General features: G+C 62.2%; 55 protein-coding genes (2 of these 55 cut by a window edge). 24 read left to right on the forward strand and 31 right to left on the reverse strand.

Annotation, left to right across the window (positions count from 1 at the left end):
* The 4 genes from C1A35_RS06630 to C1A35_RS06645 all read left to right on the forward strand — a co-directional run.
* Positions 1 to 135, forward strand: partial view of a VOC family protein gene (locus C1A35_RS06630; RefSeq protein WP_104663561.1) — the final stretch only. The gene continues 798 nt to the left of window position 1, outside the view; the window shows 135 of its 933 coding nt (coding positions 799-933); its start codon lies off the left edge, out of view; its stop codon occupies positions 133 to 135.
* A gap of 142 nt (positions 136 to 277) precedes the next feature.
* On the forward strand, positions 278 to 565 hold the full coding sequence (locus C1A35_RS06635) for a XapX domain-containing protein (RefSeq protein WP_104663562.1): 288 nt from the start codon (positions 278 to 280) through the stop codon (positions 563 to 565).
* A gap of 123 nt (positions 566 to 688) precedes the next feature.
* Positions 689 to 1792 (forward strand): NADH:flavin oxidoreductase/NADH oxidase, encoded by a 1104-nt coding sequence (locus tag C1A35_RS06640; RefSeq protein WP_104663563.1) that lies wholly within the window; start codon positions 689 to 691, stop codon positions 1790 to 1792.
* A 517-nt stretch (positions 1793 to 2309) separates the two neighbouring features.
* On the forward strand, positions 2310 to 2600 hold the full coding sequence (locus tag C1A35_RS06645) for a GNAT family N-acetyltransferase (RefSeq protein WP_104663564.1): 291 nt from the start codon (positions 2310 to 2312) through the stop codon (positions 2598 to 2600).
* Between the two features lie 27 nt (positions 2601 to 2627).
* On the opposite strand, the gene C1A35_RS06650 is transcribed toward C1A35_RS06645, so the two are convergent.
* From C1A35_RS06650 to C1A35_RS36340, 4 genes are all read right to left on the reverse strand, one after another.
* Positions 2628 to 3023: a DoxX family protein gene (locus C1A35_RS06650; RefSeq protein WP_104663565.1), complete on the reverse strand. Its 396-nt coding sequence runs from the start codon at positions 3021 to 3023 to the stop codon at positions 2628 to 2630.
* 120 nt (positions 3024 to 3143) lie between these two features.
* Positions 3144 to 3833, reverse strand: coding sequence for a hydrolase (locus C1A35_RS06655; RefSeq protein WP_104663566.1), 690 nt, complete (start codon positions 3831 to 3833; stop codon positions 3144 to 3146).
* Between the two features lie 915 nt (positions 3834 to 4748).
* On the reverse strand, positions 4749 to 5627 hold the full coding sequence (locus C1A35_RS06660; RefSeq protein ID WP_104663567.1) for a helix-turn-helix transcriptional regulator: 879 nt from the start codon (positions 5625 to 5627) through the stop codon (positions 4749 to 4751).
* A 63-nt stretch (positions 5628 to 5690) separates the two neighbouring features.
* On the reverse strand, positions 5691 to 6140 hold the full coding sequence (locus C1A35_RS36340) for a helix-turn-helix domain-containing protein (protein WP_199772876.1): 450 nt from the start codon (positions 6138 to 6140) through the stop codon (positions 5691 to 5693).
* A 27-nt stretch (positions 6141 to 6167) separates the two neighbouring features.
* Here C1A35_RS36340 and C1A35_RS36345 point away from each other — a divergent pair, with 27 nt between their 5' ends.
* Positions 6168 to 6827 (forward strand): hypothetical protein, encoded by a 660-nt coding sequence (locus C1A35_RS36345; RefSeq protein WP_199772877.1) that lies wholly within the window; start codon positions 6168 to 6170, stop codon positions 6825 to 6827.
* 259 nt (positions 6828 to 7086) lie between these two features.
* On the opposite strand, the gene C1A35_RS06675 is transcribed toward C1A35_RS36345, so the two are convergent.
* The 6 genes from C1A35_RS06675 to ada form a co-directional block, all read right to left on the reverse strand.
* Entirely contained in the window at positions 7087 to 7830 is a 744-nt protein-coding gene (locus C1A35_RS06675) for a 2OG-Fe(II) oxygenase (RefSeq protein ID WP_104663569.1), read from the reverse strand.
* Positions 7831 to 8078: 248 nt separating this feature from the next.
* The gene (locus tag C1A35_RS06680) at positions 8079 to 8330 is read right to left on the reverse strand and encodes a hypothetical protein (RefSeq protein ID WP_104663570.1); all 252 of its coding nucleotides are present in this window, start codon (positions 8328 to 8330) and stop codon (positions 8079 to 8081) included.
* Between the two features lie 67 nt (positions 8331 to 8397).
* Positions 8398 to 9039, reverse strand: a complete 642-nt coding sequence (gene alkB, locus C1A35_RS06685; protein WP_104663571.1) for a DNA oxidative demethylase AlkB — start codon at positions 9037 to 9039, stop codon at positions 8398 to 8400.
* Positions 9023 to 9673, reverse strand: a complete 651-nt coding sequence (locus C1A35_RS06690; RefSeq protein WP_104663572.1) for a hypothetical protein — start codon at positions 9671 to 9673, stop codon at positions 9023 to 9025. The genes alkB and C1A35_RS06690 overlap by 17 nt, the downstream gene beginning before the upstream one ends.
* 21 nt (positions 9674 to 9694) lie before the next feature.
* A complete protein-coding gene (locus tag C1A35_RS06695; protein ID WP_199772878.1) occupies positions 9695 to 10543 on the reverse strand; it encodes a DNA-3-methyladenine glycosylase family protein in 849 nt (282 codons plus the stop codon).
* A complete protein-coding gene (ada, locus tag C1A35_RS06700; protein WP_199772879.1) occupies positions 10515 to 11606 on the reverse strand; it encodes a bifunctional DNA-binding transcriptional regulator/O6-methylguanine-DNA methyltransferase Ada in 1092 nt (363 codons plus the stop codon). The genes C1A35_RS06695 and ada overlap by 29 nt, the downstream gene beginning before the upstream one ends.
* Before the next feature lie 344 nt (positions 11607 to 11950).
* On the opposite strand from ada, the gene C1A35_RS06710 reads away from it, so the two are divergent.
* Positions 11951 to 12739 (forward strand): ABC transporter permease, encoded by a 789-nt coding sequence (locus tag C1A35_RS06710; protein WP_104663576.1) that lies wholly within the window; start codon positions 11951 to 11953, stop codon positions 12737 to 12739.
* Positions 12740 to 12779: 40 nt separating this feature from the next.
* Here C1A35_RS06710 and C1A35_RS06715 read toward each other — a convergent pair whose 3' ends face one another.
* The 3 genes from C1A35_RS06715 to C1A35_RS06730 form a co-directional block, all read right to left on the reverse strand.
* Entirely contained in the window at positions 12780 to 13805 is a 1026-nt protein-coding gene (locus C1A35_RS06715; protein WP_104663577.1) for an ABC transporter substrate-binding protein, read from the reverse strand.
* Between the two features lie 66 nt (positions 13806 to 13871).
* Positions 13872 to 15554 (reverse strand): flagellin N-terminal helical domain-containing protein, encoded by a 1683-nt coding sequence (locus C1A35_RS36635; RefSeq protein ID WP_234822810.1) that lies wholly within the window; start codon positions 15552 to 15554, stop codon positions 13872 to 13874.
* A gap of 305 nt (positions 15555 to 15859) precedes the next feature.
* Positions 15860 to 16510, reverse strand: a complete 651-nt coding sequence (locus C1A35_RS06730; protein ID WP_158665002.1) for a hypothetical protein — start codon at positions 16508 to 16510, stop codon at positions 15860 to 15862.
* 424 nt (positions 16511 to 16934) lie between these two features.
* Between C1A35_RS06730 and C1A35_RS06735 the strand changes: the two genes are divergently transcribed.
* Positions 16935 to 17459, forward strand: coding sequence for a GNAT family N-acetyltransferase (locus C1A35_RS06735; protein WP_104663579.1), 525 nt, complete (start codon positions 16935 to 16937; stop codon positions 17457 to 17459).
* Positions 17460 to 17574: 115 nt separating this feature from the next.
* Here C1A35_RS06735 and C1A35_RS06740 read toward each other — a convergent pair whose 3' ends face one another.
* The 5 genes from C1A35_RS06740 to C1A35_RS06760 form a co-directional block, all read right to left on the reverse strand.
* The gene (locus C1A35_RS06740; RefSeq protein WP_158665003.1) at positions 17575 to 18060 is read right to left on the reverse strand and encodes a hypothetical protein; all 486 of its coding nucleotides are present in this window, start codon (positions 18058 to 18060) and stop codon (positions 17575 to 17577) included.
* 296 nt (positions 18061 to 18356) lie between these two features.
* A complete protein-coding gene (locus tag C1A35_RS06745) occupies positions 18357 to 20867 on the reverse strand; it encodes a TonB-dependent receptor (RefSeq protein WP_158665004.1) in 2511 nt (836 codons plus the stop codon).
* A gap of 231 nt (positions 20868 to 21098) precedes the next feature.
* Positions 21099 to 22091: a FecR family protein gene (locus tag C1A35_RS06750; RefSeq protein WP_104663582.1), complete on the reverse strand. Its 993-nt coding sequence runs from the start codon at positions 22089 to 22091 to the stop codon at positions 21099 to 21101.
* A 22-nt stretch (positions 22092 to 22113) separates the two neighbouring features.
* The gene (locus tag C1A35_RS06755) at positions 22114 to 22644 is read right to left on the reverse strand and encodes an RNA polymerase sigma factor (protein ID WP_104663583.1); all 531 of its coding nucleotides are present in this window, start codon (positions 22642 to 22644) and stop codon (positions 22114 to 22116) included.
* Between the two features lie 218 nt (positions 22645 to 22862).
* Positions 22863 to 23264, reverse strand: coding sequence for a MerR family transcriptional regulator (locus tag C1A35_RS06760; protein ID WP_199772880.1), 402 nt, complete (start codon positions 23262 to 23264; stop codon positions 22863 to 22865).
* Positions 23265 to 23319: 55 nt separating this feature from the next.
* Here C1A35_RS06760 and C1A35_RS06765 point away from each other — a divergent pair, with 55 nt between their 5' ends.
* On the forward strand, positions 23320 to 24105 hold the full coding sequence (locus tag C1A35_RS06765) for a glutaredoxin family protein (protein WP_104663585.1): 786 nt from the start codon (positions 23320 to 23322) through the stop codon (positions 24103 to 24105).
* A 178-nt stretch (positions 24106 to 24283) separates the two neighbouring features.
* Here the strand turns inward: C1A35_RS06765 and C1A35_RS06770 are convergent, their stop codons facing one another.
* On the reverse strand, positions 24284 to 25087 hold the full coding sequence (locus tag C1A35_RS06770; RefSeq protein ID WP_104663586.1) for a class I SAM-dependent methyltransferase: 804 nt from the start codon (positions 25085 to 25087) through the stop codon (positions 24284 to 24286).
* 104 nt (positions 25088 to 25191) lie between these two features.
* On the opposite strand from C1A35_RS06770, the gene C1A35_RS06775 reads away from it, so the two are divergent.
* From C1A35_RS06775 to C1A35_RS06790, 4 genes are read left to right on the forward strand one after another with little or no spacing between them, the layout of a single operon-like run.
* A complete protein-coding gene (locus C1A35_RS06775) occupies positions 25192 to 26325 on the forward strand; it encodes an ABC transporter substrate-binding protein (RefSeq protein WP_104663587.1) in 1134 nt (377 codons plus the stop codon).
* A 58-nt stretch (positions 26326 to 26383) separates the two neighbouring features.
* Positions 26384 to 27523 carry an ABC transporter substrate-binding protein gene (locus C1A35_RS06780; RefSeq protein WP_104663588.1) on the forward strand — a complete coding sequence of 380 codons (1140 nt, stop codon included), beginning with the start codon at positions 26384 to 26386 and terminating at the stop codon, positions 27521 to 27523.
* A complete protein-coding gene (locus C1A35_RS06785; protein ID WP_427346389.1) occupies positions 27523 to 28590 on the forward strand; it encodes a FecCD family ABC transporter permease in 1068 nt (355 codons plus the stop codon). The genes C1A35_RS06780 and C1A35_RS06785 overlap by 1 nt, the downstream gene beginning before the upstream one ends.
* On the forward strand, positions 28584 to 29336 hold the full coding sequence (locus tag C1A35_RS06790; RefSeq protein WP_104663590.1) for an ABC transporter ATP-binding protein: 753 nt from the start codon (positions 28584 to 28586) through the stop codon (positions 29334 to 29336). Before C1A35_RS06785 ends, C1A35_RS06790 begins: the two co-directional genes overlap by 7 nt.
* Positions 29337 to 29400: 64 nt before the next feature.
* Here the strand turns inward: C1A35_RS06790 and C1A35_RS06795 are convergent, their stop codons facing one another.
* The 4 genes from C1A35_RS06795 to C1A35_RS06810 form a co-directional block, all read right to left on the reverse strand.
* Positions 29401 to 30525, reverse strand: coding sequence for an ROK family transcriptional regulator (locus C1A35_RS06795; RefSeq protein WP_104663591.1), 1125 nt, complete (start codon positions 30523 to 30525; stop codon positions 29401 to 29403).
* Between the two features lie 266 nt (positions 30526 to 30791).
* Positions 30792 to 32033 (reverse strand): NAD(P)/FAD-dependent oxidoreductase, encoded by a 1242-nt coding sequence (locus tag C1A35_RS06800; RefSeq protein ID WP_104663592.1) that lies wholly within the window; start codon positions 32031 to 32033, stop codon positions 30792 to 30794.
* 62 nt (positions 32034 to 32095) lie between these two features.
* A complete protein-coding gene (locus tag C1A35_RS06805; protein WP_104663593.1) occupies positions 32096 to 32416 on the reverse strand; it encodes a 2Fe-2S iron-sulfur cluster-binding protein in 321 nt (106 codons plus the stop codon).
* A 14-nt stretch (positions 32417 to 32430) separates the two neighbouring features.
* Positions 32431 to 33033, reverse strand: coding sequence for an MSMEG_1061 family FMN-dependent PPOX-type flavoprotein (locus C1A35_RS06810; protein WP_104663594.1), 603 nt, complete (start codon positions 33031 to 33033; stop codon positions 32431 to 32433).
* A 174-nt stretch (positions 33034 to 33207) separates the two neighbouring features.
* On the opposite strand from C1A35_RS06810, the gene C1A35_RS06815 reads away from it, so the two are divergent.
* On the forward strand, positions 33208 to 34299 hold the full coding sequence (locus C1A35_RS06815; protein ID WP_104663595.1) for a hypothetical protein: 1092 nt from the start codon (positions 33208 to 33210) through the stop codon (positions 34297 to 34299).
* A 107-nt stretch (positions 34300 to 34406) separates the two neighbouring features.
* Here the strand turns inward: C1A35_RS06815 and C1A35_RS06820 are convergent, their stop codons facing one another.
* A complete protein-coding gene (locus tag C1A35_RS06820) occupies positions 34407 to 35471 on the reverse strand; it encodes a LacI family DNA-binding transcriptional regulator (RefSeq protein ID WP_158665006.1) in 1065 nt (354 codons plus the stop codon).
* Between the two features lie 68 nt (positions 35472 to 35539).
* Positions 35540 to 36730 (reverse strand): glycoside hydrolase family 88 protein, encoded by a 1191-nt coding sequence (locus C1A35_RS06825; protein ID WP_104663597.1) that lies wholly within the window; start codon positions 36728 to 36730, stop codon positions 35540 to 35542.
* 139 nt (positions 36731 to 36869) lie between these two features.
* Here C1A35_RS06825 and C1A35_RS06830 point away from each other — a divergent pair, with 139 nt between their 5' ends.
* The 7 genes from C1A35_RS06830 (at position 36870) to kduD (ending at position 44698) form a co-directional block, all read left to right on the forward strand.
* Entirely contained in the window at positions 36870 to 37796 is a 927-nt protein-coding gene (locus C1A35_RS06830) for a carbohydrate ABC transporter permease (RefSeq protein ID WP_104663598.1), read from the forward strand.
* Positions 37789 to 38682 carry a carbohydrate ABC transporter permease gene (locus tag C1A35_RS06835; RefSeq protein ID WP_104663599.1) on the forward strand — a complete coding sequence of 298 codons (894 nt, stop codon included), beginning with the start codon at positions 37789 to 37791 and terminating at the stop codon, positions 38680 to 38682. Before C1A35_RS06830 ends, C1A35_RS06835 begins: the two co-directional genes overlap by 8 nt.
* A 34-nt stretch (positions 38683 to 38716) precedes the next feature.
* Positions 38717 to 39799, forward strand: a complete 1083-nt coding sequence (locus tag C1A35_RS06840) for an ABC transporter ATP-binding protein (RefSeq protein ID WP_104663600.1) — start codon at positions 38717 to 38719, stop codon at positions 39797 to 39799.
* Between the two features lie 36 nt (positions 39800 to 39835).
* Positions 39836 to 41119, forward strand: a complete 1284-nt coding sequence (locus tag C1A35_RS06845; RefSeq protein WP_158665007.1) for an ABC transporter substrate-binding protein — start codon at positions 39836 to 39838, stop codon at positions 41117 to 41119.
* Positions 41120 to 41205: 86 nt separating this feature from the next.
* Positions 41206 to 43062: a DUF2264 domain-containing protein gene (locus C1A35_RS06850; protein WP_440271506.1), complete on the forward strand. Its 1857-nt coding sequence runs from the start codon at positions 41206 to 41208 to the stop codon at positions 43060 to 43062.
* A 38-nt stretch (positions 43063 to 43100) separates the two neighbouring features.
* Positions 43101 to 43937: a 5-dehydro-4-deoxy-D-glucuronate isomerase gene (kduI, locus tag C1A35_RS06855; protein ID WP_104663603.1), complete on the forward strand. Its 837-nt coding sequence runs from the start codon at positions 43101 to 43103 to the stop codon at positions 43935 to 43937.
* On the forward strand, positions 43934 to 44698 hold the full coding sequence (kduD, locus tag C1A35_RS06860) for a 2-dehydro-3-deoxy-D-gluconate 5-dehydrogenase KduD (protein WP_104663604.1): 765 nt from the start codon (positions 43934 to 43936) through the stop codon (positions 44696 to 44698). The genes kduI and kduD overlap by 4 nt, the downstream gene beginning before the upstream one ends.
* A gap of 340 nt (positions 44699 to 45038) precedes the next feature.
* On the opposite strand, the gene C1A35_RS06865 is transcribed toward kduD, so the two are convergent.
* The 3 genes from C1A35_RS06865 to C1A35_RS06875 all read right to left on the reverse strand — a co-directional run bounded on the left by C1A35_RS06865 (position 45039) and on the right by C1A35_RS06875 (position 48965).
* Positions 45039 to 45632: a LysE family translocator gene (locus C1A35_RS06865; RefSeq protein WP_104663605.1), complete on the reverse strand. Its 594-nt coding sequence runs from the start codon at positions 45630 to 45632 to the stop codon at positions 45039 to 45041.
* Between the two features lie 489 nt (positions 45633 to 46121).
* The gene (aztD, locus tag C1A35_RS06870; RefSeq protein WP_104663606.1) at positions 46122 to 47354 is read right to left on the reverse strand and encodes a zinc metallochaperone AztD; all 1233 of its coding nucleotides are present in this window, start codon (positions 47352 to 47354) and stop codon (positions 46122 to 46124) included.
* Positions 47355 to 47732: 378 nt separating this feature from the next.
* Positions 47733 to 48965: a benzoate/H(+) symporter BenE family transporter gene (locus C1A35_RS06875; RefSeq protein ID WP_104663607.1), complete on the reverse strand. Its 1233-nt coding sequence runs from the start codon at positions 48963 to 48965 to the stop codon at positions 47733 to 47735.
* Between the two features lie 109 nt (positions 48966 to 49074).
* Here C1A35_RS06875 and pdxR point away from each other — a divergent pair, with 109 nt between their 5' ends.
* Positions 49075 to 50565 (forward strand): MocR-like pyridoxine biosynthesis transcription factor PdxR, encoded by a 1491-nt coding sequence (gene pdxR / locus C1A35_RS06880; RefSeq protein ID WP_104663608.1) that lies wholly within the window; start codon positions 49075 to 49077, stop codon positions 50563 to 50565.
* A 26-nt stretch (positions 50566 to 50591) separates the two neighbouring features.
* On the opposite strand, the gene C1A35_RS06885 is transcribed toward pdxR, so the two are convergent.
* Genes C1A35_RS06885 through C1A35_RS06895 form a run of 3 tightly spaced genes read right to left on the reverse strand, consistent with a single transcriptional unit; the run spans position 50592 to position 53654 of the window.
* Positions 50592 to 51593, reverse strand: a complete 1002-nt coding sequence (locus C1A35_RS06885; RefSeq protein WP_104663609.1) for an ABC transporter substrate-binding protein — start codon at positions 51591 to 51593, stop codon at positions 50592 to 50594.
* Positions 51590 to 52972 (reverse strand): sensor histidine kinase, encoded by a 1383-nt coding sequence (locus tag C1A35_RS06890; RefSeq protein WP_199772892.1) that lies wholly within the window; start codon positions 52970 to 52972, stop codon positions 51590 to 51592. Before C1A35_RS06890 ends, C1A35_RS06885 begins: the two co-directional genes overlap by 4 nt.
* A complete protein-coding gene (locus tag C1A35_RS06895) occupies positions 52962 to 53654 on the reverse strand; it encodes a response regulator transcription factor (RefSeq protein WP_104663611.1) in 693 nt (230 codons plus the stop codon). Before C1A35_RS06895 ends, C1A35_RS06890 begins: the two co-directional genes overlap by 11 nt.
* Positions 53655 to 53765: 111 nt before the next feature.
* On the opposite strand from C1A35_RS06895, the gene phnD reads away from it, so the two are divergent.
* The 3 genes from phnD to C1A35_RS06910 form a co-directional block, all read left to right on the forward strand.
* Entirely contained in the window at positions 53766 to 54728 is a 963-nt protein-coding gene (gene phnD / locus C1A35_RS06900; RefSeq protein WP_104663612.1) for a phosphate/phosphite/phosphonate ABC transporter substrate-binding protein, read from the forward strand.
* A gap of 132 nt (positions 54729 to 54860) precedes the next feature.
* Positions 54861 to 56657, forward strand: a complete 1797-nt coding sequence (locus C1A35_RS06905) for an ABC transporter permease (protein WP_104663613.1) — start codon at positions 54861 to 54863, stop codon at positions 56655 to 56657.
* Positions 56657 to 56904: the start of an ABC transporter ATP-binding protein gene (locus C1A35_RS06910; protein WP_104663614.1), read on the forward strand. The gene runs 835 nt beyond the window's last position; 248 of the gene's 1083 nt are visible here — the first part of the coding sequence; its start codon is at positions 56657 to 56659; its stop codon lies off the right edge, out of view. Before C1A35_RS06905 ends, C1A35_RS06910 begins: the two co-directional genes overlap by 1 nt.

Raw genomic sequence — 56904 nt, forward strand, 5'->3', positions numbered from 1 at the left:
GAGATCGCAACCAACGAACCCGGCTTCGACCGCGACGAGGATACCGCCCATCTCGGCGAGGCGCTGAAGCTGCCGAACCGCTACGAGCCCTTCCGCAACCAGATCGAGGCGAACCTCGTTCCGCTTGCCGCGTGAGATCGGCGCCTGACGGTGCCATCAGCACGCAGCGCGTCGTCCCTGGAAAACGCATCGGCCCAATGCGGCCGATGAAGGGTAGGCAATGCCACTCCGATCCGTTGGCTCGGAGTGGCAAGAACATCCATCAAGGATCACCGTCATGAAACTCTATCTGATGTCACTCGGCGCCGGACTCCTGGTCGGCATTGTCTACAGCCTTCTCAACGTTCACTCGCCGGCGCCGCCGGTCATCGCGCTCGTCGGCCTTCTTGGAATTCTCGTCGGCGAGCAGATCGTTCCTTTTGCCAAGACACTCTGGAGCAGGGAGCCGGCGGTGATCTCCTGGATCAACCAGATCAAGCCGCACATGTTCGGCCACCTGCCAAAGGGAGAAGACCGCAGCGACATGGCAGCAACTCAGCAGGTTGGCATCACGTCCGATAGTTGAGCCCGCGACGGAAGCCGACGCCTACTGACAAGTCTGTTCGACGCCGACATTGCAACCTCGCCGGCAAACGGCGAAACTTCGACGGGCTGCCTGACCGGCCCCGTCGATCTCTGGAGAACGATCATGAGCGGAACCAGGCTTTTTTCACCCTTCGAAATGGGATCGCTTACGCTGCGAAACCGCATCGTCATCGCGCCAATGTGCCAGTATTCGGCGACCGACGGGCAGATGAACGACTGGCATCTCATTCATCTCGGTAATCTGGCCTTGTCGGGAGCGGCGGTGCTTACCATCGAGGCGACGGCGGTCCTGCCGGAGGGCCGCATTTCCTATGGCGATGTCGGGCTTTATTCGGATGCCTGCGAGCGCGCAATGGGCCGGGTTCTCGACGGCGTGCGACGGTGGTCCGACATGCCGATCGCCATCCAGCTCGGCCATGCCGGACGCAAAGCTTCCAGCGAAGTCCCGTGGAAAGGTGGCGGCCAGATCAGTCCGAAGGACGAGGGTGGCTGGAAGACCGTCGCGCCGAGCCCTGTTCCTTTCCGCGAGGAATATGACCATCCGGCAGCGCTCGATCGAGGTGACCTCGCGCAGGTCCGTGCGGCCTTCGCCGATGCCGCCAGGCGCGCCGCGGCTCTAGGGCTGGACGCTGTCCAGATACACGGAGCGCACGGCTATCTCCTGCATCAGTTCCTGTCGCCGCTCTCCAATCACCGCACGGACGATTATGGTGGGTCACTGGAAAACCGCATGCGGTTTCCTCTCGAAGTCTTCGAGGCCGTTCGCGCGGCATTTCCCGCGGACCGGCCGGTGACGATGCGGGTCTCGGCGACCGACTGGGCGCAGGATGGCTGGAACATCGAGCAAACTGTCGCCTTTTGCCAGGCGCTCCAAGCCCGTGGCTGCTCGGCCATTCATGTCTCGTCGGGCGGCCTTGCATCCCACCAGAAAATTGCCATCGGCCCAAGCTATCAGGTCCCCTTTGCGCGCGCCGTCAAAGAAAACGTGGCGATACCGGTCATCGCAGTCGGCCTCATCACCGAGTTCGAGCAGGCCGAAGCAATCTTGACGATGGGCGATGCCGACCTCGTCGCGATTGCTCGCGCCATCCTCTACGACCCACGCTGGCCCTGGCATGCCGCGGCGCATTTCGGCGAGCGGGTGTGGGCGCCCGATCAGTATCTGCGGTCGCAGCCACGACAACTCCGTCATCTCTTCGACCTTTAGGCAAAGGTTCGCATCCGGGCTCGCTTGCGATTGCACCGACGAAAGAAGACCGCCTCCTGCGGCAGGAGGCGGTCTTGGCGGGCCGGGGCGGGCCGGGGCTTCGGGGAGGGCACACCGAAGCCGGAACTGGAGATGCGGTCTGTCGCCCCGATGCGAAGCGACGGTTGAAGTGTAGACCTGCGCCTCGCCTGACGTAACTACACTTGGGTATCGACACGCCTGGACAAGCAGGTCAGCGTCTCGGGTCAGAACGTCGACGGGCCAAGGGGTCGCCACCTCCGGCTTGCATACGCGCCAGGTTGCGAGAAGCGAGCGTGTTGCCCAGCCCGGAGCGTCTTTTGCCGGTGGTTCCGTCCAAACAGCAATCGTTGCTTCAAGATCAAGGACCACGGCGTCGCCTAGATCTCATCCGGACGCGAGAGGGCCCGCCAGCCATCGAGGTCAAGCTACCAGGCGCATAATCAGTTTTTTTGCAACGGGCCGGCTGACGCCCTGCCGGAGAAGAGAGAGGTACCCCGTGAACCAATCCGAAAACAACATCGTCATCGAGCGACCGGAGCTGCACCGCTTCGAACTGGCGGTCGACGGCGGCATCGCCGCCGTCTACTACCGCGTGGAGGAGGGGCGCCTGGTGTTGATCCATACGGAAGTCCCTGAGGAACTGTCCGGCCGCGGGATCGGTTCGCGGCTGGTGACCGGTGTTTTCGATCTCGTGAGAGCCAGCCACCGGGAGGTCGTCATCCGTTGCCCCTTCGTGGCCGCCTGGTATGCCCGTCATCTGGATTACGGTGACGTCGTCGACGGTTGACCGGCGCGATCGGGCCGGAACCTCCCGTCAGACCTTCGCGTCACCGCGCGCCGCATCGACACTGACAGGCCCTCCGCCTGCGGCAGCAAGGTAGAGGAACACGAAACAGAAGATAATGGCGGCCGTGCCGCCGTTCTGCGCCGGATAGAAGCCCTGCGGCGCATGGCGGAGAAAATAGGCCGACGCCATGACGCCGGACAGAATGAAGGCGGAAAGCCGGCTTTTGAAACCAACCAGCAGCGCGAAACCGAGCACGAGTTCGAACAGTCCGGCAATCCAGGGCAGGGAACCAATGGGCGGCCCGCCGTCGCTTGCCGGAAAGCCGATGACCTTCTGCGTTCCGTAGCTGAAAAGCACGAGCGCGGAGACGGCCCGCAACAGACTGAGCAGATAGGGGGCTAGCTGGTTGGACAAAGCGCGCAAGAGATTTTCCTTTGCAGTCGACCGGCAGGTCAATGTGAACGTGATCCGAGGCGCTAAAACGATACGACCGGCCCCATGCGAGGCCGGTCGTATCGTTTTAGCGCCAGGGGGAATGGACCCTTACTTCGCCGGGTTGGGTCCGATGGTCTTGCCGTGGGTGACGCGTTCGCCAGCCTTGTGGACCATGGTGTAGGCGTAATCGATGCCCATGCCATAGGCGCCGGAATGTTCCTTCACCACGGAGGTGACGGCATTGTAGGTTTCCTTGCAGGCCCAGTCGCGTTGCCATTCGAGCAGGACCTGCTGCCAGGTGACCGGGATGACGCCGGCTTGGACCATGCGGTCCATGGCGTATTTGTGGGCGTCGGCAGAGGTGCCGCCGGAGGCGTCGGCGACCATGTAGATCTCGTAGTCCGGAACATCATGAAGGGCCGAGAGCGCAAAGGTGGTGTTGCAGACCTCGGTCCACAGGCCCGAGACGACGATCTTCTTGCGGCCGTTGGCGGCATTCTTGGCGAGCGCATCGCGCACGTTCTGGTCATCCCAGGAGTTCATCGAGGTGCGCTCGAGAATGTCGTTATCCGGGAAGACGGCGAGCAGTTCGGGATAGGTGTGGCCGGAGAAGGATTCCGTCTCGACGGTGGTGATGGTCGTCGGAATGTTGAAGACCTTGGCGGCCTTGGCGAGGCCGACGACGTTGTTCTTCAGAACCTGGCGGTCGATCGACTGGACGCCGAAGGCCATCTGCGGCTGCTGGTCGATGAAGATCAGCTGGCTGTTCTGCGGGGTCAGGACTTCGAGTTTGGACATTGTCTCTCTCCTCTTTGAGTGGTTGGAAGCCTGGTGTCAGGTCTTCGCCGGTCTGTTGAACTTGTCTGGTGAGAACAGATGTAGCGGATCGGATTGCGCCGATGAATTGCAATAATAGTTTCGATTGAATTACCGATATCGCAACAATAGGCAGGCGTTCGTCTCCAAGGGCCTTCAGGAGCATCCGCTGAAGGCGGATGCTCCGCTTTCCTCATCGGGGATGGGGCCATCTGAGGTTGCTGAACGGGGTCCGGGAAACGCCCTTGTAATAGGCGCCCGCCTTCGGCGGCGGTTGGTTCACAACCACCTTCGCCCCGGAGGAGCGGACTTTGGTCTTTGGCGAGGCACGGTCATCGCCAAAGGCAGCCGATGAAGCAATCAGGATCGAGATCGCCGCTATGGCAACAGTTCTGGCTATGTCTTTCATGCCTGGTTCCTTTGCGGGCGTTGTCAGCGACGACCGTGCCTTCTGCGCGTCCCGCACCTCCCAACAGGAGCGGGGCCCAAGGGTGGATGTCCAGACCAATGTGCCGCCGCCGGCAGAAAATGGTGCCATTGCCGGGGGAGAGGCGCAGGAGAGGGGGATGCCAAATGCCCTTGAGGTCACCGGCTTGGCGAACGGGTTGTCGAGCGGGCGGCCGGCGCCAGCATGGGCGAGACGAGAAGGCTCAAGGATGGTGGCGTGGTTGCCAGGATCATCGGCTTCTCCCTGATCAGTTGCCGGTGCGGGACTGTTTCTTGAATATTGCGTCCATTTCGCTGCCGTTTCTTGTCGGGAATGTCTGCTTTTTGAAAATTCTCACGTCCAAGCAGCGAACTCCGCGGACGCCCGCGCGTTTTCCGTTGATCTTATCGCCTGTTGCGCCGCCACGCGCGATGGGTTTGCCCGAACCACCGTTGCCGCCTTTGGCGGGCTCAGGGACGCCGGTCGCGACGGAAGCGAGCGGGCGTGGTGCCCGCGATCACGGAAAAGCTTCTGGTCAGATGGCTCTGATCGGCAAAACCGCAGCGAATGGCGATCTCGGCGATAGGCACATCCTGGAGCAACAGTTCCTTGGCGCGGGCAATGCGGTACTCCGTGAGCCAGCGCAACGGTGTCTGGCCGAAGCTCGCCTTGAAGGCCTGAATGAAATAGCTTCGAGAGAGCTCGCAGCTATTGGCTAGGTCCATCATCGACAGGTGCCCGTCGAGCCGCGCGGCCAGGTACTCCAACGCGCGCTTTTCCTGCCAGGGCGCCAGCGTTCCCTTGCGATCGCCCGGAAAATACAACCCGCCGTACTTCTGCGCGAGATGCGTCATGATCGCGAGCGCCACCTGATCGATGAAGAGCCGGCTGGCTTGTTTCGGACGCTCAAGCGCGGGCAGCAGCGCGTGCGCGAGGCCGAGAATAACGGGATCGATCGTACCGGGAGGACATTCCAGGCCCACAAGGTCAGGCCGCCCGATTTCAGCGGCGAAGTCGCGCACATGCTGAAAAGGGATCCGGAAGCGTACATTGTCGAACGGGGACAGATGATGGCAACGCCATTCCTCGCGCAGGTCCGTGATGGCAAGTGCCCCCTCCCGGTGGCCGCCTTCGAAGATCAGCGACTTGCCACGCCAAAGCCGATGGAGTCGAAAATCGCGCAATTGCGTGATGATGCTGAAGGCGTCCTCGCGCGCGTTCGCCGGGCTTGGCGCCAGGTCTTCCCGATCGGACTTCAACCGCACAATGGAGATGGGAGACGCATCGACGAACGATCGGCGTATGGCGCCCGGCTCTTGGCTGTCTTCTGGGGCGGACTGCCTGTACATCGTCTACTCCCAACTCACGGGCGAATGAAAGATTGCCCAACGTTCTTCGCTGAAGCAATTGGACTAATGGAGGCCCCGCCGCCGCCAAGCCGAAGGCATGACGCCCGTTATCTCGACAAAGACCTTCTCGAAATGTCCGAGGCTGCCGAATCCGCAGACACGTGCAATGTCCTCCAGCGAGAGCGCATGGTTGGCGAGATGTGACTTCGCGCTTTCGATTTGTGCGGCAATGGGCCGAAGCGTGGTTCCGGATGCTTCCCCCATCAAGGTTGCCTGCGCCTTTCGATCGCCTCCCTCCATCGGCTCGCCATACCGGTGCAGAAGGTGGGCGCAGATGGCGACCGCCACGGGTCGCAGCGGCGCAGGGGCTGTTCCGGTCCCGGCAAAGAACGCTATGAGCGCGGTGCCGAGATTGCGAAGCACCGGATCCGGTTCGCCGCGACGGCATATCAGCCGGCGTGATCCGGCTTCCGGCGACAGCTCCGCGGTCTCGCTGAAAAGGGTCCTCGGCAACACGAATGCCAGCGAGCGTAGCCGACTGTGGAGACGGATGGTCGCCCCATCCGCGAGATCAACGAGACAGATCGTACCGCGTGCGAAGTGGCGACGCTCGGTGCAGGAACCATCCACTCGGATGTCGGCGTGTTCGGCGTCCTCAAGATAGAGCATGAGGAAATAGCATTCGGAGGCGGGGAGCCGGATATCATTTTCGCCGTCGGTCCTCAGTTCCCGGCAAATGCTGGTCACGGAAAAGGTCGCGGCGCGAATTGGAACGGTGGTCAGGCAGGGGGCCTCGGGCGTCCCGAAGCAGACACCAACACATGCCATGTCTTTGCTATCGAAGTTCAACGCGCATCCCTTGGCGGCATCTCAGGAACAATCTTGCCGGAGGTCCGGCGTCCAGACTGTATTTCAGGCCGCGTCGACGTGCAACGCGACGGCGAGCCGACCTCGCCGCTCCGCGACCAGGCGGCCCGAAAGGCGGCGAACGCGTTCAACTACGCGCGAATTCGAGCATTGCGCTTTCGCGGCGGCATGGCCACGACCTTGGCAGATCGCGGGCGTTCTTCCTTCGCATCGGCCGGGTTTCCGCCGAAATTTTCTCCGGACGCAGCGCCGTCCATGCGCCCGGCCGCTGACCTGGTCGCTATCGGCGTGAAGGTCCCAAGTAGTTCTGGACGCAGCCCGTCGCCGCGCTGAGCAGCAACGGCATGCAAAGCTTGCAGCAATGTCATCATGGCTCGTCTCTCCGTTGTGATCTGCGGCTCGCCTCAAACATGGGACGGCGTGGCGGGCCGCCATTCGGATCATCGAGGGGGGCGGGCTTGCCCATCCAACCATCCGCTGCAGCTCGGGATACGAATTGTCGTCCTCCCGCTGCTGCAGCTCCGGCCCCTGCGCTCCGAATACCCCGATCCGACTCCCGAAGGCCGCCGGCCGCAGTGCCGGCGGCGCATGTTCATCGCGCGTCGTGGAAAATGATCCCGAGCGTGTGGCGCATGCCCGACCGGACGCGGCTGACACCGTGACGCAGGTTGACGCGATACGTTCCCTTCGTTCCCTGGACCGGACGGTTGTGGACGGCAAAGGCGACGGCGTCGCCCTGCCGGAGCGGCACCACCTCGACGCGGCTCTGCATGCGCGGACGCTGTTCGGTCAGTGCAAATTCGCCGCCCGTGAAGTCGCGGCCCGGCTCGGAGAGCAGGATCGCCACCTGGATCGGAAATGCGAGATCGCCGTAAAGGTCCTGGTGAAGGCAGTTGAAGTCGCCCGGTACATACTGCAGCAGCAGCGGTGTCGGCCGGATCTGGCCGGCCTCGTGGCATTGCTCAAGGAACGCGGCATGCTCGCCGGGAAACCGCTCGCCAAGTCCCATCCGCTCGTTCCAGGCGTTGGCGACATCGGCGAGGCGCGGGTAGAGCGCAGTGCGGATGCCGCCGATGAGATCGGGCAGCGGATACTTGAAGTAGCGATATTCGCCCTTTCCGAAACCGTGCCTGGCCATGACGATATGGCTGCGGAAATGGCTTTCATCGGCATAGAGCGACGCGACGCCGCTGCATTCCTCAGGCGTGAGAAGTTTGGGAAGGACAGCGCAGCCGAAGCCGTCGAGCTCGCCGGCAAGCGCTTTCCAGTCGTAGGTGGCAATTCGAGCCTGCGCGGACGTATCCGCCGAGGCCATGTTGTTTGCAATCTCGTTCATACCGTGGCTTCCTTCTAGAACCCACTTGCGTTCCGATCGCGCGCGAAGCCCGGTCTGGCGCAAGCAAGCGCGAGACTGCTTTCTCGCTGCCTGAAGCTACGCAAATGGGCGGGGTGAAGAACTCCGTTTCTTATCCTCTAATCGACTTGTCCGATTGGCAGAGGTGCATGCTTGCTGTTGGGCGCACATCGTAGCACGGCGAGAAAAGGCGGAGGTGAAGACGCGCAGCGCACCGCTCGATCGATGCATCAGGCCAATCGGAGGATCGTGGTTTCCGCGAGAAGATAGGTCTCGCCGGAGGCGAGGCGGGCTTCCACTTCGCCGTTGTCGCGCATCTCCAGCTCGACATAACCGGCGGCCACAAGCTCGCCGATGTACCTCATCACCAGCGCTTTGTCCGCGTTGCCCTGCGCCAGCGCAACAAGTGTGTCGATCGCCTCCCGGCTTGCGGGAGGCTCGCGCCGGTTGCTTCTCGCATCGTTACCGCCCGGCGAAGACATGAGCGTGGGCTCCTTGATCTAGCCGTTGCCGCGGGCAGGCCGCAGCAAACCGAAAGTGGATCGGACGCTATAGCGCTCCGCGGAACGTGAGGTTTATCCGCATGCGCCCGACTGTCTCATGGATGCCATCCTTTAGCTCCGGCACGCCGTGATAGAAGAGCCGCGACGGGCCGCCCCAGACCGCCACGTCCCCATGCCGCAGCGCATACTTCTTCACCGGATCGTTCCGCTTCAGCCCCCCGAACTGGAAGGTTGCCGGCAGGCCGAGCGAGACCGACACGATCGGATTGGCGAAGTCTCGCTCGTTCCTGTCCTGGTGCAGCGAAAGACGGGCGCCGGGCTCATAGCGGTTGATCAGGCAGCCGTCAGGTCGGAAGTTCGGATAGCCGGCCCTTGTCGCCGCGTCGACCGCCAGGTCGAGGAAACATTTCGGCATGGCCGGCCAGGGTCGACCTGTTCCCGGATCATTGCGATCGTATCGGTAGCCTGCGCGATCGGTGACCCAGCCGGCGGCGCCGCAATTCGTCATCGCCACCGACATGGTGAAGCCGCCCGGCGTGACCATGTGTCGGAACGGCGACTGGCTGGTAATGTCGCCGAGCGCCGCCAGAAGATCTTTTTCGTAGGGAAGTGCCGCTCCGCGAAGCAGCATGGCGCCTTCGGCCATGCTCTCGGCTGCGGGGGCGAGCATATCAAACAGATCGGGCATCTTCGGGCCTGTTGTCTATCGTGGTGGCGGATGGATGAAAGACCGGGCGATATCCGGCAAGGAGCACCTGGAGCGTCGATGGCGGCGTCAGGAGCCATTCGGCGTTGCGCAGGGTTTCGGGCGTGTCGTAACCCTCGGTGGTCCAGCGGAACGCCAGGCCGGCGCGCAGCGTGTAGGCCTCGCCGCCTGACACGACGACCGCGCCATCAGGCAGATCGGCCAAACGAAGGGCGATCGGATGCAGGCGCTTGCGGCCGTACTCGAGGCGTTCGGCATGCAGGAGGGAATCCATCTGCATGGCTGAAGGGGGTGCGTCATTCTTCGCCGATGCCCAGCAGGACCGGAAGTGTTGCGCGGCTTCGCGCCGGCAGAGGAAGCACGGACGATGGCCGGCAGCAAGGGCAACGGCCTCGTCGAGGAAAAACAGCTCCGTCCAGCTCCTGCGCGCCATCACCTCCCGGTGCCATCCCTTGAATTCGCAGGCGCAAATGAGCCAGGCCTTCGACGCCCAGCGCCTGCCAAGCAATGTCTTCGTCGCCGGATCGTGGATGATGCCGCGATTGCCGGTAAACAGGCCGCGCTGAGCGGTGGCGACGATATCACCGAAGGGCGTGACGCGGTTTTGAAGGGGCATGGCGTTTTTCCCGGCCGTCTCTTACTTCAACACGTTTCCACGCTCGCGCGGGATGCGCCACAAATACCAGGCCGCCACCGTGCGGTGGGGCGACCAGGGCTTCGAGATCTCGCGCAGTTCTCTCGGCTTCGGTTGTTCGGGCAACGATTTCAGAACACGGTAGCCTTCGCAGACACCGAAGTCGTCTGCAGGCAGGATGTCCATCCGTTCCAGCGAATACATCAGCAGCATTTCGACGGTCCAACGGCCGATGCCCTTGATACCGATCATGCGGTCGATCAGCGCCTCATCGGTCATCGCGGCGGCAATGTCACGGGTGGGGACCAGGCCATCCAACGTTCCCCGAGCGATTGCCTTGATGGTGGCGATCTTGCTGGCCGAGAAGCCGCAGCTGTGAAGCTGGTCGAACTCGGTCGCGATGAGGTCTTCCGGGGTCGGAAAATCGCTGTTGTCGAAGAGCCGCTTGAGGCGGCCAACGATGGCGTCGCCAGCCTTGGCCGTCAACTGCTGATAGGCGATCGCACGAACAAGCGCTTCGTATGGTTCTCGGGCGGCCTTGGGATCGTGACGGCAAGGGCCGACCAGGTCGATCAACCGCGCCCAGTCGTCGTCATGGCTGGAAAGAAAAGCAACGGAACCATCGTAGCGGGAGAACAAATTCATACGGATGCCTTGTTTTCGTCGGCGACCGCGCGGCGTCGCCGTTCGCAGATGGTGAGCATGAGGTTGCCGCAAGGCGGCATCCATGGCGCGTTCGGGTTTTCGGTGAGGGCAGGGAGCGTGGCGGCCACGGTCATCGCCGTCCTTTCCCATATCGGCGCGGTTGATTTCGATCGTGGCGTCATGCGGTCCGCGGCGCTTCCCGATCAAGCAGCGAGCGCTTGCGGTCGACGCCCCAGGCATAGCCGGAGAGCGCACCATCGTTGCGAACGACGCGGTGGCAGGGAATGGCGACCGCGATAGTGTTTGCAGCGCATGAGCCAGCGACTGCCCGCGCCGCGCTCGGTGCGCCGATACGTCGGGCGATTTGCGCATAGGACACACGCTCGCCGACGGGGATCTCCTGCAAGGCCTGCCATACCCGTCGCTGGAACGCCGTGCCACGGACGTCGAGCGGCAGATCGAGACCGATGCCGGGGCTTTCGACGAAGCCACAAACGCGGGCGATCAGAGCCTCGTATTCGCGGTCCATGCCGATCAGTCTCGCTTTTGGAAAACGATCCTGGAGATCGCGCACAAGTTCGTCCGGATCGTCTCCGAGCAGGATCGAGGCCACGCCTTTCGTGCTCGAGGCCACGAGGATCGCGCCGAGCGTCGTCTGGCCGACCGCAAACTTGATCTCCTCGTTGGCGCCACCCGCACGGTATTGCGTCGGCGTCATGCCGAGCATGCCGGTCGACTTCTCATAAAAACGGCTACTGGAGTTGAAGCCGGCGTCGTACATGGCCTCGGTGACGCTCGTGCCGGTCTCCAGGCCCTCCCGTACTTTCCTCGCGCGATGGCCGGCGGCATAGGCCTTGGGGGTCAGCCCCGTCGATGTCTTGAACACACGATGGAAATAGCTCGGACTGCGGCCGACAGTCGCCGCCAGTTCTTCCAGCGACGGTTCCTCTTCGCTCTCCTCGATGAGGCGGCAGGCCCGGGCGATCAGTGCGGCATTTTCGCATGCGAGCGAAGGGCCGTCCGGATTGCAGCGTCGGCACGGGCGAAACCCGGTTGCCCGGGCGCTTTCGAGCGTATCGTGCAAGGCGACGTTCTTCGGGTTTGCCGTGCGGGAGGGGTACGAAGGCCGGCAATAGATGCCGGTTGTCGAAACGGAGTACCAGAACCGACCGTCGGCAGACTTGTCGCGGGTAACGATCCGCGTCCAGCGGGGATCCTCCGCCACGGAGGGAAGCGAGGCGTGAAGGGTGGGGGCAGGTCGAATGTTCATGTCCATGATCTTCCACTCGAATTTGTTGTTGATCGATCGTGCCTCCGATCAGTGCTGTCCGATCCTTGCTCTCGAATCGAACGAGTTCCCACCCGGATCTTGCGCAGACCATCGACAGGCGCGGTTTTCCGACGCTTCCATCGTGGCGATGGGAAGGGGCTTGAGAAAAACGAAGCTCGCACAGACATTTGAGGGCACCGGGCGCCAAACTCCGGTTCTTGTCCTCGAATTGGAAACGGCGTGCCGGACCGAAGCAAGGTTCGAGAAGCCTGGACTGGCTAGCGGTTGACTGATCGCAGAATTCAAGGCGATCCAACGAGTGCTGACAGGGCGGGCAAGGGGAATTGAAGATAAGACCAGACGAACGGCCATTCCGGATCTTCGCCCGCTTTTTCGTTGTATGCGCGGTGATCGGAGGGTGGGCCGCCTATGTCGAGCTCTCGGAAATCCCGCCTTACATCATACCCCGCCCGGATGCGGTCGTTGCAGCACTTCTTGCCGATTGGCACATCTTGGGTCCGGCGCTCTGGGTAACCGCGCAAACGACCTTTGTGGCACTGACTCTTGCCATCTTCGGTGGAGGATGTGCGGCGGTGTTGCTCGCACAATCCAGGTGGATCGAGACGGCATTGTCGCCGATTCTGGTGACGTTGCAGGTAACCCCGATCGTCGCGATAGCGCCCTTGATCCTGATTTATGCGCCGACAGCTTGGACCGCGCAGTTGATATGTGCGTTCCTCGTGACCTTTTTCCCGATCATGTTGAATACGCTGCAGGGCTTGAAGAGCGCCGACCGGGATCGCGCCGATCTCATGAAGACCTACAGCGCGTCGCGTTGGCAGGCGCTCGTCTACCTGAAGCTGCCGTCCGCACTTCCGGGTTTCCTGGCAGGCCTCAGGATCGGAGGCGGGCTCGCCTTGGTGGCGGCGGTTGTCGGAGAGTTCGCGGCCGGACAGGCCGGCAGCAATGCGGGACTGGCCTTCCGATTGCTGGAGGCGCAGTACCGGCTCAACATGCCGCGCCTCTTTGCATGCCTCGTCCTGCTTGCCATGTTTGGGGCGGCGATGTTTTATCTGACGTCCCTGCTGTCGACGCTTGCGCTTCGCCGGTGGCATGAAAGCGAACAGCTCTGACGGCGTCGCCGACGTGATCCGCTGACGCTCATTGTTCGATCTACGATTTCCCCTTCAGCGACATGCCGACGCCCTTGCAGGTAAAGCTTGGATCAAAAGCCTTGGTGTAGTCGGTGCCAGGCTGGAGCAGCTTCACCTTCACCAGCTCGTCGAACAACTGCTTGTAGCGTTCGGCTCTCAGGCACCCGATACCATTTGTCAGCGCGTCGCCGGAATCGACGATTCCGTACTGCTTCATCTTGTCGACGGCATAGTCTATCTGGCCATCGGTCATTTCCGGGTTTTCTTTCTTGATCAGTTCGTTTGCCGCGGTGTTGTCCCGGTAGAGATAATTGTACCAACCCTCGATTGAGGCATCGACAAACCGTTGCACGAGATCACGATCCTGATCGATGAGGCTTTGTTGCACGGTGACCATGGTGGCGTAGGGCCGATATCCGCTGTCGGCGAGCAGGAAGATCTTCGGCTCCGCACCGGTCTGTCTCTGGATCTCATAGGGCTCGGCGGTGATCAGCCCCTGCTGTGCCGATCGGCGATCGGCGAGAAACGGCGAAGGGGAGAAATTGTACGGCTTGAACTGCTCGTCGCGAAAGCCAGTGAAGTTCGCCTTCATCCATTCGAAATACGCGCCAAAGCCACCATGCGTCATGAAGATCGTTTCGAGCCTGGCAATATCCTCGAAATTCTCAACCCCGGCATCCGGGTGGGTCAGGAGGACCTGAGCGTTCTTTTGATAGAAGGCCGCAACGTCGACAAGGGGAATGCCCTGCTCGATGCCGATGAGCTGCTCCTGTTGCGTCCCCAGATAAAAGTCGAGTTTGCCCGTCAGAAGCAGGGCGCGGTTTTGAACGCCGGGACCGCCCTGCTTGATTTCAACGTCAAGGCCGTACCTTGCGTAAGTGCCGTCGGCGAGCGCTTGATAGAAGCCGCCATGGTCAGCCTCGGCCAGCCAGTCGGTGCCGAAGCGAACCCTGTCGAGGGAATGGGCAGGCGAGGTCATCGAGACCACGCCGACGGCCAGCATACCGGCCAGTGCCGTCTTGCTGCGTGATTGGGACACATGCATGGGAGTACCTGATCCGGATGAGGCGCGGTCATGGAGCTTCAAGTCTTTGATGGTGCCTAGACGCGATTACCGGAACAATTGCAAGATGTTACCGGCATTGGAATTCGCGATCTGCAGGGACTGGATCGCCAACTGCTCTTGCGACTGCAACGCCTTAAGTCTGGTCGAGGCTTCGTTCATGTCCGCGTCGACCAGGCGGCCGACACCCTTGTCGATGGTATCCATGAGTGCCTGGGCGAAATCGGTCTGCATGGTGACGCGCGTTTTTATGGCACCCAATGTGGCAGTGGCCGAGATCGCCTTTTCCAACATGACGTCGACGCCCGACAGATAGTTGTCCAGGTCGTTGCCCGGGTCGGTGATGTCCACATCCAGAATGTCGAAGTTCTGCGTGCGCCCAATGTTGTCGTCAATGTTCTGCAGTTGAATGATCGCGCGCCGTCCGGCCTCCGGAAAAAGGCTTTGATCGATATCGAAGCGGATCAACGAACCAGTGCTCGAGACCGTCAGGCCCTTTCCCGATAAAGCGGCGTCAAGTATGGCGGCGAAATCTGCAGCACTTGAGACCTTTCCGTCGGTAACGTTGAGAACACTGTCGACGAACGGTTTGTCGATCGTGATTTTCTGGCGTGCACTGCTGTTGACCTCAATTTCGAAACTGAAGGCGACGCTTCTATGCACCTGGAACGGACCGCCAAACATGAAATCCCAGCGAGGGTAGTGATTGTCGGTGTTGGTGGCAGGCGGGTTTTCGAGCCCGAAGGCGAAGTCTCCCGGCAGCGTGGAAGCGACCGTCCCGATCTCGACACTCGACCCGGGCAGACCGGTCTGCTCCGATGACGAAATGATCACGTGCTGATATCCGTTGCCCCAGCTGTAGGTGGTGTTCACGGGTACGCCGGCGTTCGCGAAGGCTGCGCCCAGTACGCGGCTAAACTCGCTGACATTGTTGATCATGCCATCCGTCGTGGACAGGGTTGCATCAATCAGGGCCTTGTCGATCGACACCGAATAGTCGATGCCGGGAGCATGCGGGCCATCGTCGACACGGATATCAAAACTGATCGAATCGGAGCCGGACAGCGCGAACGTACCAGTGAATGCGAACGTATCGGACGAACCGCCGCGTTGGTAAACGTTGGCGTCGCGAATTCCTCCGAGGTTCCCGAGCGCGCGCGGATCCTTCTGCAGGATGCCGCCGCCGCCGGCGTTGAACAGACTGATTTCCGCAATGTCGACGTCCGTGGTTCCGATCTGCACGGCGCCGTCTGCGGTGCGCGTGAAGGACGACGTGATGCTGGTTGGCAGCGAAGTCAGGTCCCACAGGTTCCGTGGCGTGTCGGTGTCGAGCCAGTTGACGCTGTTGAAGCTTGCCGATGAAGCTATCGAGAGAAGTTGCTGCTTGAGCTGGTCGAGTTCCTTCTGGATCTTCGCCTTGTCGACGCCCGGCTCCTTCGCGGCAACGAGCTTGGCCCGGATCTCCGTGACGACATCGACGGTGGCATCGAGCGCCATATAGGCAGTATCGATCTTTGCCGCCCCCAGGTTCAAGGCATCGGTAACCGCCGAGATCGCCTTGTTGTCTGAACGCATGGTCGTGGAGATCGACCAATAGGCGGCATTATCCGACGCGGCTTGCACGCGAAGCCCGGTGCTCACTTGCTGCTGAGTCTCCGCCATGCCGGCGCCGACCGAACGAAGCGTCTGAAGCGCGGCCATGGCCGCGGTATTTGTAAGGATGCTGGACAAGTTAAAAGCCCCAAGAAATGGGCTAGCCTCCGGACGTGCAGACCAGTCCGGCATAAAGAGGCTAGCAATGGTGGGACACTTTTAACGGTTAACCACAAGGGTGCTCGCCATAATGGCGAGACCGTCACCCGAAGAAACGAGACGACCCGAGTTCTTCAGGCTGTTCGGCACGACATCTGAATCATCTGTCGTGCCGAACACTTCGTTAACGCTTTTGTGCTGGAAATGGTTAACAAATGGTTAACGGATTTCGGTTGGCTCCCCTGAAGAGCATTTTCCCGGCTGACTCGACGGACCGGGCTGCCCTAGAATTTATCGCCGGGGCCTAGAAATTGCCCTATGGCGTTCGCAACCAGCTCGAACTCGGCGTCGAAGTCATTGATGAGCTGCACGAATTTTCGCTCGATCTCGCCCGGATCGCCAATGTCGTTCAGGGCAACGGAATTGCGGCGCAGGAACCGCGAGTAGAGCCGCCCCTTCTCAGAGGCGCCGGGCTGGAATTGAACCCGTTCCAGACCCTTGGCGGCCGCAGCCGCAATGATCGTCTCGACGAGACCCTTGCGGAGCTTGTCATCTGAAATAGGGCCGACTTCTGCGTTCAGTCTGAGGTATCCCTTGGCGCCGAGATCACCCGCACGCAGTTCTACCCAGCTGATGAGCGGATAGCCCGCCCACCAGTTTTCACAGCCCTGCCACGTGAACCGCGTCCCGTCGAGTTCCTGGCGCCATCGCGCCGGCAGAAAGCTGACGTGGGTCTTGGCGAGGTCTGAATACAGGAACTCACGCTTGCCAATACGAATCGTCTTCTCTCGATCAGGACTTTCACCGAAAAGCCGACGGACGGCTGGTTCAAAACCTGCTCCAGAGTTTTCCTCTTTGACGAGATCCAGCACCTTCTTGTGTTTTCGAAACAGCAGATGCGCCAGGTTGTTCATCTCGGAGTTTCGTTTGTTCAATTGGAAGGCTCCTCAGTAAATCGTAAGCGTGCGCCATGGATCGTCTTCGCCGAAATCTGGCGCTTCGGTCGCGGGGCGACTGAAGCGTCTTCAATCAATTGCATCTTTTGCTCGAAGGATAATGTCAACCTGAACGGGAAGGTCGGGCGCGACAACTTGGGCGATTATTGCCGTTCTGTGCTCAAAGCATCGCGTCTTTGCGGCATCCACCGGCGATCGGTGGCAAGGCTGATCTGTTCATCGCCGGCAAGCGCAGCCTCGCGATCCATCAGGATGCTCCGGGTTCCGGCAAGGGCTCTATGGGGCGCCGTATTTTTGCCTCAATTTTACAACTTTGCGTCCATGGTGTCGCGATGCGCTGTGAAAACAAGCTCGCGCCTCGATTGGGGACGAATCTCGGTTAATCCTGGCAGGGTCTGTGCTGATGGAAGAGCTTAACTATGGCCCGCTCATCGAAAGCGACGCCGACTGCGTGCAAAAATGGCTCGCTGACTGGCTGACCAGGCATGTGAGCGGTTGGAGTGGCGCCTACGGACTTGATTGGACCACGAATGACATCAAGGCTCATATCGAGCGGCAGGCGTTGGTGGGACGCGAATGGGCGGAAATAAGGGCGGCCGCGGCGGACCGGGATTGCTTCGTTTGCGTGGCGAAGGCGGGGCGTACGCCCGTCGGGCTTGTCTACGCCGAAAAGCGCACGGATCGCTATCTGGCGCTCACGACCGGGGTCATATCCTGGATCTATGTTGATCCGTCCGCCAGGCAGAAGGGCGTCGCCCTTCGCCTTCTCGGGGAAGCGCATGGATGGTTCGTTCAACAACATGTGTCGGTCTCGGAGGTTTTCGTGACCGCCAGCAACCGGGCTGCGCTTGCCGCCTATGAACGCGGCGGATATCGCGTTCTCGACCACCGTCTGCTTGCGGTGATGCGGGATCCGTCCTCCGAATGACGCCACAAGCATGGATGGCAGGGCCAGTTTTCCTCGGCCCAAGTCCGTTTGAAGCCCATCGCTTTTCAAACGATGCGCCTTGGCACAGAGGGCCGCCGACGGCGCCGTAACCGGATCATCGAACCGGCCGGCGCATCAGCGAAATCGTGTTGAGCGCCGCGATGATGGCCAGCGGCAACTGGGCAATTCCGGTCAGTTCGAATGTCAGGTCGTCCGCAAGCCGGTACACGGGCGCCGGAAACAGCAGGCGTGCCGTCTCCTCTCCAAAGCCGATATGGAGAACGTTCTTCAGCACATGGTTCCAGCCGCCCTCCCAGATGCCGATCATCGCGACGGGGAAGGCGAGGATGACGATTGCCGCCAGCCAGGATGCTGCCCGTCCAAGCGCTGTTGTCGCCTTCGCCCACCCGACGGTGAGCGCGCCGATGATCAGGATCGCAGCCGGCACGGAGATATGGACGATGTGGAGACGCCACGGCGTCTCGTAGATGTAGGCGCCGTAGGCGTGGTGCACGCTGGTCAAGGCAAGCAAGAGAAGTGCCGATGCCCCGGCTCGTCGAAAGGGAGACACTGGGACGCGCGTTGCAGAAAGTTCAGCCATGACTGTTCCTCGATGTTGACGAACGATCGGCTAACACGATCCGGAACACCGTGTTCGGAAAGTTGCCGAACACTGAGGCGCCCGTTGTGCAGAACCGGACCGGATTGCGCCCATGTCCGGAAAAAAACGACGGCATTGATCGGGCACGTAGCGCGCACGGCGCTCTTCACCCTGAGGCGCCGCAGGCGAGGCACAGCAAGCGCGTGAGGATCGGAGAGGCCACGCGGCCGCGCTTGTGCCTCTGGCGTGCCGGATGGGCCTGCCAGAAACGCAAGAGCGGCTCGGTTGGCGTTTCGCTAGAACCGTCGCGTAAAGCTTGCGCGGAAGGTTCTTCCGGGCGACGGGACAAGGCCCGTCGACAGCGGATCCAGATAGTATTTGTCGCCAAGATTTTCGATGCTGAAGTCGAGGGACGAATGCTCGTCGACCTTGTAGCTGCCGAACAGATCGACGATCTGATCCGCGTGATAGGCCGGCGCCGTCGTATGGGAACCGACGTAATGCGCGTATCCGCCCACCCGCTCCCCGAAGAAATAAGCGCGGGCGCCAAGCGTCAGCTTCTGATCGAGCAGGCGGGTTCCCGCCGTGAGGCTGCCGGAGTATTTCGGCGGCACATTCATCATTCCGTAGTCAAACGGCAGCTTTTCGACGCCGCAGCCGGCTGGAATGACGAGAGTGAACAGATTGGCTTCCTTGTCGCGGCAGAATTTCACATCGGAGTAGTAGGTCACCGCTGCTTCGAGAAAGAAGACTTCGGCGTCATAGGATGCAGAGAGCTCATAGCCCCGGAACGTGGCGTCGGCGATGTTATCCCAACGGTAGAGCCAAAATCCTTCCGGCGCCACGTAACGCTCCCGCCCGATGAAGTTGTCATAGCTGTTGTCGAAATACGAAGCCTTGAGTTTCAACGAGTCGCCGGCACGAAAGACATCATCGTGTCTGACGTTGAGACCGAACTCCATGTTGGCCGACGTTTCAGGCTTCAGGTAGGGATTCGGTGTGAAGCCGATCGAGACCGCCGTTTCGCGCAGGCTGAGCGGCCGCCATCCTTGAGAATAGGTGCCGAACAACTGCAGGCCCTCGACGGGCTCCAGAATTACCCCGACCGAGGGATTCAATCGGCTTGCCGACGCATAGTCGAAGTCCTTCAGCGACGCCTCATCGCCTTGATTGTCAAAATAGTCGAAGCGCAGCCCGGCCATCAGCGAAAGCCAATCGTTGACTTCGAGTTTCGATTGGTTGAATGCGCTGGCAAGAACCCGGGAGCCATTGGGGTTGGCGCCGACATAGACACCGGAGACGCCGAACTCTCCATTTTCCTTGGCCGTTTCGTGGACGAACTCGACGCCGTTGGTCATCGTCAGCGTCCCCATTCCGGTCTCGAACTCCCAGTCGGTGGCAACATCGCCGCCCAGTGTCCTTATGGAACTCTCCACCGATTTGAGGACGCGACCGCCCGAAGTCGTACCGCCACTGTAGAAATTGACGATGCCACCCCTGGTGGCGACGTCCGTCAGCCAGACGTTCGCCTTCAGGCCGACAAGGTTCTCGTGGGCGAACTGATATTCGTAGCTGGCTTTTGCCGTGTGTGTCTGGGTCTTTGAAAGTTCGTTTTGCGCGAGGCGATAGTAGGACGTCGGGCCGCTTACATATGGCAGGAAGTTCTCGTCGATGTTCCCGTACTTGTTGGCATAATAGATGTAGCTCAGCGAGAGTGAGTGACCATCACCCCATTGCATGCTGCCCTTGCCGAGGAAGGATTCCATGTCCTGGGAGGTGTTGAAGACCTCCTTGCCGGGGCCGATGGGAGAAAGCGCCTTGCCCGCATAGGTCAATTGACCATTCGAACCGGCGAAATAGTTGCCGGACTTGCGCCGGGAAAAGCCGGCGAGGAGCTCGTATTCGTCACCGGCCACCGCGCCGACCATGCTTCCGGACCAGCTATCCCCGGTGAAGATGTCGGAGCCCGCTTCACGAGGGCGCGTTATGGGATCGAAACCGAAACTGAGCGCCGGTGATGGCGGGGCGATGGTGTTGCTGCCCACGCCCCCCTTGACGCGCAACGCCCAGTCCTCGCCCGGCTTCAACAAATCGCCGCCCTCCAGCGTGCGCATGTTGATCACGCCGCCCATTGCGCCGACGCCGCCGGCACCAGCGCCGGGGCCCTTGGCGATATCCACGCCGCCCAGGAAGTCCGGATCGACGAAAACTTCGTTCCGGCTACCGCGATAGCCGCGGTAGGAATGACTGCTCTGGCGCGTCCCATCAACCATCAGATTGACGCGATTCTGGCCTTGAAGGCCGCGAACATTGACATCGACCGAGGCACCGATGCGATTGCCCGAAGCGATGACGCCGGGCGCGCTCTTGAAGATGTCCCCCGTGGATGTCGGGGGCACGCGGGCGATCTGATCTGCGCTGATATAGCTGCTCGAGCCTGCCGTTTCGTAGGGAATGTCGGCGGGATTTCGGCTGCCCTTGGCGATGATCGGATTGAGCGTCGTCGCGCCGTCCTCAGCTGAAGCGACCTGACCGGCAAGGCTATGATCGGTGATCGACACCGTGCGCGGGCCGCTGAAGTGGTATGTGAGGCCGGTTCCAGACAGAAGTGCGGCGACGGCCTGCTCTACGCTCATTGTTCCGCGAACAGGTCGACCGGCCAGCGAAGCGTTGGGGGTTTCGGCAAAGGTGACGTCGATGCCGGTTACCCGCACGATATCGTTGAGGGCCTGGCGGACGGGTTTTGAGGGGATATTGAAGTCATATGTTTGAGAAGCAGCCTGGGCGATGGCGGGGGAAACACTCAAACTCCCATTTCCGGCCACTGCGAAAACCGTGGTCGCCAGCAGAGCGAACGCCCTGCGCTTCATATGTCTGCCCGTCATCTTGACACTCATCCTTCAATGCTCAGGTGAAGGCATGGTCTTGGTGACGTCGTCTGCCTTCTCATAAGCTCAATCGCCGGAGAAGGGCGCAGACCCTCACAAAAAAAGCGTCTGACGCGCAAAGAGCGTATGCATCGATGATCCGACGGGCCGTTAGGGTCCGACGAGGACCAACCGTTCGCCGACACGGGTCACCCGCATGCCGACGGAGGCTTGCACCGCAGCGAGCGCAGCGTTCGGGTCGGCCAGGGAAACGTTACCGCTGACGCGCCGCGCGCCGAGTGCCGATCCGAGCAGGACGATCCTGCCCTTACGATAGCGCCCGATCTTGTCGAGGACGTTGTCCAGTCTTTCGTTGGTGAAGATGTAGCGCCCCTCGTGCCAGGCCGTGCTCGTCTCTAGATCGACCTTGCGCGCAGTCCCCAGTCCCGTCTTGCCGTAGTCGACCTCCTCGCCGGGGTTGAGGCGAACCTCATGCGGTTGTCCGTCCACCGCCACCACGACGCTGCCGCTGGAAAGCGTCACCGCGACAGTCTCGTTCCTGTCGAGCGCAACGTCGAATTCGGTGCCGAGAACACGCGCCGTGCCGTCGCCGGCCTCGACGACGAACGGGACCGACGACGGCTGGACCTTCAGCGACACCGCGCCACGAAGCACACGGATCCGACGTTCGTCAGCGGACATGACGCTGTCGATCGCCGTATCTGCGTCCAGGAGCACCGACGAACCGTCGGAAAGAACAATCGTGCGACGCTCGCCTCTCGCGGCGACATAGTCGGCGGAATAGTCCTGGACAAAGTTCGGATGGTCGAGCCACAGCCATGTTGCGAGCACGGCCGCAAGGATCGAACTCGCCGCGGTTCCTGCCTCCATGCGGCGCCGTCGCCGCTGCCGCTCGATCCTCTGGAGTGGGCCGGCAAGTTCGCCGCATTGCTGCTCCACAGGACGGCCCGCCGACCCGATCCGTACCCACAGGGATCCCACGTCTTCGAAGGCCGCACGATGCTCCTGCGACACGCCGAGCCAGCGTTCGAAATCCTGCGCATCTTCTTGCGTGGGTTTGCCGTTCATGCGCGTAAACCAGGCCACAGCCTCTTTCTCGACCTGCGACTTGTCTCGCGGCAAAAGCGTCGACGGATCTGACATGGACGGTTTCTCGCGCTGTGCCTTAATCGCAGGCGTTCTGTTTGGCGGAAGGCGCCGGACGCCCTTGCCGCGCGGCTCTGCAGGCCATGATCGCCTTGGCTATTTCCCGCTCTACAGTGCTGTAGGACACGCCAAGGCCGTGTGCGATTTCGTCATAGGTGCACTGGTGAAACCTGTTGAGCATGAATACCTGGCGGGTGCGAAGCGGCAGCTGGGCGAGCACGAGCTCAAGGCACCGAAGCTCTTCTCGTGCGGCCGCAATCTCGTCCGGTCCGACGACGGGCGGTGCATACTGCTCTTCGGTGATCCGGTCGAAAAAGGCCTTCCGTCTTGTCTCCGCTCGAAAATGACTGATGGCAACGTACCGCGTCGCCTTGGCCAGATAGGAGGGCGTGAGCGTGACATGCTCCCGCGCCTTGGCAAGAAGAGCGGCGAACACATCCTGCACGATGTCGGGCGCGACGGCCGGGCCGATCCTTCGGGAAGCTATCCGCTGCAGGCGGCCACGTTCGGCCACATAGAGCCTGGCCAGTTCTTTCTTCTTCGCGTCCACCGTCGTACGCTTTCTGGGTTGTCGACGGACTACGCGTCAGTGATTAAACATGATAATAATATTCATGTTTTCTATCAGGCACGCGACAGGTTTGCAACGCGGCGTTCATACCAATTCCAGGTATCGATCAACTTGCTTGGCTTCCTGCAAGTCAGCTGCGCGGCATCGAACGGCACGATCTTGGCAGGGGAGGTGCGGCGATCTACGATCGCCGGGCGCTACAAATCGAAGGATGCAAGGATCGGGCAAGGACCGGATGTGTCGGTCGCGCATTCCGCGACCAGCCGCTTCAAGGCTTCACGCGCGCGCTGCAGTTCGGCGATCCTGGTATCCAGGGCATCGATGCGGCGCTTGGCGAGATGGCGCGCCCGCGCTCTATCTTCTCCGGAATCCAGATAGAGAAGTTCCTTGATTTCCTCGAGCGTGAAGCCGGCCGTCTGGGCCTGCCTGATGAAAAGCAGGCGCCGTAGGTCCCCGTCGCCGTAACGTCGGCTCCCCTGCGATCCCCGTGGCGTGTCCAACAATCCCCGCCGCTGATAGTAGCGGATGGTTTCCACGCCGACGCCTCCGGCCGCTGCAAATTTTCCGATTGTCGTTTCCATGGCTTGACTCCGTACCATGGTACGGAACGTATTGTCCTGCCAACGGTTTCGCAAGAGTGAAGGGAGACGTGAAATGTTGGACAGGACGAACCAGGGGCACCCGCCCAAGAAGGCCGTTCTCTATCGCATGGTGACGGCAGAGCACACCTGCCCGTACGGATTGAAGGCGAAGGACTTGCTCCAGCGGTCGGGCTATGACGTGGACGATCGCCATTTGGCCACACGCGAAGGGACCGACGCTTTCAAGGCACAACATGGCGTTGCGACGACGCCGCAGGTGTTCATGGAAGACGGCAGGGTCGGAGGATACGACGACCTTCGAAGGTTCCTTGGCAAGCCCGTCGCGGACCCGAAGGCAACGAGCTATCGCCCGGTGATCGTCCTGTTCACGATGACCGCGCTCATGGCGATGGCGGCAAGTTTCGCGGTCGACGGCAATCCGTTGACGCTGCGGGCGGCGGAATGGTTCATTGCCTTCTCGATGGTCGTGCTCGGCTTGCTGAAACTTCAGAACGTCGAGAGCTTTTCGACGATGTTCCTGAACTACGACCTGCTGGCGAAGCGCTGGGTGCCGTACAGCTACATCTATCCCTATGCTGAAGCATTGGCCGGGGTGCTGATGATTGCCGGCGCGCTGAACTGGCTGTCGGTTCCGGTTGCCCTCTTCATCGGTACTGTGGGAGCCATATCGGTCTTCAAGGCGGTTTACGTCGACAAGCGAGAATTGAAGTGCGCGTGCGTCGGCGGATCGAGCAACGTCCCGCTCGGCTTTATCTCCCTTACGGAAAACCTGATGATGATCGCGATGGCCGTCTGGATGGCCGCCGCCTCGTTCGGCATCGCCGGGCACGCCATGTAGCCCCGCTTGCTACCGATCGGGCGCTCCTCGTCCACCTGGGGCGATAGTGCTCGATCCGCAATCGCCTTCCGTCGTTCCGATCGTACGAATATCGAATAACGGGGTCAGGGACGGCCGATTGCGCAACGGCGCTTTTACGACGCCAACCGGGCCCGTTGCGCCGTAAACTTAGGCGTCGTCAGGGCTTTGTCGCGCGAATGGCGTAGCGGTGCTGGCACTGACGTGCCAGGCCCTTGAAGACATTCCAGTTCCTGGCCTGGGTGCGGTGGATCTCGCGAAGGTCCCTGTCGATGACGAGGTCGGCGAAGCCGGTTTCGCGCAACAGTTCAACCACGGCCTCGGCGCGCGCGCCTCCGGAGAAATGCACGCGGGAAAGGATGGCGCGATGCGTCGCCATCATCTGCGGTGTACCGGTCGGCGTTTCCGCCTTGAACAGGCCGACACGTTGCCCCCAGGCGCTGAGTTTGGAGTACAGCCGCTCCAGCGCGGTGGTGTTTACGAAATCGCCGTCGACAATCAGCAGCGTTCCGCCCGGCTTCAGCACGCGCAACCATTCGGCAAAGGCCGCAGCCGGGTCGACGAGAGTCCAGACAAGGTGCCGGTTGACGATCACGTCGTAGTGGCCGTCGGGCTCCATGGTGTTTTCGGCGTCGCCGAGCGCAAAGCCGATCGGGCGCCCACGCTTGCGGGCCTTTTCGCGGGCGCGTTCAAGCATCGGCTCGGCCCAGTCGAGCCCTTGCACCTTGAAGCCGAGATCATCGAGCAGGTGCGAAATGACGCCGGTGCCGCTGGCAAGATCAAGTGCAGAGCGAACGTCGCCAGGGCCGAGATGTTTCAAAAACAGCTGATGCCAGGCGGCGCGCTCCTCGTCGGAGAAGATCTCATGCCCCGGTGATAGATCGAAAGTTGCCGCGCGCTCCGACCAGTAGGCCTTTATTTCATCCCGCAGGTTGTAGTTCTGCCGATCCGCTACGTCGCTCATGCCGGTACCGCTTGCCCTGTTTGGAGGCGTTCTAAAAGATAATTGTTGACTAATAAAGTCATGAAACATTAGATCGCGCCAATTTTCCAGCGGAGCAAAAAACAATGCGGTTTTTCAACAGGGTGGCTGCGGCCGCCACGGGCTTTTGCGTGCTTTTTTCCACCGCCGCCTTCGCTGATGTCGTCACGGTGAAAGACGTCACCGGCCGCAATGTCGAGGTCAATGTACCGGTCGGACATGTGATCCTCGGCGAAGGCCGCCAGATCTACTTCCTCGGCGCGCTCGATCGCGACGAGCCGTTCAAGCGCGTCGTCGGCTGGCGCGACGATCTTTCCAAGGCCGACCCGGAAAGCTACGCGGCCTATCTGGCGAAGTATCCCGATATCGCCAAGCTGCCGACCTTTGGCGGCATGAAGGACGGCACCTTCGATATCGAGCAGGCGGTAGCCTTGAAGCCGGACGTCGTCTTGATGAACGTCGACGCAAAGACGGCGACGGAAGAGGCCGGCTACATCGAAAAGCTCGCAAAGGTCGGCATTCCGCTCGTCTATGTCGACTTCCGCGAAAAGCCGATGGAAAACACCGAGCCAAGCATGCGGGTGATGGGCAAGCTGCTCGGCAAGGAAGAAAAAGCCGAGGAATTCATCAAGTTCCGTGCCGAAAGCATCGCCAAGGTGACCGACGTTCTTTCCAAGGCCAACCCGAAAAGGCCGCTCGTCTTCGTCGAGCGCGCCGGCGGCTATTCCGACGATTGCTGCATGTCCTTCGGCAACGAGAATTTCGGCAAGATGGTCGAGTTCGCCGGCGGCGTGAACATGGCCAGGGACATCATCCCCGGCACCTTCGGCACGGTCAATCCGGAGCAGATCATCGCCTCCAACCCCGACCAGATCATCATCACCGGCGGCAACTGGCAGGGTTATGTCCCCGGCGGCGCCTGGGTCGGCGTCGGCTATGGCGCCGACGTAAAGGAAGCGACGCGCAAGCTCGAGAACCTCACCAGGCGCCCGGCCTTCACCGGCGTCAAGGCGGTCGAGGACGGTCAGGTCCATGCCATCTGGCACCAGTTCTACAACAACCCCTACCAGTTCGTCGCGATCCAGCAGATCGCCAAGTGGCTGCATCCAGACCTCTTCGCCGGCCTCGACCCGGAAGCGACGTTCAAGGAGTTGCACGAGCGTTTCCTGCCGCTTCCCTACAAGAGCGGCTACTTCGTCTCGCTGACGTCAACCAAGTAAGCGCAGCGACAGCCGGAGGAGGGGAGGGCTCCGGCGTCGCGATCGAAAGGAATTGAGAATGTCGATCTTCGGGAAAATCGCCGCGGCGGTGATTGCAGCGTTCATGTTGGCAGCCTTGCCGGCGGATGCTGCGGAAATCGTCGACGTCACCGGCCGCCGCGTCGAAATCGCGTTGCCCGCCAAGCGCATACTGCTCGGCGAGGCGCGGCAGATCCATGTGGCGGCGGCGCTGAAGGGCGAACATGTCTTCGACACCATCGTCGGCTGGCGCGACGATCTCTTGAAGAAGGATCCGGACTCCTACGCGGCCTATGTCGAACGTTTCCCCGAAATCGAGAAACTGCCGCGCTTTGGCTACATCCCCTCAGGCGATTTCAGCCTTGAAGCGGCCATTGCGCTGAAGCCGGATGTGTTGACTCTGAACCTCGAAGCGCAGAAGGCGGTCGAAGAATCGGGCTTCATCGAAAAGGCAGCCGCCGCCGGCATCGCCGTCGTCTATCTCGATTTCCGCGTCGATCCGGCCGCCAACAGCGAGAAATCGGTCGCAATCCTCGGCCAGCTTTTCGGTGCCGAGGCGAAGGCACGCGAATTCATCGACTATCGCAATGCTCAAATCGCGCTGGTGACGGACCGCCTCAAGAAGGCAGGGGAAATCGCGCGCCCGAAAGTCTTCATCGAGCGCTCTCCCGGCATCACCGGCGACGTCGTCTGCTGCCGAACCTTCGGACCGGCCAATTTCGGCGCGATGGTAGAAGAGGCCGGTGGCCACAATATCGGTTCGGACGTGATCAAGGGCACCTTCGGCGACCTCAATCCGGAACAGCTGATCGTCAGCGATCCGGACCATGTCATTATCACCGGCAGCAACTGGTCGGCCGAATCCGATCTCAACCAGTTCGTCAGCGTCGGGCGCGGCGCCGATGCGGCCGCAGCACACGAGCGGCTGCGCGGCCTGATGCAGCGTCCGGGTTTCCCCGGCTTGAAGGCGGTGAAGGAAGGCAACGTGCACGCTGTCTGGCACCAGTTCTACGGCGCGCCCTATGAGTTCATTCCGATCCAGCAGTTTGCCAAGTGGTTCCATCCGGATCTCTTTGCCGATATCGATCCGGACAGAACCTTCCGCGAATTCCACGAAAAGTTCCTGCCGGTAACCTATCGCCCGGGCTACTTCGTTTCGCTGCCGAAAGGTGGGGAATGATGGTCGCCGTGGTTGAAACGATCGCCGGGCCGGAAGGGCGGGGGCGCTATCGCACCCTCGTTCTGCGCCGCCTGATCCTGATCTTCTGTCTCGGCGCCGCGCTCCTTGCATCGATCGCGGTCGACATGGCGCTCGGGCCGGCAAACTACCCGTTGTCGGACGTGCTGACGGCGCTCTTTCGTGCCGACACGGTGAGCGACCAGTTGCGTGTGGTGATCTGGGATATCCGCATGCCGATCGCGCTGATGGCGGTGACGGTCGGCGCTTCCCTGTCGGTTGCCGGCGCGCAGATGCAGACGATCCTTGCCAATCCGCTGGCAAGCCCATTCACGCTCGGCATTTCTGCCGCCGCCAGCTTCGGTGCCGCGCTCGGTCTCGTCGCCGGCATCGCGGTCTTTCCGGTCGCAGTGCAATACATGGTGCCGATCAACGCCTTCCTGATGGCAATGGTGGCAGCACTCTTTATCCACTTCGCCTCCACCATGCGCGGCGTGACCGTCGAAACCATCGTGCTGCTCGGCATCGCACTCGTCTTCACCTTCAATGCGGCGCTGTCGCTGCTCGAATATCTCGCCTCCGAACAGGCGCTGGCCGCGGTCGTCTTCTGGACGATGGGAAGCCTCACCAAGGCGACATGGCCGAAGGTCTGGATAACCGGGGCCGTGCTTCTCTTCGCCTTGCCGCTCTTTGCAAGGCACGCCTGGGCGCTGACCGCGCTTCGGCTGGGTGACGACAAGGCGGCAAGCTTCGGCATCAATGTTCGCCGCCTGCGGCTCGAAGCGATGCTGACGGTGAGCCTGCTTGCGGCGATCCCGGTCTCCTTCGTCGGCACGATCGGCTTTGTCGGTCTGGTCGGGCCGCATATCGCCCGCATGCTGGTCGGCGAAGACCAGCGCTTTTTCCTGCCGGCCTCGGTGCTCTGCGGTGCACTGCTTTTGTCGGTCACCTCGGTCGTCAGCAAGATGCTGATCCCGGGCGCCGTGCTGCCGATCGGCGTGATCACCGCGCTCGTCGGCGTGCCCTTCTTCTTCGTGCTGATTTTCACCAACAGGAGGCGCGCATGGTAAGCCTGTCCCTGGAAAAGGTCGGCGCAAACTACGGCCGCCGTGTCGTGCTCGCCGACGTCGATACCGGCGTGTTGCGCGGTGGCGGCCTGACGGCCGTGATCGGCCCAAATGCGGCCGGCAAGTCGACGCTGTTCAAGCGCATCGCCGGCCTGACGTCAGGGCCTGGAACCGTACACCTGTCGGACATGGCCAAGGGACCGCAGGGCATCTGCTATATGCCGCAGGATACCGGCGCCAATGCGGTGCTTACGGTCTACGAGTCCGTGCTGCTCTCGGCCAAGCAAGGTTCGAGCTGGAAGGTGAAGGACGCCGAACTCGCCGAGATCGACCGGGTGCTTGCCGAATTGCGGATCGCCGATCTCGCCTTTCGGGGGCTCGGCGAACTCTCAGGCGGCCAAAGGCAGCTGGTGTCGATCGCCCAGGCTCTGGTGCGAAAGCCCGAAGTGCTGCTGATGGACGAACCGACTTCGGCGCTCGATCTCTTTCGCCAGATCGAAGTACTCGGCTTCATGAAGCGTCTGTCGGCAGAGGCGGGGATGGCGGTCCTGATCGCGCTGCACGACCTCAACCATGCGCTGCGCTACTGCACCGATACGATCGTCATCAGCGGTGGCTCGGTCGTTGCCAGCGGCGCGACCAGCGATGTCATCACGGCGGACATGCTGCGCGCAGTCTACCGTGTCGAGGCCCGCGTCGAGGCCTGTTCCATGGGCCGCCCTGTCGTCATCGTCGACGGGTCTCTCTGAGGGAGGAAGCCGATCCCCTTGCAGCACCGCGGGAAGGGGCACGCTCTTCCTGCTGCCGATGACGTCAACCCCTTGGGTCCGTTGCGCGAGGCGTAGGGGCAATATCACCCAGCGAAAACGATTGCTTCGTCAGCTTCGCAAGGCTCGGGTTCGTAACATTGAGAAGCGACAGCGCCGCCGCACCGAGAAGAGCGGACCGGCTGCCGAGCCTGGAGATTTCGATCCGCTCCTCGGCCAGTTCGGATCGAACCGACGGAAAGTCCTGTCGCGACAGTCGTCTCACGATCTCGCTCAAAAGCCATTCGGGCGCAGTGCCGCCCAGGATCACCCTTTGCGGGTCCAGGATGTTTTCGAGGCTCACGAGCGCGCGGCCGAGCGCCGCGGCTGCCGCATCGAGCCAATCGTCCGGAACCGAATTGGGCTCGATCGAGGCATCCGGGTGCTTCCTGCGCAACCCGCCGATCGACAGGTATCCGTGCAGGCACCCCCTATTGCCGCAGTGGCATTTCTCGCCATTGGGGTCGATCAGGATATGCCCGAATTCGCCTGCGTTTCCTCGAACGCCGCGGACCGCCTCGCCAGCTTCGATGATGCCGCCGCCGACGCCTTCGCCGACGAACAGGTACAGGAAGTCGCCACCCGCACGCGCGAGGCCGAACACACTTTCCGCCAGGGCTGCGGCGTTCGCGTCATTTTCGAAGACGATCTCGTCTTCGAAGTATCTCGCCAGAGCCTGCGATTGCGCTTCGAATTCCGCCGGGTTCTGCTCGTTCAGGAACCATTTCGAGGTCGATGGGCGCGAGAACACGGCGCCAACCCCGAGACGCGACAGGCCCTTCAGTTGCTGCCTGCTCCTTGCATCGATTTCAGTGATCGCCGCCAACATCTCGGGTTCGGTGCGCGGAATCGTCTGAGACCTGCCCTCATAAATGATCTGGCCTCCAAGGTTGGCGGCCACGTGGTGCAGGATGCCCCCTTCGGCGTGAAACCCCAGCGAGTAACCGCCATCGGGATTGATCTCGATATCGATCTGGGGCTGGCCGCGAAATCCCTTTCTCCGGCCCGTCTCGCGGATCAGGTTGGTCTGCAACAGGTCATCCACGATGTTGCGGATCGCTTGTGGCGTCAGGCCGCTCAGGCGGGCAATCTCGACGCGCGACAAGCTGCCGTTCCTACGCAGGGCGTCCATAACGACGGCTCTGTTGTACTGCCGCGTCAATGCTGCCGAATTTCCAGTGCTCACCAAGCCCGCAAGTCCTCCGCCGCGCGTCGAGAAAAAAATCAGCGCTTCCGGTCACCGATAGCACCGCCCGTGCCTGCCGGATAGAAGCCTCCAGCCCGCAAGGTCTGCTGCGGCGCCGGTGCACACAACAGTTCGATCATTGCCTGCCCGGTCGCCGATTTGACCCACCTCGAAATCGGTAGTGGACCTCGATGCGAAGCGAGACCGTCCGGCTATGCCGCCGAGGATGCTGTTGCCGAGCGCGTGTACTCCACAAGATCCAGAGCTTCGTTTTCCAGAATCTCCTCGGGCGGGTTAATCCCCAGCGCGAGCATTCTCTTGCCGCTTACAAAAGCCTTTGGATCATTGATCGCATCGACCGCTATGAACTGCTCCTGCTGGAAGTACCAGACCGACTTTGCACCGGGACGCTGCCCGTTCCGCACCAACGTCCTGTCGTAACCGGCATTGTAACCGGCAATCTGTAACTTCAGATCGAATTGATCGGACCAGAACCAGGGTTGCGGCTGGTAGGGCGCCCGACCGCCGGTGATGGAGGTCGCCACGGTTTCGGCCTGGTCCACTGCATTTTGAACGGACTCGAGGCGCACCGACATGCCCCTGTAGGAAAACTCTGCGCAGTCGCCTGCGGCAAAGATCGAAGGGTCGGACGTGCGGCCATATTCGTCGACCGATATTCCGTTGCCGACCGCCAGTCCGCTTGCCCTTGCAAGCTGGTCATTGGGCACCACCCCAATGCCGACGATGACGAAATCAGCCGTCACCCTGGACCCATCCGACAGCTCCGCCCCAACCACCCGTCCCTTGTCGGAAATGAGCATCCTGAGCCCGGTGTCTTCCCGAAGCTCGACGCCGTTTGCGAGATGCACCGCACGCACGATATCCGAGGTGTCGCTCGCCGCGACACGCTGCAGAATTCGTGTGCCCAGTTCGAGGAGGAGAACCTTCAGGCCCAGGCTACGGGCCACGGCGGCGGCCTCCAGGCCAATGTAGCCGCCGCCGACGATCAACACGCGGCGTCCCGGGTGCATGACCCTCCGGAGCAGGTCGCAATCGCGCTTGTCCCTGACGACGTAGACGCCATCCAGATCGCCGCCGATGGCGGACGGCAGCCGTCGGGGAGAGGCGCCGGTTGTCAGCACCAGATCGCCGAAGGCCAGCTTGTCGCCTTTTCGCATAACGACATGCTTTGTCTGCCGGTCGATCTCCTCGACCGGGTTGGAAAGGCGAAGATCGATGCCTTTCTCTCGGAACCAGTCTTCGGGCCGAAACAACAGCGATCCGAATTCCACCGCGCCGGTCAGGTACGTCTTGGACAAGGGTGGCCGCTGATATGGCGGAAGGCCTTCGTCGCCGATCATGGTGATCGGGCGCTGATCGCCGAGTGCTCTCAGTTTCGCAGCGACGGCGAAACCCGACTGTCCTGCACCGACAATTACCAATCTGTTTTCCACCGGATGCCTCCCGAGCTTTAGGTGAATGGGTCAAGGGCGCCCCAACCGGCGCCGGAGCGCGCCTAGCGCGCCAAATCGGGCATCTGCACGCGCAGCCCGTGCAGTTCCGAGCTGATCTTGATCTGGCAAGCCAGGCGGCTTTCCGAGCGCAAGCCGTCCGACAGCGAGAGCATGTCCGCTTCGTCGTCCGCGATCGGAGGAAGCCGATCGAGCCAGGCCTGTTCAACGTAGACGTGGCAGGTTCCGCATCCACAGGTGCCGCCGCACTCCCCGAGCATGCCGGCAACATCGGCACGCTGGCCAATGTGCATCAGGTTGCCGGAAACCGGGGCGGTCACGGTAATTTCCTGGCCCCCGGCCTCGATAAAGGTGATCTCAATCATGGGCTTTCCTCTCCTCAATAGAGCGTCTTCTGGTCGCCCACGCGGATCTTTTCGATCATTTCATCCTTGTTCAGACCGGCAATTTGATCTGCGAGGATCGCTCCGAGTGGGGGGAAATCTTCTCTGGTGGCGAATGTCGCGGGGTTCCAGATTTTTGAGCGGATGACCGCCTTCGAGCAGTGGAAGAACACCTCTTTCACATGGAGGCGGATCGCGACCTGCGGTCTCCTGCCCTGGATTGCCAAGTCCTCCAGCTCGTCCCCGACAACCAGGTCGGCCTCTCCGTTCACACGCAGGATTTCTCCGAGGCCGGGCGTGAGGAAGAGGCAGCCGACCACAGGGTTGTTCAGAATGTTCTCCATCGTGTCGAGCCGGTTGTTTCCCGGCCGGTCCGGAATGAGCAGGGTGGTGGGGTCGACAACTTTGACGAAGCCTTTGGGATCGCCGCGTGGAGACACGTCGGCGCCATGCGTCCCTTGCGTCCCGATCAGGACGAACGGCGACAGCGAAATGAACTGAAGGCAGTGTTTGTCGAGCCACGTCAGTTGCTTGTTGACCACCAGAGCTTCCGGTTCGGGAAACAGCGCACGCAATTCCGTCCGATCGATTGATCGCATCGCAGCCTCACTCTTTGAGATTTAACCGCGCCAACGATAGCCGAAAGCGAATGCGTGTCAATAAAACAAATCCATTGTTTTTATTTATTGTGCAAATCGAGCCCGCGACCTATAGGTATGGGTAGCTCATCGGCAAAAAGGCAGGAAAACATGTTCACAGTGGCTTGCTCGGACATGAAGGTCGTGGTGAACCCGCAGGGCGGGCACCTGGAAGACGTCAGCATTGGCAGCGCGAACGGCACCACCATCAGGCCGCTGCACCGCGCGCATTGGCGCACGGGAGAAAACAACGGCGGCGTTCCCGAGGCCTTCGATGGGACGGTGGCGCCAACGCTTCAGAGCCTTGCGGGCGACTTCTTTTGCGCACCGTTCGGCAAGGACGATATTTCCGGCACGCCGGAACATGGGCTTCCGGCAAACGGGACCTGGCTTTATGAGCAGGGGGTCAACCATCAGGACGGCGGCGTGACCGCCATTTTCCGGCTGAGCGAAACGATACTCGGTGCAAAGCTGTTCAAGCAGATCACACTTCGGCCAGGTCATCCGGTCGTTTATCAACGCCACAAGTTCGTCGGGGGATGTGGGGATCTCTCGATCGCGCACCACCCGATGCTTCGCATCTCGCAGGGCGCCAAGCTGAGTTTTTCGAAGAAGGCCTTCGGCGCCACGCCAGACAGTGCCGTCGAGACTGACCCATCACGCGGTTTCTCTGCTCTGAAGTATCCGCAGGAATTCGATAGCCTCTCACGCGTCCGGTTGCGCGAGGGAGGGGAGGTGGATCTGACTGTTCAACCCGGTCCGTCGGATGCGGAGGATTTTCTTGTTCTCGCCGAAGACAAGAACTCGACGTTGGGTTGGACCGCGGCTGTGCTTCCGGCGGCAGGATATGTCTATTTCGCCGTGCGCGACCCCGGTGTGCTCCCCTTCACCATGGTATGGATGAGCAATGGCGGGCGGCGCTATCCGCCTTTTTCCGGAAGGCACAGGGGCGTCATCGGGCTTGAGGAGGGATGCACCTTCTTCGGTGCCGGCAGTGCGGTTTCCGCCGGCAGAAACTGGCTCAACGATCGCGGATACAAGACCGCTGTGAGCTTGAACCCGGATGGTCAAACCATCGTCGATTTCGCGTTCGGGGCGATACCATTGCCTGCTGGCTGGACCGAAGTGACGGACATATCCGCCGCGGAGGAACAACTGGTGCTGACGGCGTCACAGGGAGAGCAGGCGCGCGTTCCGTTCAACCGAGATTGGCTGTCGACCCTGTGAAGATCGCGATTGCGGCGACCTTTTGACCGGTCAAGCCGCGCGCTGCCTGTGGCCGCGCGCGGCCAGCGGGAAGAACGCATCTTCGGGCCATGCGGCCGAACCACGCCTTACGCTCTCGTGGCGAGAGGGCCGCTCCTTGGGGCTGCGAGGGTGGCGCGTTCCACCAGGCGGACGCCGAGGTTGACCCGGCGCACGTTGATTTCGGGATCGTTGATCCGGTCGAGCAGAAGCTGGATGCCGGCGCGACCAAGCTCGCCCCGGTCGATCCGCATCGTGGTCAGCGGTGGGCGGCTGTGCCGGGCAATGGCGATATCATCGACACCGATGATGGAAAAGTCGTCCGGAACCGAATGGTTGCCGGCCTCGAGAGCCTGCATGACATTGATCGCAATCAGATCGGTGCTGCAGAAGAATGCGGTCGTGTCGGCGAAGCGTCCCTGCTGCAGCGCCTGCCGTATCGCCGGCGTGGTGTCGGGCTCCTGCAGGCCCAGGCGGCCGAGATCGAAGACGTGCTTGTCTTCATCGAAGGCGATCCCGGTCTCCTCCAACGCGATCCGAAAACCTTCGAGACGCCGGCGCAGCGAGAGGCGATGGGGGATCGTCACGTGCACGATCTTGCGGTGACCGGCCGCAAGCAGCCTTTGCGCTGCGAGCCAGCCGGCGGACCAGTTGTCCGGCAACACGCAGGAGAGCCGCATCGTGCGGTCCATGCCGTTGATGATGACGGCCGGGATGCCGCTGTCGACGATCCTGTCGATCATGACCGGATGGTCCATGCCAAGCAGGACGAGCGCACCCGGCCGGATGTCGCGGAGAATATCGGTGATTTCGCCGATCGCAATCTCGGCGTCGAGGGAGACGAGCCTGACATCGATGCGAAGTGAGCTTGTATTGGCCTCCGAGAGGACGCCTTGAATGACGTCCTCGTAGAAGGCCGAACTTGCATAGAACTGCGCGGGCATCACGAGCACCGTGCTCTCGACGCCCGCGCGGATCAGCGAGCGTGCTGCCCGAACCTGGTAGCCCAGCCGCTCCGCATGGTCGAGAATCTTGCGCCGGCTTTCGTCGCCGACGCCGCCGCGATTGTTGAGCACCTTCGATACGGACGCGACCGAAACGCCCGCGGCGTCGGCGATGTCCTTGAGTGTCGGGGCGTTCGATTCGTCATCCATATCGACGAAGGTTCCTATCTGGCCGGAGCGGGCGAGATTGATCGCGGCTGCATTGTCATGATCGTCCACTACCAGAAGAAGCGCGTGTGCCCAAGCGAGCGCATCAGTGCCTCCATGAAATAATAGTCGCCATAGGGCAGCATGGCGTCGGAGTAGCCGGCGCTGGCATGGGCCGCCCCATGGGCGAGCAAGCCTTCGGCCTTGGCATCACCCGTCAGGTCGCAACTGTCGAGCAGGCCGCCGATCAGGCGATCGCCGAAGCCATACCAGCGCGATGCCTCCTCCGGCTCGCAGAGCCCGGCAAGGATGTAGACCCCGGCGGCCATGATCGCGCCGGCCGAGCTGTCGCGCGGTGCGCTCTTGGCGTTGGGGACGGAGTAATCCCAGACAGGCACGTCGTCACCGCCCATCAGCACTTCCGCCTTCGCCGCCAGGCGTCTGGCCGCGTCGAAGAAGGCCGGATTGCCCGTGGTCGCCGCACATTGCGCGTAGCCATGGATTAGCCAGGCCTGGCCGCGCGACCAGCAGGAATCGTCGGCGTAGCCCTGATGGGTCTCGCCGCGCAGCGGCTTGCCGCTTGCCGGGTCGAACAGGAAGGTGTGGAAGCTCGTATCGTCGGCGCGCACAAGGTGCTTCAGCGTCGTCGTGGCGTGTCCGTTGGCGGCTTCGGCAAAATCGCCGCGTCCGGTTTCGCCATGCGCCCAGTGCAGCAATGCCAGGTTCTGCATCGTGTCGACGATGACCCGCCCGTTGACGAATTCGGAGCGAATGCCGCCGTGGATCGATCGGGCATTCCATGCCTGGATATATTGTGCGTCCGGCCGGTAGCGCTCGAGCAGCCGGGACGCGGCCTCAAGAGCGAGCTCGCGGGCCTCGCGGTCGCCGGTCAGCAGCCATTCGGCGACGCAGCTCAGCGAAAACTGGAAGCCGAGATCGTGGTCTTGAGCGTCGCGATGGCGCAAGATGTCGCGAAACACCGAACGCCGGGCACGGGCGGCGTTCAGGAAGCGCGGATCGCCCGTAAGCTCCAACGCAAGCCAGAGCTGGCCGGCATGGAAGCTCACCACCCAGTCAAAGGGTCCGCAGTAGCTCCACGTCTGATCCGGAAGCCCGATCTTCGGATTGCGCAGCCCGATGGCCGGCATCGTCTGGAGCAGTTTGGCGACGCAGCGCTCTAGAGCCTGCTGGTGGCGTTCGCGATTGGGGCGCTGGCCGACCGTCTCGACCGCGTTGAAGTAACTGTTTCGTTCTATGCGCATAACGAGCCTCACGTTTGTTTCGTGAAGTTTTCGCACTATTACGATAATTTCGTCAACCACGAAAGTTTCTGTTGACGGGAAAATTTCTAACCGCTAGGAATTGGATGCTCGGGAGGAGCCGGGCATCGTTGGAGGTACCATGTCCACATTAGGGACAACTGAAAGGCCGGTTGCCGGAGGCCGCTTCCGGTTCGGGGACAGTTTAGCCGGATACGGCTTTCTCGCCCCGTGGCTTGTCGGCTTTTTTCTGCTGACGCTCGGGCCGGCGATCGCCTCGTTCTATCTGTCCCTGACAGACTACAGCGGCCTTGGAGCCGCCAACTGGGTTGGCGCGGAGAACTACGTACGCATCGCCACCGACGATCCGCGCTTCTGGACCGCCATGAACGTGACCTTTACGTTCGTACTTCTGTCGGTGCCCCTGAAGCTTGTCTTTGCGCTCGCCGTTGCCGTGGCGCTGAACCGGGGGCTTTCCGGTCTCTCGTTCTTTCGCGCGATCTTCTATCTGCCGTCGCTGGTCGGCGGCAGCGTCGCCGTCGCGGTGCTGTGGCGGCAGGTATTCGCCGGCGACGGCCTGCTCAACCAGGCGCTCAACACACTGTTCGGCTTCGAAGGGCCAAGCTGGATCTCGAACCCTTCGACGTCGCTGTATACGCTCGTTCTGCTTGCGGTTTGGCAGTTCGGATCGTCGATGATCATCTTTCTCGCCGGCCTGCGCCAGATCCCGCAGGACATGTACGAGGCGGCAAGCATCGACGGTGCCAGCAAGGCACGGCAGTTCTTCAAGATCACCTTGCCACTTTTGACGCCGGTGATCTTCTTCAATGCCGTGATCCTGACGATCGATGCCTTCAAGGCGTTCACCTCGGCCTTCGTCATCAGCGACGGAACCGGCGGCCCGATCGACTCCACGCTGTTCTACACGCTCTATCTCTACCAGGAGGCCTTCACCAATTTCCGCTTCGGCTATGCCTCGGCGCTGGCCTGGGTCCTGGTGCTCATCATCGCCTTCTTCACCGCCATGTCATTCCTGACGGCCAGGTTCTGGGTTCACTACGATGACTGATGCCGCTCTTTCGACGACCACCATCGCAGCGCGCACCGATGCCGGCGAGCCCAGCGTATCGCCGTGGAAACGCGCTCTGCTTTATGCACTGCTGCTCGCGGTCAGCTTCCTGATGCTGTACCCGCTGCTCTGGATGGTCGCGAGCTCGTTCAAACCGGACAGCGAAATCTTCACCTCGACAGGGCTGGTCCCGACCGATCTTACGGTCGATGCCTATCGTCGCGGCTGGAACGGCCTCAGCATCGGCTTCGGCTGGATGTTCTTCAACTCGCTGGTGATCTCGTTGCTGGTGGTCGTCGGCAACCTCTTTTCCTGCTCGATGGCCGCCTATGCCTTCACCCGCCTGCACTTCAAGGGACGCGGCTTCTGGTTCACGCTGATGCTCGGCACCTTGATGATGCCGCAGCATGCGGTGCTGATCCCGCAATATGTCATGTTCCTCAAGCTTGGCTGGGTGAACTCCATCCTGCCGCTCGTGGTGCCGAAGTTCCTCGCGATCGACGCCTTCTTCATCTTCCTGATGGTGCAGTTCTTCCGCGGCATTCCGCGTGAGCTGGACGAGGCGGCGATCATGGACGGTTGCGGACCGCTGCGCATCTTCCTGAAGGTGATCCTGCCGCTCTCCACGCCCGTTCTGGCGACGGCAGCCGTCTTCTCGTTCATCTGGACCTGGGACGACTTCTTTGCGCCGCTGATCTACCTGAACGACATCGAGAAATACACCGCCCAGCTCGGCCTGCGCACCTTCGTCGACTCCACGGGGACGTCCGACTGGGGCTCGCTGTTCGCCATGTCGACGCTGACGGTGCTGCCAATCTTCATTCTCTTCATCCTGTTCCAGCGACTGCTGATCGAAGGCATCGCGACAACAGGCATGAAGCGCTGACACAAACGGAAATCGAGAGATAGGGACGGAAGAGATGACGACGCTGGCTTTGAACAAGATCAAGAAGAGCTTTGGCAATCTCGACATCATCCGCGGCGTTGATCTGGCGATCGGCTCCGGAGAGTTCGTGGTTTTCGTCGGCCCGTCCGGCTGCGGCAAGTCGACCCTGTTGCGCATGATCGCCGGCCTTGAGCCGATCAGCGGCGGCGAACTTTCGATCGGCGGCGAGCGCATGAACGAAAGGGCGGCGAGCCAGCGCGGCATCGCCATGGTCTTCCAGTCCTATGCGCTCTACCCGCATATGAGCGTCTACAAGAACATGTCCTTCGGCCTCGAAACGGCGAAGATGCCGAAGCCGGAGATCGACAAGCGCGTGCGCAAGGCGGCCGACATCCTGCAGATTACCCATCTGCTCGAGCGCAAGCCGAAGCAGCTGTCCGGCGGCCAGCGGCAGCGCGTCGCGATCGGCCGGGCGATTGTGCGTGATCCGAAGATCTTTCTGTTCGACGAGCCGCTCTCAAACCTCGACGCGGAGCTTAGGGTCCAGACGCGTGTCGAGATCGCCAAGCTGCACCGGGACATCGGCGCGACGATGATCTACGTCACCCATGACCAGGTCGAGGCGATGACGCTCGCCGACCGCATCGTCGTCCTGCGTGCAGGCGTCATCGAGCAGCACGGTACGCCGCTCGAAATCTACAACCGGCCGGCCAATCGTTTCGTTGCCGGCTTCATCGGCTCACCCAAGATGAACTTTCTCGATGTGGTCGCAAGCGACGTGCGCGACGGCGGCGTTGCGATCGACATCGCCGGCAAGCGGGCGCGCCTGCCGATCGAGGGGCGTGTCGCTGATAGCGCGAAACTCAGCCTCGGCCTGCGGCCCGAACACATCGAAACGGATGGAGCCGGCGGGCTCGAATTCGGTGCTCTGACGGTCGTGCATGTAGAGCATCTCGGCGGCCAGACCATCGTCTATGGCCGGCTCGTCGACGGTCAGTCGCTGACGGTCGCACTCGATGGCCAGCGCCCGATCAGCGCCGGTTCGACGCTGGAGGTCCGGATCGCCGCGGAGAACTGCCACCTTTTCGACGAGGCCGGCGATCGCATCGGTCGCTGATCTCAAGATCACAATCAAATCATGGAGGAGGAGAACATGATCAACAGACGCCATTTCTTGCGCAACGCCGCGCTGTTCGGTGCCGGCGCCACGTTTGCGACAATGCCGGCTTTCCGCGCCTTCGCAGAGGAATCCATGCGGCTCTACTGGTGGGGCACACCCAGCCGCGCCGAACGCACGCTGGGTGCAGCCAAGCTTTTCGAAGCGGCGCATTCCGGCGTGAAGATCGTCGGCGAGGTGGGGGGCAGCGATTACTGGGCGAAGCTCACGACGATGATCGCCGGTGGAAACGCGCCAGACATCTTCCAGCTCGAGCCGAGTCGCTTTGCCGACTATAGCCGCCGCGCCACCAACCTGCCGCTCAACGACTATCTCGGCAAGGTGATCCGCACGGACAAGCTCGTCCCGGGCGTGCTCGATCTCGGAACGGTCGACGGCAAGGTCACCGGCATGCCGCTGTCGCTGAACGCATTCGCCATGATCTACGACGCCGATGCGGTGGCAAAGGCCGGGCTTGCGCCGCCTTCGGCCAAAACCACCTGGGACGACTTCGCCAAGTTCTCAATCGATCTCACCAAGGCAATGGGCAAGAAGAACGTCTGGGCGGTCGGAAACGCGTCGCGTTATACCTATGCCTTCGAGGCGTTTCTGCATCAGCGCGGCAAGAAGCTCTACACCGAGGCTGGAAAGCTAGGCTACGAGGCGAGCGATGCCGCCGATTGGTTCGGCTATTGGGAAAGCCTCACGAAGAACGGCGGCTGCGTCTCAGCCGAGATCCAGGCGCTGGACAAAGTCCTGGTCGACAGTAATCCGCTGGCAACCGGCAACGCGGTCATCGCGATTGCCTTCTCCAACCAGCTGCCGGCCTTCCAGAAGATCTCCAAGAGCACGCTCGACATCACGTCGCTGCCGGTCAGCAGCGCCGATGGTCCCTCCGGTCTCTTCTATCGCCCCGGCTTGCACTGGTCGATCGCAAGCACCGCGAAGAACCCGGAGCTTGCAGCGCAGTTCATCGACTTCTTCGTCAATGACCTGGAAGCTGGCAAGATCCTTCAGGTCGAGCGCGGCGTGCCCGTGAACACCGACGTGCAAACAGCCGTTCTTCCCTCGATCGACGCTACGGCGAAAAAGACGGTCGACTATGTCAACGGCATTGCTGGCCGCGTCGGCGCCTACCCGCCAGCCGTGCCGCTCGGTGCCGGCGAACTCGACGAGCGCGTCTTCCGGCCACTCGCCGACAAGGTCGCCTTTGGCCAGCTGACGCCGGCAGAAGCGGGCAGCGAACTGGTTTCGTCGGCCGACCGCATTCTCAAGGCCTGAGCATCCGCTTCATTTTGCCGAGCTGCGCGGGAACGTCACTTTTCCCGCGCAGCAATGTTGGAACGGAAGCCTTTCGCATGACCGACATGATCTTCCCCGAAACCCTGTTCAAACCGTGGGCGGGCAATCCGCTGAAGAGCCGCGCCGACGTCGAGGCCGCGCTTAAGGCGCTGGTGGAGCCGGTCGAGACGTACCGGTCTCCCGGCGGTGCGCGTATCCGGCTGGATGCGCATGCCGCGCATTTCGACCAGCAGTCCGCCGACATGGAGGGCTATTCCCGCCTGCTGTGGGGCCTGGCGCCGGCTGAGGTCGGCGGTGCGACTTGGATCGACTGGACGCCGATCGCACGTGGCCTTGCCAATGGCTGCGATCCGACACATCCGGAATATTGGGGCGACCCGTTCGACCGCAGCCAGCGCCTGGTGGAACTGGCGGCGATCGGCTTCGCATTGAGGCTCGTGCCGGACAAGCTCTGGGCGCCCCTGTCCGTGATCCAGCAGCGAAATGTCGCTGCCTATCTGCTCAAAGGCCATGCCTGCGAATACAGCGACAACAACTGGAAATTTTTCCGGTTGCTCGTCAGCATGGGGCTGAAACACGTTGGCGTCGACTGTGATCGCGGGCTCGACGAACAGTATCGGCAGGAGCTCGATGGTTTTTATCTCGGCGACGGCTGGTATCAGGATGGCGATACGCGCCGCGCCGACCACTACATTCCCTTCGCCTTCCACTTCTACGGCCTGATCCTGGCGGCGCTCGACGGTGCCGACTGGACAAACAGGTATCGTGAGCGGGCGCGGTTGATCGCCGGCGACATGACAAGATGGTTTGCCGATGACGGTCCGGCGCTCTGCTTCGGCCGTTCGATGACCTATCGCTTTGCCATTGCCGGCCTCTTCGGCGCCATGGCGCTCGTCGGCGAAGAGACGATCCCCTTCGGCGAGCAGAAGGGATACTTTCTCAGGCATCTGCGCTGGTGGGCGAAGCAGCCCTTTGCCGCGCGTGACGGCGTGATGCCCGTCGGCTACGCCTATCCCAGCCTGATCATGTCGGAACCCTACAACTCCGCGCAATCGCCCTATTGGGCGTTGAAGGCCTTCCTGCCGCTGATGCTGCCTGAGGACCACCCGTTCTGGGCGAGCGACGAGACTGCCTGCCCCTCGCGCCCAGCCGTCTCGGCCCAGCGCCATATTGGTTTCCTGATCGCCAATCCACCGGGGGATGCCATTGCGCTCTCCTGCGGCCAGCACACGAGCGCCGAAAACACCTTCATCCGATTTGCGCCGGAAAAATACGCGAAGTTCGCCTATTCGGCGCGCTACGGCTTCAGCGTCGAAAACGATCTCTGGCGGTTCGACAATTCCGTGCTCGAATCCATGATCGGCTTCAGCGATGACGACGTGCATTTCCGCGTGCGCGAAACCAACGAAGAGGCGCTGATCGCCGACAACCTTCTCTACGCGCGCTGGCGGCCCTTTGCCGATGTCTCGGTCGAAACCTGGCTCTACTGGGATGGCGATTTTCACGTCCGGCTCCACCGCATCGACACGCCGCGGCCGCTTGCCACCATCGAAGGCGGCTTTGCGATCGGGCGCGATGCGGGCGAAGTCCGGGAACAGGACACCGGCCGCGCCGTTGTCACCATGGCGAGCGATCTGTCGGCTATCATCGACATCGGCTCGTCGGTGGCGCGCCAGGGCCGTTGCCATATCGCGGCCCCGAACACCAATCTGGTTTGCGCAAAGACTGTGGTTCCGCAATTGCTCGGCACTGTCCCTGCCGGCGTCAGCACGCTCGCCGTCGCGGTCTTCGCGCAGCGCGACCCTGCAGACGGCGCGAGCAAACTTGTCCGTCTGCCCGCGGCACCCGATGTCGAGAAGCTCCGGCGTCTCCTGTCGGAGCAGGGGACTGAAGTTACCCTGATGCGCGGTGTGCCGCTCTGACATCAACCGATCCTCCCGCAACGACCGAAAGAGCCGACATGACGATCACTGATTTCGCTTCCCGCCACGCCATTGACCCGCTCGCCGCCGCCGCGATGGGAACCGACGAACTGCGCCACAACTTCCACATCTCCGGTCTCTTCGAGAGCGATCGTGTCAACCTCACCTACACCCACTACGACCGGATGGTGATCGGCGGGGCGATGCCGGTCGAGACCGAGTTGACGCTCGAAGCGATCAAGCCGATGGGCACGAAGACGTTTCTCGAGCGCCGCGAATTGATCGCCGTCAACATCGGCGGTCCGGGGCGCGCCGTCGTTTCCGGCAGAAGCCATCCGCTCGCTGCGCGAGACATGATCTATGTCGGCATGGGCGAGGAAGTGACGTTCGTCTCGGACAGTCGGGCAGCGCCGGCAAAGTTCTACCTGTTGTCGGCGCCGGCGCACCGTGCCTTCCCGACGGCGCTCTTGACGGTTGCCGGAGCCAAGCGCCTTGATCTCGGCAGCCTGGAGACGTCGAACGAGCGCTCGATCTTCCAGTTCACCAATGGGATCGAGACCTGCCAGCTGGTCGTCGGCATGACGGAACTCAAGAAGGGATCGGTGTGGAACACCATGCCCGCACACATCCATGACCGGCGCATGGAGGTGTATCTCTACTTCGATCTCCCCGCGCCGGCACGGGTCTTCCATTTCCTCGGCGAGCCCTCCGAGACCCGCCACATCGTCATGGCCAACGAGGAGGCCGTGCTTTCGCCGGTCTGGTCGATCCACTCCGGTTGCGGCACGTCCAACTATGCCTTCATCTGGGCAATGGCCGGCGACAATGTCGATTACACCGACGCCGACCCGGTGCCGATGGAGACGCTGCGATGAGCGATCTCTCCGCCTTCAGCCTCACTGGAAAGCGTGTGCTCGTCACTGGCGCCAATACCGGGATCGGCCAGGGCATAGCGGTTTCGGTCGGCCGGGCCGGCGGTGAGGTGGTCGCGGTCGGGCGCTCGTCGATGGCCGAGACGGTGGAAAAGGTCGAAGCGGCAGGCGGCCGGATCGTACCGCTCGCTTGCGATCTCGCCGATGGGGATGCGGTCAAGAGCTTGATTGACCGTGTCTCCGAGGAAGGTGGTCCACTGGACGGATTGGTCAACAATGCCGGCATCATTCGCCGCGCCGCCTCGATCGAGCTCTCGGAGGCAGACTGGGACGAGGTGATCGACCTCAACTTGAAGGTGGCTTTTCTCCTGAGCCAGGCCTTTGGCCGCAGGCTTCTTGCCGAAAGGCGGGAAGGGCGGATCGTCAACATCGCCTCGCTGCTGTCCTTCCAGGGCGGCATTCGCGTTGCCTCCTACACCGCGTCAAAACACGGCGTGCTTGGCGTTACGCGGATCCTCGCCAATGAGTGGGCAAGTCAGGGCATCAACGTCAACGCGATCGCGCCCGGATACATCGTCTCCAACAACACCGAGGCGCTGCGCGCAGACAGCGATCGCAATGCCGCGATCCTTGAGCGCATCCCCGCCGGACGCTGGGGAACGCCCGACGATATCGGCGACGCTGCCGTCTTCCTGCTTGCGCCGGCGTCACGCTACCTGCATGGCGCCGTCATCCCCGTGGATGGGGGGTGGCTGGCGCGATGAACGGAGCCTGTGCATAGCTCGGCAGCGACAACAGCGGCTGCTTCTAAAGCACCTCGAGCGGCGCAGGCGATCGCGGTGTCTGTGCCGCCTGAGCAATATGCTCGTCAGAACGCCACCTTGAGGCCGAGCTTGCCGTTGAGGCTCTGTCCGTCGCCCTCCTTCCTACCGAAGGGCGTTCGAATTGTGGACGTCGCAGAACCAAACCGAGCAGTCACCCTTGATTGACTGGCGCCTGTAAATCCGCGCCAACGATCGCCAGCGCGGACTTCAGATTATCGCGCGAACCTCAAATGCTCTGGCAGACGCGTCATTGGGCTTCAGGCACAGACCATCACCATCCTCAGTGCCGCCATGCAGGATAGAGCGAGACAACCAACAGAACCGCCATGGCGATGTTGAAAAGCGGGAGCCTGCGGCCGACCATCAGCCAATGCTGAAGCATGGTGCCCATCCACGCCCAAACGGCATTTGCAGCAAGTCCGATGATCGCGAAGGTCAGCGCTACGAGAACAACGGAAATTAGGCCGCCCTCCGGAGCAAAGAGGGCTGTGGCGGACAGGCCTGTTGCCCAGACCTTCGGATTGACCCATTGAAACGCAGCGGCCTGAAAAAACGAAAGCGGCTTGCCAGCGGCATCACCCGTCTTGGGTGGTGCAGCACTCGCGATCTTCCAGGAGAGCCACAAAAGATAACCCGTCGAGACAACACGCAACATCGTTTCGAGTTCGGGAACGGCCTCGAATATGGTCATGAGCCCGACGCCGGCCAACAATATGATCGGCAGGACCCCAACGGAAATCCCGAGCAGATGCTGTATTGAGCGGCGGAAGCCGAAATTCGCGCCCGACGCCATGACCATGATGTTGTTTGGACCAGGCGTGATTGTCGCGGCAAAGGCAAAGCTGACAAGTGCGGGGATAATTGCGTCGTCCATTTACTTCTCCGTTCGAGGATCGGACGCCGCAATCGAGCCGGAGAAATAAAAAGGCCGCCCATTGCGGCGGCCCATAGTGCACATAGCAGTTGGTGCCGCCCTTCAACTCGGCAGCCACCAGCCCGCGATATGCGTGAAATGATCAAACAACTTGGTCATGGTGAGACTATAGCCACAACCTTGTGGGGCAGCAAGTGGCTGCCTGTCGGCGGCGTTGTGGCGCGTTTCGGGCATCTCCGTCAATCGGGTCGCTTGTTATCGCGTGGCTCCAAGCATCCGATCGAGCACATCTGTGGGTTTGCCTGCCACCTCCTACGACAGCTTGGCTTGCGCGCAGGCTGTCCTTGCTCCAAGTGACTGCAACTCAGGATTCTGTCGGATTGTTGGTCTACGGCGCTCGTCGCATGGCCTCAACGGCCTATCCGGATCGGCGGCTTTCGGCTGCTCAAGGGACGCCGGCCGCAAGCCGGCGCCCAGATTTGCTCTTCCTCAATGGGTTGCGCCCGATCCTCCGGCTGCGACGATTGCGAAGGGTTGGCCTTCGACCGCGATCGTGCGGCTTTCCTTCAGCGTTTCCGTATCGATCAGGCGGACCAGGCTTTGGCGCGGATCGGTGACGGCGACATGCTTGCCGGCGACGGCGAGGCGGGGCCTTGCGTCGCGCCAATGGCCATCCTTGCTGTAGGGCTCCGTGACGGTCTCCGATTTGGTGATCACCCCGTCCACGACATCAAGGAGATGAAGCTTGCCGTCCTCCGTCAGGATGTAGGCATTGCGTGACTTCGCCGGGTCAAGGATGAAGTCCACGCGCCGCAGCGGCAGCTCCACGAGGCGGTAGGGCTCCTTCGCATCGGCATCGATCAGCACGACCTTGTCCTCTCCATAGTTTCCAAGGAAGAACTGCATGGAGGTGCCGCCGAGCAGCGTGGATACCTTGCCTTCCGGTAGCTTGTCGCCATAGGCGAGCATCTCGAGCTTGGGGCCGTCAAGCCCGCCCGGGCGGGCGATCAGGACACCTTCCGCGCAACCGAAGGCGACCAGGCGCGCGGATGTGGCTTCCCCGTGCAGCCCCGTGCAGGCTGCGACGTCACCGACCTGTTTACCCTCCTTGTCGAGGACGCGTAGACCCAGGCGCGGAGGAAGCTCACCTTCCTTTACCGCCGCTTCCAGGTTCGGCACGGAAACGAGAAGATGGTTGCCGGTCGAGACCGCGACACCATGATGCGCGGCGGTCGTGTCATAGGGCTTGAGTTCCGCCTTGCCGGCCAACAGCGCGCTTTCGCGCAGCAGATCGAACTTGCCGCCGCGATCGTAGAAAATGGCGAGATCGTCGCCATGGGCGACCACGTGGCCGGGCTTCTGCCCCTGGATCGTCGTCTCAAGCAGTCTCGGTTCCTTGACCTCGATGTCCCGGTGCTCGCCGTGATCGGAAAGTGAAATGCCCGTGTCGATGGCGTGGATCAGGTTCTGTTCGCCCTGGACGGCGAAGACCGTGCGCCCCGTCTCGCTCAAGGAAAGGGCGGCGTAGCCTTGGAGGTCAAACCGGCCTATTTCCTTGGCCGTTTCCAGATCGATGGCGCGGACAACAGGCTTGGTATGGTCAGCAATGAACAAGCGCCAGGTCTCGCGCTGCTGTTCTTCCTCGGCATGAGAGGTCAACGGAAAGGCGAGGGTCGCGAGAATGGTGGTGGCGAAAAGCGCGGGCAAACCGGAGCGGGGCATAAAATCTCCTACAATGTAATAACGTAACACGCGTTGTGTTATAGCGTTACATTCGCCTTGTCCAGCGGCAACAACCTGACGTTTGCAGATGCGCCAGCGAAGCCGTCACAGGCGGCCCGCGGTGAGCGGTGCGGTGACGTTGACGTCAAGGACGTGTGGGGCCCGCTCTCGACAAGTCGATCGGCATTTCCCGACTTCGCCTGAAGCGGCGGATGGCGGCATGTGTTGCCGCCATCCGCTGAAATGCTCTGTTTCGCCATTGCCAGCTTCGCCATTTTTTGGGGCTGGGAGGACTTCGGGCGAGATGGACCAAAACCCTCCATAGGGCCACGCATCGGCGACGCAAGCCTTCAAACGCGGCGGGATCCGGTTACGCCGTCACTTCGCAGCGCCCTCGCTCAGCGGCAGCTTGTTCCCGCGACGTTGCGGCAGGCGGCCGTTCAGAACGATGGAGGCGAGAAGGCCGATCAGCAGGCCCCAGAAGGCCCCGCCGATGCCGAGCAGCTTGATATTGGCGGCGGCGGCCAGGAACGTGATGAGCGCCGCTTCGCGGGATGCCGGGTCGGCGGTCGCGGCCGCGAGGCTGCCGCCGATCGTGCCGAGCAGCGCCAGCCCCGCAAGCGTGGTGATGAAGCTCGCCGGAAATGCCATGAACACCTGAGCGAGGGTAACCCCGAATACGCCGACGAGCACGTAGCAAGAGCCGGCGGCAATACCCGCGATCCAGCGCCGGGATGGATCCTCATGGGCCTCCTTGCCGGTGGCAATCGCCGCCGTGATCGCCGCGATGTTGAAGGCGTGGGAGCCGAAAGGCGCCATGATCAGCGAACCGAGGCCGGTTGCGGTGACGATCGGGTTGGCGCTGGTCTTGAAACCGTCATTGCGCAGCACCAGCATTCCCGGCATGTACTGGCCCGTCAGCGTGATGAGGAACAGCGGCAAGGCGACGGAAAGCAGTGCGTTCAGCGAGAATTCCGGCATGGTGACGATGGGGGCCGCAAACGCCAGTTCCAGTCCCGACAGATCGACCCGGCCTTCTGCGAGCAGGAACAGGAGCCCGAGGACCAGAATGCCGACGACGGCATAGCGCGCGGAGAGGCGCTTCAGGACGACATAGACAACGATCAACAGGCCGACGAGCAACGGGTCGACGCTCGCGCCGCCAAATGCGCCGATGCCGAATTGCAGCAGGATGCCGGCGAGCAGGCCCGCGGCGATGCCCGGCGGGATCAGCCGGATGACCTTCTCGAAATAGCCCGAAAGCCCAAGCGCGGCGAAGGCCAAGGCCGAGACCATGTAGGCGCCGATGGCCTCGGAATAGGGCGTCGTTGCCAGCGCGGTGACGAGAAAAGCCGCAGCCGGCGTAGACCAGGCCGTGATGATCGGCTCGCGATAGCGCCAACTCAGCCAAAGTCCGGTCAGTCCCACGCCGATGGAAACCGACCAGACCCAGGAGGCCGTCAGTTCCGGGCTGAGGCCCGCCACTTTCGCGGCCTGAAAGACCAGGATGAAGGTGCCGCCATAGTTGACGATGACGGAGATCAGACCTGCGACGATGGGATGGGCAAGATCGTTGAAGCGAAGGGATGACGGGGAAGCATGGGAGGACATGATCTATCGGGGCTCCTGAATTTTCGGGGAGGACTGGCAAGCCGCGTTGACAAATAGCCATTCATTGGCCCGACATGCCCATCCACTTATCTCAAGGCGGTCAGACCATTTGTTCAAGCATTCCCAACTGGAGTCCGTGAAGGCATGGATTGCCCAACCTGCCCAGGCGGCGATACCGCTTCATGGGCGAATCCAGCGGGCGATCCGGCAGCTGATCCTCGACGGTGCGCTTGGACCGGGAAAGCCGCTTCCCGCTTCGCGGGCGCTTTCAAAATCCCTCGGCGTGTCGCGCGACACGATCGAGGCGGCCTATGGCCAGCTTCATGCGGAAGGCTTCATCGACCGCCGCGTCGGGAGCGGCAGCTTCGTTGCCGAAATGAAGGATTTTGCACCCGGCAGGCGTTCGTCTCTAAGGGACGCGCAGCCACGCAACCGGGCACCGGTCTTGAGCAGGCGCGGCAACGCCATGTTCGGAAGCGGCGGCGTCAGCGAACTGCTGTTGCCGCGGCCCTTCGCGCATGGCGTGCCGGAGACACGCAATTTTCCGCTCCAGCTCTGGGAGCGGCTTGGACGGCAGGTCTTGAGGCAAACCGGTACAAGGGCGCTGCTTCACGGCGACCCGCAAGGGATCGAGGAGCTGCGTCGTGCCATCGCAGACTATGTGAACCTTGAACGCGGCGCCCGCGCCACGGCCGACCGGGTGCTGATCCTCACCAGTTCGCAGCAGGCGCTGACATTGTGCGCAAACATGCTGCTCGATCCCGGCGATCGCATCTTCATCGAGGATCCCGCTTATTACGGCGCACGCAAGGCCTTCGACGCGGCGGGGCTCGAATGCGTCCCCATCCGCGTGGATCGCCAGGGCATCGCCGTCGATCAGATCAAGGCGGAGACGCGCAGGGTCAAGGCCGTGTTCCTGACGCCCTCGCATCAGTTCCCGGCCGGTGCGACGCTGGCGCTGGATCGTCGTCTGGCGCTGATCGAATGGGCGAGCCGCCACCAGGCCTGGATCATCGAGGACGATTACGACAGCGAATTCCACTATGCCGGCAAGCCCACGGCCTGCCTACAGGGCCTCGATCCGCATGACCGGACCATCTACATCGGCACCTTCACCAAATCGCTCTTTCCGGGCCTGAGGATCGGCTATGCCGTTTTGCCGCCCCCGCTCGTCAAACCGATGACCGTGGCGCGCACATTGCTTGACGGTCACTCCGCTCCGATGGCGCAACTGACGCTCGCCCGCTTCATGGAAGGCGGGCATTTCGGCGCGCACGTCCGCACCATGCGCGCCGTCTACGCCGACCGGCTGGAACTGCTGGCGACGCTCGTCGGAAGGCACCTGCCGCAATTTCTTGAAGCGCGGGTGCCCGACGGCGGGCTGCAGATGCCGTGCGTGCTGACCGGCAAGCTCTCGGAGGCGGCGGCCATCGACGCCGCGCGCCGTGTCGGCATCGAGGTCATGGGCCTGTCCGCGCTTTACGCAGGCGGCAAGCCCGAGGCCGGGTTCCTGATGGGGTTTGCGGCCTACACGCCAAGCGAGATCGAGGGTGCCGTCCGCAAGCTGGCGGGCGCGCTTCAGGCCGCAGCGACGTCATAGGTCGGCGTGAGCCGTGGCGCCGCCATCTAGTCCTGGATGACGAGCTGGAACCAGGTGTCGAGAAACCTGCTGCGCTTGACGGCGTCGAGATAGACGAGCAGTTCCGGCCCCAACTCTATGAGCTGGACGTTTTTCATCCTGTCCAGATCCCGCGATCTTGTCAGGCCGACCTCTTCAAGCGCGCTGTCGGCTCGATCGGAGAGCAGGAAATCGACAACGTCGCCGGCGGTCGAGCGATTGCGGGCCTTCTCCGGGATCAGCGCCGTCCAGGGCAGTGCCAGCACATAGTCCTCGGGGACCACCATCTCGATGGACGGCGTCTTGTTCATCCATTTGCGCACGGCAGACAACGGCACATTGTAGCCAAGATCGATGCGGCCTTCCGACATCGCCTGCAGCAGCTCCTCGTTGCTGTCGAATATACGGGCCTGCGACGCACCGACGGCCCGGGATATGCGCCAGAACAGCGGCGATCGGAGCGCTTCCTGCGAGGCAAAGGCATAGCTGACATTGTCGATGCCGATGTTGACGAGCCCCACCCGGCGCAGCAGGCGCGGGCGGTTCTGCTCGAGCGTGCGCGCGAGCTCGGTTCGTGTGCGCGGGACGTCGAAGGGCGCCATCGCGCCCTTGCGCACGACAAAGACGGCCGGGTCGTAGCCGATGCTGAAGACTTCGCTGCGCCAATGGGCCTGTTGCTTCGGCCGGTGCCTGACGGCCGAAGCGTCGTGTCGCGACACGCTGCCTTCGTTGGCCAGGTAGACTGCGAGATCCGGCGTCGGCAGCACGAGCACATCGATCGGTTTGTCGTCGTCGACGCCGGCCAGCAGCCGGGAGATGATCTGGCTCGGCCGGGCTTGCCTGTACTCGCTTCGTGTGTGGGGCATGTCCGCCTGAAGCGCGTCGAACAGCGGCTGCATCGTCGGCTGCGCGTCGACGCCGACGATGGTGAGGCGTTCCGGGGCGGCCCGCGCCGGCGTCGATGCGGCCGAGAGCGCGACGAAAAGCATGAGCGCGAAGCGAGCGATCATCCCAGGGTTCCTCCGATCGGCAGGCAAACAACGACCGACAGCCCGCCTCCGTCCCGGTCGTCGAGGCTGATGCTGCCGCCCATGGCTTCCGCAACGGTTCTGGCGATGGCAAGGCCAAGCCCGGAGCCCGGCTTGCTGCTGTCCGCCCGCGAAAAACGTTCGAACATCTGCTTGCGTATCTCTTTCGGAATTCCGGGCCCCCGGTCGGAAACAACGAGGCGGATCACTCGACCCGCTTGCGTCACGGTGATGTCGACCGCGCCCGGCGCATGGACGAGTGCGTTTTCGACGATGTTGCGGATCATCTCACGCAGGCTGACCGACTCTGCTTCGATCTCAACGGCAACGTCGGGCAGGTTAAGCGTGAGCGTGTCGTCGAGGGCGGGATAGGAGCCTTCCGCCTGCAGGCGGCGGATCGCGTCGCGGACGACGAGACGCATGTCGAGGGTCTCGCGCAGGCGGGATTCAATGCCGTGCAGCGTGCTTGCATCCGACAAGAGCTGGTTTGCGAGAACGCTGGCATTGACCGAATTCGCATGAATGCGGCCGAGAATGTCGCGCAACCTGCCTGCCGGCGCTTCGTCGATCGAAAGTTCCGCAAGCGCGCGCAACGCGGTCAAAGGCGTTCGCAACTGATGGGCAGCATCCGCCGTCACGCTCTTCAGGCCGACGAGCACGGAATCGAGCCGCCCCATGAAGTCGTTGAGTGCCGAGATCAGCGCGCTCACCTCCCTGGGCACCGGGCCGGAAACCGGGCTGAGATCGGAGGAGGCCCGGTGGCGGAGATCGGCCTCGACGGTTCTCAGCGGTGCGAAAGCCTGGCGTACTGCGAGCCAGATCAAGAGGAACGCCAGCACCGAAACGGCAATCGCGGGAAGGGCGGCATTGAAGGTCAGATGCAGTCCGAGCTGGTCGCGTGCCTCGCGGGTCTCACCGACGAGAACATCGACCCAGCCGCCGCCGGCTGCGTCGGTGCTGTAGCGGGCGACGGCAGCGATGCGGATCCGTTCGCCCCTGTAGGTGCTGTCGGCCAGCCGCAATTGCGATCCGGTCCCGTGCGGGATCTCGAGCCCAAGGATGGGCGAGCCGGTGATGATCGTGCCGTCGGGTGCGGCAACCCGGTAGAAGATGCGATTGAGCCGCGACGTGCCCAGAATGGCGAAGGCAGAATGCGGCAGATCGACGCTTACGGTGCCGTCTTCGATCGACACCGTATCGGCAATCGAAAGCGCCGCGGCGCCGAGCACCCTGTCGAAGGCCTCTTCGGCCGCGCTGTGCGCATTCCAGCGCACCAGCCAGAAGAGGAAAAGCCCGATGATGATGAGCAGGGCAGCGCCGCTGAAGAGGATGCGCCGCTCGATCGAATAATCAGACCGCACCGTTTGCGCCGCTCCCGGTCCGCTGGCGCAGCATGTAACCCACACCGCGATGCGTAACGATTTCGATATCGCAATCCTCAAGCTTCCTGCGCACGCGCGAAACCAGAAGCTCGATGGCATTCGGCGTGCCGGTATCCTCGTAGCCGAACAGCTTCACGACCAGTTGCTCCTTGTTGACCGTCGTGCCGGCGCGGGTCGCGAGCGCTTCCAGCACGTCGAATTCGCGGCGCCCGAGATCGAGCGGCCGGTCCTTGAGCATCACGGCGCGCGCCGAAAGGTCGATGGAGATCGACCCCAGGCGAAGAACCGATTGCGCAGCACCCAGGTGCCGGCGAGAGACGGCCCGGATGCGGGCGACGAGCTCGTGCAGATCGAAGGGTTTGACCAGATAGTCGTCAGCGCCTAATTCGAGCAGGTCGACCTTGTCGGCCACCTGGTTGCGGGCGGTGATGACGATGACAGGACGCGTCAGCCCACCCTGGCGCATGGCACTCAGGATGGCGAAACCGTCACGCTTCGGAAGGTTTATGTCGAGGATCACCAGATCGTGCGAGGCGTTGAGGGCGAGCCGCTCTCCCTCCGCGCCGTCGTACGCGGTCGTGACCTCATAGCCTTCCTTTTCCAGTCGCATGGAAATGGCAAAGGCGATGTCGGGGGTGTCTTCGATCAGGAGAATGCGCATCGCGTGTCCAGGTGACAGGATTGTGACAGTGATACTCCCATACACAGATCAAAAGCAGATGAGAACTATGAAGCTTTCGCCGGGAGAGCGGAGCTTCGGGGAGGGGTGGACATGAACGCGCACAGGCTGTTTTTGGCCGGCCTCGCATTGGCGTGCGTGCTGCTGTTGCCCGTGTCGACGGCGGCGAAGGCCGGTTGCGAGACAACCGCCGATCTCGACGAGCGCTATTGCGACGCCGACAGGGACTACGTTGCCGACGCGCCAACCGACCCCTCAAAGTGGCGGGACCCGCAGACGCTGGTCTGGGCCTATGCTCCGATTGAAGAGCCCGCCGTCTATGCCAGCCTGTTCAAGGATTTCACCACCCATCTCGAGGCCTGCCTCGGCCGCCAGATCGTCTATTACCCGGTGCAGTCGAGCAAGGCCGAGATCGAAGCCATGCGGTCGGGGCGCCTGCATTTCGCGGGTTTCTCCACCGGGCCGACGGTCGAGGCGGTCAACCGTGCCGGCGCCGTTCCCTTCGCCGCGAAAGGCATCGGCAACGCCGTGCGCGGTTACAATCTGATTGCCATCGTTCGTGCCGATTCCCCTTTCAAAACCCTCGCCGAGCTCAAGGGGCGGCGCGTGGCGCACGCGTCCGCGTTTTCAAACTCCGGGCACCTCGCACCACGCGCGCTTTTCCCCGGCGAGGGCCTGAGCCCGGGCGAGGACTATGCGCCGATCATGTCCGGCGGCCATGACAAATCCATCCTCGGCGTGATCTCGGGTGACTACGACATGGCGGCCGTCGCGTCCGACGTGCTGGAACGGCTGATCGAGCGGCGCATGGTCAAGCGTGAAGACCTGCGTGTCATCTTCACCAGCGGCATCTTTCCGACGTCGTCCTTTGCCTATGCGCACGATCTCGCCCCGCCGCTGGTCGCGGCGATGAAACGGTGTTTCTTCGATTTCGCATTCACAGCCGAGATGAAGAGCGAGTTTCACGGCGACGAGCGCTTCCTGCCGATCCGCTACGATCGGGATTGGGCAAGCGTGCGCGAGGTCATCGACAAGGCCGGCGCTTCCACCTTCTGACCCCAACAGACAGCCCGACAGATGCCGATGCGCCGTCCGCGCAGGCCTTGTCGCGCGCCCACCACAAACGTCACCGCAGGTCGGGCCAACCCGCCCGAGGCTGCTGTGCGGCTTCCAACCCACGGGATTGCTATGCGAAACTTTGGCAAAGCCATTTACAACTACAGGGTCCACAACCAGGACCCCACCACGATGGTGGGCGTCGGTCTGGTGGTGCTGTTCGCCTACCTGATTGCAGCGCCCATCCTGCTTCTGCTTTCGGATGCGTTCTTCGTGCAGTTTGCCGACCAGGCTCGCTCCGGGCAGTCGATGGGCGAACTGACGCTTTACTACTTCAACCGCGTCTTCCTGTCGGCGATCGCAACCGACGTCTTCTGGCGGCCGCTGCTGCATACCGCGACCATCGCTTTCGGCGCGATCGTGGTCGCGCTGGCGGTCGGGATCCCGATGGCCTGGCTGATCAGCCGCACCGACATGCCTGGCAAGACCTGGTTCGCCACCGTTCTGATCATCCCCTACATGCTGCCGTCCTGGACCTTCGCGCTTGCGTGGCAGACTCTGTTCAAGAACAGGACCACGGGCGGACAGCCGAGCTGGATGGAAGCGCTCGGTTTCGCCCCGCCGGACTGGCTCGCCTATGGCGCCTTGCCGATCACCCTCATCCTCGCCTTGCACTACACGCCCTTCGTCATCCTGCTTTTCGGCAATGCGCTGCGGCAGTTCGATTCGACGCTTGAGGATTCCGCCCGCGTCATCGGCGCCGGCAACGGCCTGATCGCGCGCAAGATCATCCTGCCGCTGATGCTGCCGTCGCTGGTTTCGGCCTGCACGCTGATCTTCGCCAAATGTCTCGGCGATTTCGGCGTGGCCTATATCCTCGGCGTTCCCGTCGGTTACGACGTGCTGGCGACCTCGCTGTTTCGCGCCATCTCCACCAGCCAGACCGGCATGGGGGCGATCCTGGCGCTGACCATCGTCGTGCTCGGCACCATCTCGATCACCCTCGACATGTACCTGTTGAAGGAAGCGCGCCGCTTCGTGGTCATCGGCTCAAAGGGATCGATGAACCGCACCACGTCGCTGCGCGGCTACCGGCTGCCGGCAGCCGGGCTCGCGACACTGGTCTTCCTCGTCAGCGCCGTCATTCCATTGCTGGCGCTCGCCATGACCACGGTGATGAAGGTGCCCGGCGTCTTTGCGCTCGACAATTTCACACTCGCCTACTGGATCGGTTCGGATCTCGGAACGACGGCGCTCAAGCAGGGCATCCTTTTGACGCCCGAGTTCTGGCAGGCGACGTGGAACACGCTCTGGATCGTCGGTTTGGCCGCTCTCGGCGCGGGCTTCCTCGGCCTGCTCGTCGGCTACGCCGTCACCCGCACGTCCTCGACGATGATCGCCACCTTCCTGCGGCAGGTGACCTTCCTGCCGTATCTTGTGCCGGGAATAGCCTTTGCCGCCGCCTATCTGTCGATGTTCGCGGTTCAGCGAGGGCCTGTGCCTGCACTTTACGGCACGCCGATCATTCTGGTGCTGGCGATCCTTGCCGACCAGATGCCTTTCGCCTCCCGCGCCGGCATCTCGGCGATGATGCAGCTCGGGCACGACCCGGAAGAGGCGGCGCGCATCGCCGGCGCCGGCTGGTTCCGGCGGCTCGCATCGGTCGTCGTCCCGATCCAGAAGGGCGCGCTCGTCACCGGCGTTCTGCTGCCCTTCATTTCCGGGATCAAGGGACTGAGCCTCGTCGTGGTGCTCGCCGTCCCCGGGACCGATGTGCTGACGACCTATGCGCTGAGGCTCGTCGACTACGGCTACGGCCAGGCGGCCAACGCCGTGGTGCTGATGATCTGCATCATCGCTTTCGGCGGCACGCTGATCGTCCAGAAACTCACAAAAAGCAAATTGTCCGACGGTTTGGGAGGCAAATAATGTCAAGCATCAGCATCCGCGATGTCAGAAAGAGCTACGGCAACACGACGCAAGCGGCTGTCGAGCGGCTGAGCATCGAGATACCGCAATCCGATTTCCTCTGCCTTCTCGGGCCGTCCGGCTGCGGCAAGACGACGACCCTGCGCATGATCGCGGGCCTCGAGCATCCGACGGCGGGCCGGATTCATCTGGGCGACCGGACCATCGTGTCGGTCGACGACGGTGTCTACGTGCCGGCGGAAAAGCG

The organism is Ensifer adhaerens (assembly GCF_002940685.1).
GTDB classification, from domain to species: domain Bacteria; phylum Pseudomonadota; class Alphaproteobacteria; order Rhizobiales; family Rhizobiaceae; genus Ensifer; species Ensifer adhaerens_E.

Bases quoted from the DNA above. Each gene is read 5' to 3' on its own strand.
- C1A35_RS06635 (WP_104663562.1), top strand. From the start codon at position 278: ATGAAACTCTATCTGATGTCACTCGGCGCCGGACTCCTGGTCGGCATT.
- C1A35_RS06640 (WP_104663563.1), top strand. From the start codon at position 689: ATGAGCGGAACCAGGCTTTTTTCACCCTTCGAAATGGGATCGCTTACG.
- C1A35_RS06655 (WP_104663566.1), bottom strand. From the start codon at position 3,833: ATGTCCAAACTCGAAGTCCTGACCCCGCAGAACAGCCAGCTGATCTTC.
- C1A35_RS06660 (WP_104663567.1), bottom strand. From the start codon at position 5,627: ATGTACAGGCAGTCCGCCCCAGAAGACAGCCAAGAGCCGGGCGCCATA.
- C1A35_RS06675 (WP_104663569.1), bottom strand. From the start codon at position 7,830: ATGAACGAGATTGCAAACAACATGGCCTCGGCGGATACGTCCGCGCAG.
- C1A35_RS06680 (WP_104663570.1), bottom strand. From the start codon at position 8,330: ATGTCTTCGCCGGGCGGTAACGATGCGAGAAGCAACCGGCGCGAGCCT.
- alkB (WP_104663571.1), bottom strand. From the start codon at position 9,039: ATGCCCGATCTGTTTGATATGCTCGCCCCCGCAGCCGAGAGCATGGCC.
- C1A35_RS06690 (WP_104663572.1), bottom strand. From the start codon at position 9,673: ATGCCCCTTCAAAACCGCGTCACGCCCTTCGGTGATATCGTCGCCACC.
- ada (WP_199772879.1), bottom strand. From the start codon at position 11,606: ATGAACATTCGACCTGCCCCCACCCTTCACGCCTCGCTTCCCTCCGTG.
- C1A35_RS06715 (WP_104663577.1), bottom strand. From the start codon at position 13,805: ATGCATGTGTCCCAATCACGCAGCAAGACGGCACTGGCCGGTATGCTG.
- C1A35_RS06735 (WP_104663579.1), top strand. From the start codon at position 16,935: ATGGAAGAGCTTAACTATGGCCCGCTCATCGAAAGCGACGCCGACTGC.
- C1A35_RS06740 (WP_158665003.1), bottom strand. From the start codon at position 18,060: ATGGCTGAACTTTCTGCAACGCGCGTCCCAGTGTCTCCCTTTCGACGA.
- C1A35_RS06750 (WP_104663582.1), bottom strand. From the start codon at position 22,091: ATGTCAGATCCGTCGACGCTTTTGCCGCGAGACAAGTCGCAGGTCGAG.
- C1A35_RS06760 (WP_199772880.1), bottom strand. From the start codon at position 23,264: ATGGTACGGAGTCAAGCCATGGAAACGACAATCGGAAAATTTGCAGCG.
- C1A35_RS06765 (WP_104663585.1), top strand. From the start codon at position 23,320: ATGTTGGACAGGACGAACCAGGGGCACCCGCCCAAGAAGGCCGTTCTC.
- C1A35_RS06770 (WP_104663586.1), bottom strand. From the start codon at position 25,087: ATGAGCGACGTAGCGGATCGGCAGAACTACAACCTGCGGGATGAAATA.
- C1A35_RS06775 (WP_104663587.1), top strand. From the start codon at position 25,192: ATGCGGTTTTTCAACAGGGTGGCTGCGGCCGCCACGGGCTTTTGCGTG.
- C1A35_RS06780 (WP_104663588.1), top strand. From the start codon at position 26,384: ATGTCGATCTTCGGGAAAATCGCCGCGGCGGTGATTGCAGCGTTCATG.
- C1A35_RS06785 (WP_427346389.1), top strand. From the start codon at position 27,523: ATGGTCGCCGTGGTTGAAACGATCGCCGGGCCGGAAGGGCGGGGGCGC.
- C1A35_RS06790 (WP_104663590.1), top strand. From the start codon at position 28,584: ATGGTAAGCCTGTCCCTGGAAAAGGTCGGCGCAAACTACGGCCGCCGT.
- C1A35_RS06795 (WP_104663591.1), bottom strand. From the start codon at position 30,525: ATGGACGCCCTGCGTAGGAACGGCAGCTTGTCGCGCGTCGAGATTGCC.
- C1A35_RS06805 (WP_104663593.1), bottom strand. From the start codon at position 32,416: ATGATTGAGATCACCTTTATCGAGGCCGGGGGCCAGGAAATTACCGTG.
- C1A35_RS06810 (WP_104663594.1), bottom strand. From the start codon at position 33,033: ATGCGATCAATCGATCGGACGGAATTGCGTGCGCTGTTTCCCGAACCG.
- C1A35_RS06815 (WP_104663595.1), top strand. From the start codon at position 33,208: ATGAAGGTCGTGGTGAACCCGCAGGGCGGGCACCTGGAAGACGTCAGC.
- C1A35_RS06820 (WP_158665006.1), bottom strand. From the start codon at position 35,471: ATGGATGACGAATCGAACGCCCCGACACTCAAGGACATCGCCGACGCC.
- C1A35_RS06825 (WP_104663597.1), bottom strand. From the start codon at position 36,730: ATGCGCATAGAACGAAACAGTTACTTCAACGCGGTCGAGACGGTCGGC.
- C1A35_RS06830 (WP_104663598.1), top strand. From the start codon at position 36,870: ATGTCCACATTAGGGACAACTGAAAGGCCGGTTGCCGGAGGCCGCTTC.
- C1A35_RS06835 (WP_104663599.1), top strand. From the start codon at position 37,789: ATGACTGATGCCGCTCTTTCGACGACCACCATCGCAGCGCGCACCGAT.
- C1A35_RS06840 (WP_104663600.1), top strand. From the start codon at position 38,717: ATGACGACGCTGGCTTTGAACAAGATCAAGAAGAGCTTTGGCAATCTC.
- C1A35_RS06845 (WP_158665007.1), top strand. From the start codon at position 39,836: ATGATCAACAGACGCCATTTCTTGCGCAACGCCGCGCTGTTCGGTGCC.
- C1A35_RS06850 (WP_440271506.1), top strand. From the start codon at position 41,206: ATGATCTTCCCCGAAACCCTGTTCAAACCGTGGGCGGGCAATCCGCTG.
- kduI (WP_104663603.1), top strand. From the start codon at position 43,101: ATGACGATCACTGATTTCGCTTCCCGCCACGCCATTGACCCGCTCGCC.
- kduD (WP_104663604.1), top strand. From the start codon at position 43,934: ATGAGCGATCTCTCCGCCTTCAGCCTCACTGGAAAGCGTGTGCTCGTC.
- C1A35_RS06865 (WP_104663605.1), bottom strand. From the start codon at position 45,632: ATGGACGACGCAATTATCCCCGCACTTGTCAGCTTTGCCTTTGCCGCG.
- aztD (WP_104663606.1), bottom strand. From the start codon at position 47,354: ATGCCCCGCTCCGGTTTGCCCGCGCTTTTCGCCACCACCATTCTCGCG.
- C1A35_RS06875 (WP_104663607.1), bottom strand. From the start codon at position 48,965: ATGTCCTCCCATGCTTCCCCGTCATCCCTTCGCTTCAACGATCTTGCC.
- C1A35_RS06885 (WP_104663609.1), bottom strand. From the start codon at position 51,593: ATGATCGCTCGCTTCGCGCTCATGCTTTTCGTCGCGCTCTCGGCCGCA.
- C1A35_RS06895 (WP_104663611.1), bottom strand. From the start codon at position 53,654: ATGCGCATTCTCCTGATCGAAGACACCCCCGACATCGCCTTTGCCATT.
- phnD (WP_104663612.1), top strand. From the start codon at position 53,766: ATGAACGCGCACAGGCTGTTTTTGGCCGGCCTCGCATTGGCGTGCGTG.
- C1A35_RS06905 (WP_104663613.1), top strand. From the start codon at position 54,861: ATGCGAAACTTTGGCAAAGCCATTTACAACTACAGGGTCCACAACCAG.